This window comes from Caballeronia sp. ATUFL_M2_KS44 (assembly GCF_023630965.1).
GTDB classification, from domain to species: domain Bacteria; phylum Pseudomonadota; class Gammaproteobacteria; order Burkholderiales; family Burkholderiaceae; genus Caballeronia; species Caballeronia concitans.
Genome location: NZ_JALQEA010000015.1, coordinates 115,343 through 158,165 on the forward strand (window position 1 = coordinate 115,343; position 42,823 = coordinate 158,165).

At 64.0% G+C, this 42,823-nt stretch carries 42 protein-coding genes and 5 tRNA genes (1 of these 47 only partly in view); 12 read left to right on the forward strand and 35 right to left on the reverse strand.

Annotated features, from left to right (window positions below):
- Both NCR39_RS08080 and NCR39_RS08085 read left to right on the forward strand, forming a co-directional pair.
- Positions 1-887, forward strand: the 3' portion of a protein-coding gene (locus tag NCR39_RS08080; protein ID WP_250451731.1) for an HlyD family secretion protein. Its footprint begins 379 nt before the window's first position; only the last 887 of its 1,266 coding nucleotides appear in the window; its start codon lies beyond the left edge, outside the window; the stop codon is at positions 885-887.
- A gap of 24 nt (positions 888-911) precedes the next feature.
- Complete coding sequence (locus NCR39_RS08085) at positions 912-2,471, forward strand: DHA2 family efflux MFS transporter permease subunit (RefSeq protein ID WP_250451732.1); 1,560 nt, start codon at positions 912-914, stop codon at positions 2,469-2,471.
- Positions 2,472-2,540: 69 nt separating this feature from the next.
- Here the strand turns inward: NCR39_RS08085 and truB are convergent, their stop codons facing one another.
- From truB to NCR39_RS08130, 9 genes are all read right to left on the reverse strand, one after another.
- The gene (gene truB, locus NCR39_RS08090) at positions 2,541-3,479 is read right to left on the reverse strand and encodes a tRNA pseudouridine(55) synthase TruB (protein WP_250451733.1); all 939 of its coding nucleotides are present in this window, start codon (positions 3,477-3,479) and stop codon (positions 2,541-2,543) included.
- A gap of 3 nt (positions 3,480-3,482) precedes the next feature.
- Positions 3,483-3,866 (reverse strand): 30S ribosome-binding factor RbfA, encoded by a 384-nt coding sequence (gene rbfA / locus NCR39_RS08095; RefSeq protein ID WP_040050195.1) that lies wholly within the window; start codon positions 3,864-3,866, stop codon positions 3,483-3,485.
- Between the two features lie 96 nt (positions 3,867-3,962).
- Positions 3,963-6,941, reverse strand: a complete 2,979-nt coding sequence (gene infB / locus NCR39_RS08100; protein WP_250451734.1) for a translation initiation factor IF-2 — start codon at positions 6,939-6,941, stop codon at positions 3,963-3,965.
- A gap of 93 nt (positions 6,942-7,034) precedes the next feature.
- Entirely contained in the window at positions 7,035-8,510 is a 1,476-nt protein-coding gene (gene nusA, locus NCR39_RS08105; protein WP_040050197.1) for a transcription termination factor NusA, read from the reverse strand.
- Positions 8,507-8,965, reverse strand: a complete 459-nt coding sequence (gene rimP / locus NCR39_RS08110; RefSeq protein WP_040050198.1) for a ribosome maturation factor RimP — start codon at positions 8,963-8,965, stop codon at positions 8,507-8,509. Before rimP ends, nusA begins: the two co-directional genes overlap by 4 nt.
- Before the next feature lie 365 nt (positions 8,966-9,330).
- Complete coding sequence (rluB, locus tag NCR39_RS08115; RefSeq protein ID WP_250451735.1) at positions 9,331-11,298, reverse strand: 23S rRNA pseudouridine(2605) synthase RluB; 1,968 nt, start codon at positions 11,296-11,298, stop codon at positions 9,331-9,333.
- A gap of 127 nt (positions 11,299-11,425) precedes the next feature.
- On the reverse strand, positions 11,426-12,349 hold the full coding sequence (scpB, locus tag NCR39_RS08120; protein WP_250451736.1) for an SMC-Scp complex subunit ScpB: 924 nt from the start codon (positions 12,347-12,349) through the stop codon (positions 11,426-11,428).
- 316 nt (positions 12,350-12,665) lie between these two features.
- A complete protein-coding gene (locus tag NCR39_RS08125) occupies positions 12,666-13,877 on the reverse strand; it encodes a pyridoxal phosphate-dependent aminotransferase (protein WP_250451767.1) in 1,212 nt (403 codons plus the stop codon).
- Between the two features lie 106 nt (positions 13,878-13,983).
- The gene (locus NCR39_RS08130) at positions 13,984-14,886 is read right to left on the reverse strand and encodes a LysR family transcriptional regulator (RefSeq protein ID WP_250451768.1); all 903 of its coding nucleotides are present in this window, start codon (positions 14,884-14,886) and stop codon (positions 13,984-13,986) included.
- Positions 14,887-15,311: 425 nt separating this feature from the next.
- Here NCR39_RS08130 and NCR39_RS08135 point away from each other — a divergent pair, with 425 nt between their 5' ends.
- On the forward strand, positions 15,312-15,713 hold the full coding sequence (locus tag NCR39_RS08135; protein ID WP_035969202.1) for a transposase: 402 nt from the start codon (positions 15,312-15,314) through the stop codon (positions 15,711-15,713).
- 188 nt (positions 15,714-15,901) lie between these two features.
- Positions 15,902-16,159, forward strand: coding sequence for a hypothetical protein (locus NCR39_RS08140; RefSeq protein WP_250451737.1), 258 nt, complete (start codon positions 15,902-15,904; stop codon positions 16,157-16,159).
- Positions 16,160-16,399: 240 nt separating this feature from the next.
- On the opposite strand, the gene NCR39_RS08145 is transcribed toward NCR39_RS08140, so the two are convergent.
- Positions 16,400-16,711 carry a hypothetical protein gene (locus NCR39_RS08145; RefSeq protein ID WP_250451738.1) on the reverse strand — a complete coding sequence of 104 codons (312 nt, stop codon included), beginning with the start codon at positions 16,709-16,711 and terminating at the stop codon, positions 16,400-16,402.
- A 363-nt stretch (positions 16,712-17,074) separates the two neighbouring features.
- On the opposite strand from NCR39_RS08145, the gene NCR39_RS08150 reads away from it, so the two are divergent.
- Positions 17,075-17,707, forward strand: coding sequence for a YdcF family protein (locus tag NCR39_RS08150; protein ID WP_250451739.1), 633 nt, complete (start codon positions 17,075-17,077; stop codon positions 17,705-17,707).
- A 280-nt stretch (positions 17,708-17,987) separates the two neighbouring features.
- Positions 17,988-18,230, forward strand: a complete 243-nt coding sequence (locus tag NCR39_RS08155) for a hypothetical protein (RefSeq protein ID WP_250451740.1) — start codon at positions 17,988-17,990, stop codon at positions 18,228-18,230.
- A gap of 112 nt (positions 18,231-18,342) precedes the next feature.
- Here NCR39_RS08155 and NCR39_RS08160 read toward each other — a convergent pair whose 3' ends face one another.
- Positions 18,343-18,759 (reverse strand): gamma-glutamylcyclotransferase family protein, encoded by a 417-nt coding sequence (locus tag NCR39_RS08160; RefSeq protein ID WP_250451769.1) that lies wholly within the window; start codon positions 18,757-18,759, stop codon positions 18,343-18,345.
- A 119-nt stretch (positions 18,760-18,878) separates the two neighbouring features.
- Between NCR39_RS08160 and NCR39_RS08165 the strand changes: the two genes are divergently transcribed.
- The gene (locus NCR39_RS08165; protein WP_250451741.1) at positions 18,879-19,712 is read left to right on the forward strand and encodes an AraC family transcriptional regulator; all 834 of its coding nucleotides are present in this window, start codon (positions 18,879-18,881) and stop codon (positions 19,710-19,712) included.
- 18 nt (positions 19,713-19,730) lie between these two features.
- Here the strand turns inward: NCR39_RS08165 and NCR39_RS08170 are convergent, their stop codons facing one another.
- The 7 genes from NCR39_RS08170 to gltX form a co-directional block, all read right to left on the reverse strand.
- The gene (locus tag NCR39_RS08170) at positions 19,731-20,195 is read right to left on the reverse strand and encodes a GNAT family N-acetyltransferase (RefSeq protein WP_040050932.1); all 465 of its coding nucleotides are present in this window, start codon (positions 20,193-20,195) and stop codon (positions 19,731-19,733) included.
- Positions 20,196-20,369: 174 nt separating this feature from the next.
- Positions 20,370-20,446 (reverse strand) — tRNA-Asp (locus NCR39_RS08175).
- A 75-nt stretch (positions 20,447-20,521) separates the two neighbouring features.
- Positions 20,522-20,597 (reverse strand) — tRNA-Glu (locus NCR39_RS08180).
- Positions 20,598-20,669: 72 nt separating this feature from the next.
- Positions 20,670-20,746: transfer RNA gene (locus tag NCR39_RS08185), tRNA-Asp, on the reverse strand.
- Between the two features lie 73 nt (positions 20,747-20,819).
- Positions 20,820-20,895 (reverse strand) — tRNA-Glu (locus tag NCR39_RS08190).
- Between the two features lie 162 nt (positions 20,896-21,057).
- Positions 21,058-21,133: transfer RNA gene (locus tag NCR39_RS08195), tRNA-Ala, on the reverse strand.
- A gap of 136 nt (positions 21,134-21,269) precedes the next feature.
- Positions 21,270-22,676, reverse strand: a complete 1,407-nt coding sequence (gene gltX / locus NCR39_RS08200) for a glutamate--tRNA ligase (protein ID WP_250451742.1) — start codon at positions 22,674-22,676, stop codon at positions 21,270-21,272.
- Between the two features lie 301 nt (positions 22,677-22,977).
- Here gltX and NCR39_RS08205 point away from each other — a divergent pair, with 301 nt between their 5' ends.
- A complete protein-coding gene (locus NCR39_RS08205) occupies positions 22,978-23,907 on the forward strand; it encodes a patatin-like phospholipase family protein (RefSeq protein WP_250451743.1) in 930 nt (309 codons plus the stop codon).
- A gap of 111 nt (positions 23,908-24,018) precedes the next feature.
- Here the strand turns inward: NCR39_RS08205 and iscX are convergent, their stop codons facing one another.
- The 11 genes from iscX to NCR39_RS08260 form a co-directional block, all read right to left on the reverse strand.
- A complete protein-coding gene (gene iscX, locus NCR39_RS08210) occupies positions 24,019-24,216 on the reverse strand; it encodes a Fe-S cluster assembly protein IscX (protein ID WP_035969227.1) in 198 nt (65 codons plus the stop codon).
- Positions 24,217-24,230: 14 nt separating this feature from the next.
- Positions 24,231-24,572, reverse strand: a complete 342-nt coding sequence (gene fdx, locus NCR39_RS08215; protein ID WP_040050913.1) for an ISC system 2Fe-2S type ferredoxin — start codon at positions 24,570-24,572, stop codon at positions 24,231-24,233.
- Between the two features lie 26 nt (positions 24,573-24,598).
- Positions 24,599-26,464, reverse strand: coding sequence for a Fe-S protein assembly chaperone HscA (hscA, locus tag NCR39_RS08220; protein WP_250451744.1), 1,866 nt, complete (start codon positions 26,462-26,464; stop codon positions 24,599-24,601).
- A 36-nt stretch (positions 26,465-26,500) separates the two neighbouring features.
- Positions 26,501-27,028, reverse strand: coding sequence for a Fe-S protein assembly co-chaperone HscB (gene hscB / locus NCR39_RS08225; protein WP_250451745.1), 528 nt, complete (start codon positions 27,026-27,028; stop codon positions 26,501-26,503).
- Between the two features lie 84 nt (positions 27,029-27,112).
- On the reverse strand, positions 27,113-27,436 hold the full coding sequence (gene iscA / locus NCR39_RS08230; protein WP_040050933.1) for an iron-sulfur cluster assembly protein IscA: 324 nt from the start codon (positions 27,434-27,436) through the stop codon (positions 27,113-27,115).
- A gap of 144 nt (positions 27,437-27,580) precedes the next feature.
- Positions 27,581-28,009 (reverse strand): Fe-S cluster assembly scaffold IscU, encoded by a 429-nt coding sequence (gene iscU, locus NCR39_RS08235; RefSeq protein WP_250451746.1) that lies wholly within the window; start codon positions 28,007-28,009, stop codon positions 27,581-27,583.
- A 36-nt stretch (positions 28,010-28,045) separates the two neighbouring features.
- Positions 28,046-29,269: an IscS subfamily cysteine desulfurase gene (locus NCR39_RS08240; RefSeq protein WP_250451747.1), complete on the reverse strand. Its 1,224-nt coding sequence runs from the start codon at positions 29,267-29,269 to the stop codon at positions 28,046-28,048.
- 85 nt (positions 29,270-29,354) lie between these two features.
- Positions 29,355-29,882, reverse strand: coding sequence for a Fe-S cluster assembly transcriptional regulator IscR (gene iscR / locus NCR39_RS08245; protein ID WP_040050918.1), 528 nt, complete (start codon positions 29,880-29,882; stop codon positions 29,355-29,357).
- 150 nt (positions 29,883-30,032) lie between these two features.
- Positions 30,033-30,515: a low molecular weight protein-tyrosine-phosphatase gene (locus NCR39_RS08250; protein ID WP_250451748.1), complete on the reverse strand. Its 483-nt coding sequence runs from the start codon at positions 30,513-30,515 to the stop codon at positions 30,033-30,035.
- A gap of 90 nt (positions 30,516-30,605) precedes the next feature.
- On the reverse strand, positions 30,606-31,799 hold the full coding sequence (locus tag NCR39_RS08255) for a DUF3734 domain-containing protein (protein ID WP_250451749.1): 1,194 nt from the start codon (positions 31,797-31,799) through the stop codon (positions 30,606-30,608).
- Between the two features lie 13 nt (positions 31,800-31,812).
- Positions 31,813-32,607: a 3-hydroxybutyrate dehydrogenase gene (locus tag NCR39_RS08260; RefSeq protein ID WP_250451750.1), complete on the reverse strand. Its 795-nt coding sequence runs from the start codon at positions 32,605-32,607 to the stop codon at positions 31,813-31,815.
- Between the two features lie 259 nt (positions 32,608-32,866).
- Between NCR39_RS08260 and NCR39_RS08265 the strand changes: the two genes are divergently transcribed.
- Positions 32,867-33,712: a 23S rRNA (adenine(2030)-N(6))-methyltransferase RlmJ gene (locus NCR39_RS08265; protein WP_250451751.1), complete on the forward strand. Its 846-nt coding sequence runs from the start codon at positions 32,867-32,869 to the stop codon at positions 33,710-33,712.
- Positions 33,713-33,735: 23 nt separating this feature from the next.
- On the opposite strand, the gene NCR39_RS08270 is transcribed toward NCR39_RS08265, so the two are convergent.
- Entirely contained in the window at positions 33,736-33,990 is a 255-nt protein-coding gene (locus NCR39_RS08270) for a hypothetical protein (protein WP_250451752.1), read from the reverse strand.
- 194 nt (positions 33,991-34,184) lie between these two features.
- Between NCR39_RS08270 and copM the strand changes: the two genes are divergently transcribed.
- Positions 34,185-34,583, forward strand: coding sequence for a CopM family metallochaperone (gene copM, locus NCR39_RS08275; RefSeq protein WP_250451753.1), 399 nt, complete (start codon positions 34,185-34,187; stop codon positions 34,581-34,583).
- Positions 34,584-34,691: 108 nt separating this feature from the next.
- Here the strand turns inward: copM and NCR39_RS08280 are convergent, their stop codons facing one another.
- Positions 34,692-34,838 (reverse strand): DUF3563 family protein, encoded by a 147-nt coding sequence (locus NCR39_RS08280; RefSeq protein WP_087128962.1) that lies wholly within the window; start codon positions 34,836-34,838, stop codon positions 34,692-34,694.
- 223 nt (positions 34,839-35,061) lie between these two features.
- Entirely contained in the window at positions 35,062-35,448 is a 387-nt protein-coding gene (cueR, locus tag NCR39_RS08285; protein WP_250451754.1) for a Cu(I)-responsive transcriptional regulator, read from the reverse strand.
- A 97-nt stretch (positions 35,449-35,545) separates the two neighbouring features.
- On the opposite strand from cueR, the gene NCR39_RS08290 reads away from it, so the two are divergent.
- Both NCR39_RS08290 and NCR39_RS08295 read left to right on the forward strand, forming a co-directional pair.
- Positions 35,546-35,752 (forward strand): heavy-metal-associated domain-containing protein, encoded by a 207-nt coding sequence (locus tag NCR39_RS08290; RefSeq protein ID WP_250451755.1) that lies wholly within the window; start codon positions 35,546-35,548, stop codon positions 35,750-35,752.
- Positions 35,749-36,681 carry a dTDP-4-dehydrorhamnose reductase family protein gene (locus NCR39_RS08295; protein WP_250451756.1) on the forward strand — a complete coding sequence of 311 codons (933 nt, stop codon included), beginning with the start codon at positions 35,749-35,751 and terminating at the stop codon, positions 36,679-36,681. The genes NCR39_RS08290 and NCR39_RS08295 overlap by 4 nt, the downstream gene beginning before the upstream one ends.
- Before the next feature lie 4 nt (positions 36,682-36,685).
- On the opposite strand, the gene NCR39_RS08300 is transcribed toward NCR39_RS08295, so the two are convergent.
- From NCR39_RS08300 to imuA, 3 genes are read right to left on the reverse strand one after another with little or no spacing between them, the layout of a single operon-like run.
- The gene (locus tag NCR39_RS08300; protein ID WP_250451757.1) at positions 36,686-40,150 is read right to left on the reverse strand and encodes an error-prone DNA polymerase; all 3,465 of its coding nucleotides are present in this window, start codon (positions 40,148-40,150) and stop codon (positions 36,686-36,688) included.
- Between the two features lie 7 nt (positions 40,151-40,157).
- Positions 40,158-41,756: a Y-family DNA polymerase gene (locus NCR39_RS08305; RefSeq protein WP_250451758.1), complete on the reverse strand. Its 1,599-nt coding sequence runs from the start codon at positions 41,754-41,756 to the stop codon at positions 40,158-40,160.
- A complete protein-coding gene (imuA, locus tag NCR39_RS08310) occupies positions 41,701-42,561 on the reverse strand; it encodes a translesion DNA synthesis-associated protein ImuA (protein ID WP_250451759.1) in 861 nt (286 codons plus the stop codon). The genes NCR39_RS08305 and imuA overlap by 56 nt, the downstream gene beginning before the upstream one ends.
- Positions 42,562-42,823 lie beyond the last annotated feature (262 nt).

A 42,823-nucleotide genomic window follows, 5' to 3' on the forward strand; every position in this document is an offset into this window, starting at 1 on the left:
ACAACAACCAGTACGAAGCGCAGATCGCGCTGCGCAAGTCGGACCTGTCGCGCGCGCAGGACGACCTGAAGCGCCGCCTGACCGTCGCGCAGACGGGCGCCGTGTCGCAGGAAGAAATCTCGCACGCACGCGACGCCGTTCGCGGCGCGCAAGCCGCGCTCGACGCCGCCCAGCAGGAACTCGCGTCGAACCGTTCGCTGACGGCCAACACGACGATCGCCGATCACCCGAACGTGCTCGCCGCCGCCGCGAAGGTCCGCGATTCGTACATCAACTACGCGCGCAACACGCTGCCCGCGCCGGTGACGGGCTATGTCGCGAAGCGCTCGGTGCAGGTCGGCCAGCGCGTGGCGCCGGGCAATCCGCTGATGGCGATCGTCCCGCTCAACGCCGTGTGGGTCGATGCCAACTTCAAGGAAGTGCAGTTGAAGCACATGCGCATCGGCCAGCCGGTCGAGCTGACGGCCGACCTGTACGGCTCGGGCGTCGTGTTCCACGGCAAGGTGATCGGCTTCTCGGCCGGCACGGGCTCGGCGTTCTCGCTGCTGCCGGCGCAGAACGCGACGGGCAACTGGATCAAGGTCGTGCAGCGTCTGCCGGTGCGTATCGCGCTCGATCCGAAGGAACTGGAGCAGCATCCGCTGCGCATCGGCCTGTCGATGAACGTCGACGTCACCATCAAGGACGAGCAAGGCGGCCAGCTCGGCAACGCGCAGAACACGGTGTATCAGACCAACGTGTTCGACAAGTACGGCGAACAGGCGGATGCCGAAATCGCGCGCATCATCCAGCAGAACGCCGGGACGGGCGCGGGATCGGCGTCGCAGAGTTCGTCGGCGGCGCCTGGCCGGCCGGCGAAGTCGGCGTCGGCCGCCAAGCTGATGTAAGCGGCGGCATCGCGGACTCCACTCATGTCTCAAGCTAACGTCGTACATCCGCCGCTGTCGGGCGGAAAGCTGGTCATCGGGACGATCGCCGTGTCGCTCGCGGTGTTCATGAACGTGCTCGACACGTCCATCGCGAACGTCTCGATTCCGTCGATCTCGGGCGACCTCGGCGTGTCGTCCGATCAGGGCACGTGGGTCATCACGTCGTTCGCGGTCGCCAACGCGATCTCCGTGCCGCTCACGGGCTGGCTCACGCAGCGCATCGGCCAGGTGCGGCTGTTTCTCGGCTCGATCATCCTGTTCGTGCTCGCGTCGTGGATGTGCGGGCTCGCGCCGACGCTGCCCTTCCTGCTCGCCGCGCGCGTGCTGCAGGGCGCGGTCGCCGGCCCGATGATCCCGCTATCGCAGACGCTCTTGCTCGCGAGCTATCCACGCGAAAAAGCGCCGATGGCGCTCTCCATGTGGTCGATGACCACGTTGATCGCGCCGGTCGCCGGCCCCGTGCTCGGCGGCTGGATCTCGGACAACATCTCGTGGCCGTGGATTTTCTACGTGAACATTCCGGTCGGGTTCGTGGCGGCGCTCGCCACGTTCGCGATCTTCCGCGACCGCGATTCGGCCATCCGCAAGGCGCCGATCGACACGGTCGGCCTCGGGCTGCTCGTCGTGTGGGTCGGCTCGCTGCAGATCATGCTCGACAAGGGCAAGGATCTGGACTGGTTCAATTCGACGACCATCGTCGTGCTCGCGCTGATCGCGATCATCTCGTTCGCGTTCTTCATCGTGTGGGAGCTGACGGCGGAACATCCGGTGGTGGACCTGTCGCTGTTCGAATTGCGCAACTTCACGGGCGGCACGATCGCGCTGTCGATCGGCTACGGGCTCTACTTCGGCAATCTCGTGCTGCTGCCGCTGTGGCTGCAAACGGACATCGGCTACACGGCGACGAACGCCGGTCTCGTGATGGCGCCCGTCGGCGTGTTCGCGGTTCTCCTCTCGCCGATCACCGGCAAGTTCCTGCCGCGCACCGATCCGCGCCGTATCGCGACGGCCGCGTTCCTCGTGTTCGCGCTGTGCTTCTGGATGCGCTCGCGTTATACGACCGGCGTCGATACGTGGTCGCTGACGCTGCCGACGCTCATTCAGGGCATCGGCATGGCGGGCTTCTTCATTCCGCTCGTGTCGATCACGCTGTCGGGCTTGCCGGGGCATCGCATTCCGGCGGCGTCGGGCTTGTCGAATTTCGTGCGGATCATGTGCGGCGGCATCGGCACGTCGATTTTTTCGACGGCGTGGGAGCATCGGTCGATCGTGCATCACGCGCAACTCGTCGAACAGGCCACCGCGTTCAACCCGACGTTCGCCAATTCGATGCAGCAGATGGGCGCGCTCGGCATGTCGCAGGAGCAGACCTACGGTCTCTTCAACAGCATGGCGACGCAGCAGGCCGCGCAGCTCGGCGTGAACGACATGTTCTATATCTCGGCGGGAATTTTCGTCGCGCTGATCGCGCTGATCTGGATCACGCGGCCCGAACGTGCGGGCGGCGGGGATTCGGCGGCGGCGGCATCGGCGGCGCACTGATTCCCCTTCGGTCGCGGCGCGCATGAAGAAAAGCCCGGAATCTCGCGATTCCGGGCTTCTCTTTTTGGCTCAGCTTGCCGTGACGATCAACCGTTCCGGCGCGAGCACGCCCTCGCCGGCTCTCGCCACGCCGAGCAAGCGCCCGCCGTCCTGCGCGTAGACGCGCACGCGACCGTCTTCCAGACGCGTCTCGACGACATCCGCGAGCCGCAGACGCTGGCCGTGCAGGAAACGTTTCGTCGCTTCATCGCCGAGACGAACGGCGGGAAACGTGGACAAGAGCGCGTCGACCGGCTGAAGCCATGAATCGCGCTCGGTTTCATCGGCGCTCGATAAAGCATCCAAGGTCACCGCGTGCTCGAGCGTCAGCGCGCCGACGCCCGTTCGACGCAGCGCCGTGAGATGCGCGCCGCAACCCAGCGCCTCGCCGATGTCCTCCGCCAGCGTGCGCACGTACGTGCCCTTGCTGCACGTCACGCGAAACGTCACGAGCGGCAGCGCGCAGGCGATCATCTTCAACGCGTGGATCGTGACCTGACGGCCTTCGCGCTCGACCGTCTGTCCCGCGCGCGCGTATTCGTAGAGCGGCTTGCCGTCGCGCTTGAGCGCCGAGTACATCGGCGGAACCTGCACGATGTCGCCGATAAACCGCGTCATCGCAGCTTCGACCGATGCTTCATCGCACGTCACGTCACGCGTGTCGACGGCTTCGCCTTCGGCATCGCCCGTCGTCGTGCGGACGCCGAGGCGCATCGTCGCTTCGTAGGTCTTGTCGGCTTCGAGCAGATCTTGCGAAAACTTCGTCGCCTCGCCGAAGCAAAGCGGCAGCAAGCCCGTCGCGAGCGGATCGAGCGTGCCGGTGTGACCCGCCTTCTTCGCCAGATAGAGCCGCTTCGCCTTGATGAGCGCGTCGTTGCTCGACAGCCCGAGCGGCTTGTCCAGCAACAGCACGCCATCGAGCGCGCGGCGCGGAATCTTCGGCCGCGCCTGCTTTTCCTGACCGCTCATCGCTTACGCGCCTTCCTGATCGTCGGCGTCTTTCGCGCGCGTCGCGTTCGCTTCGTCGATCAGGCGCGACATCTCGACGGCCTTCTCGATCGTCTGGTCGTAGTGGAAATGCAGCGTCGGCACCGTATGGATGTGCAGGCGCTTGAAAAGCTGATTGTGCAGATGCCCCGCCGCGTGGTTCAGCGCGTCCTGCGTCTGCTTGGGATCGCCCGTGAGCGTCGTGAAATAGACTTTCGCGTGCGCATAGTCCGGCGTCAGTTCGACGCTCTGAATCGTCACCATGCCGACGCGCGGATCTTTCACCTCGCGCATCAGCTCCGACAGATCGCGCTGAATCTGGTCCGCAATCTGCACGTTGCGGTTCGTGGATGTCCGTCTTTTAGCCATGATCCTGTTCCAATTCCTATTCCGCCGCCGCGCCAAAGAAAAAGGCGGAGCCAGCCGTTTGGCCCGCTCCGCCTCGAGGCTCAGCGTAGTGATGCGTTACAGCGTACGAGCCACTTCGGTCACTTCGAAGACTTCCAACTGATCGCCTTCGACGATGTCGTTGAAGTTCTTGATCGAGATACCGCACTCGAAGCCCTGACGCACTTCCTTGACGTCGTCCTTGAAGCGCTTGAGCGAATCCAGCTCGCCCGTATGGATGACGACGTTGTTGCGGATCACGCGCACCGACGAGGAGCGCTTCACGAAACCGTCCGTCACCATACAACCCGCGATCAGACCGACCTTCGGCACGCGGATGACCTGACGCACCTCGACCGTGCCCGTCACCGTCTCGCGCTTCTCCGGCGCGAGCATGCCGGACATCGCTGCCTTCACCTCATCCACTGCGTCATAGATGATGTTGTAGTAGCGAATGTCGATGCCGTTCGATTCGGCCAGCTTGCGGGCTTGCGCATCCGCACGCGTGTTGAAGCCGATGATGACCGCCTTCGACGCCGTCGCCAGGTTGACGTCCGACTCGCTGATCGCGCCGACCGCGCTGTGCACGATCTGCACGCGCACTTCGCCGGTCGACAGCTTCTGCAGCGACTGCACGAGCGCTTCCTGCGAGCCCTGCACGTCCGCCTTGACGATGAGCGGCAGGTTCTGCACTTCGCCTTCGCCCATCTGCTCGAGCATGTTTTCGAGCTTCGCGGCCTGCTGCTTCGCCAGCTTGACGTCGCGGAACTTGCCCTGACGGAACAGCGCGATTTCGCGCGCCTTGCGCTCGTCCGGCAACACGATGACTTCCTCGCCCGCCGCCGGCACTTCCGACAGACCCTGGATTTCCACCGGAATCGACGGACCCGCGGTCTTCGTCGGCTTGCCGGTTTCGTCCAGCATCGCACGGACGCGGCCGTACGCGCTGCCCGCCAGCACCACGTCGCCGCGGTTCAGCGTGCCCGACTGCACCAGGATGGTCGCGACCGGACCCTTGCCCTTGTCCAGCTTGGCTTCGATCACGAGACCCTTGGCGGCTGCATCGACCGGTGCGGTCAATTCCAGCACTTCGGCCTGCAGCGACACGTTTTCCAGCAGATCGTCGATGCCCTTGCCGGTCTTCGCCGACACTTCGATGAACGGCGAATCGCCGCCGTACTCTTCCGGCACCACGCCTTCCGCGACGAGTTCCTGCTTCACGCGGTCCGGGTTGGCTTCCGGCTTGTCGATCTTGTTGATCGCGACGACGATCGGCACGCCGCCCGCCTTCGCGTGAGCGATCGCTTCCTTCGTCTGCGGCATCACGCCGTCGTCGGCAGCGACCACCAGAATGACGATGTCGGTGGCCTTCGCGCCGCGCGCACGCATGGCCGTGAAGGCCTCGTGACCCGGCGTGTCGAGGAACGTGATGACGCCGCGCGGCGTATCGACGTGATACGCGCCGATATGCTGCGTGATGCCGCCCGCTTCGCCCGCCGCCACTTTCGCGCGACGGATGTAGTCCAAGAGCGAGGTCTTGCCGTGGTCGACGTGACCCATCACGGTGACGACCGGCGGACGCGGCAGACGCTCCGCCGTTTCCTCGGTGGTCTCGCCTTCGATCAGGAGCGCTTCCGGATCGTCCAGCTTGGCGGCGACCGCGCGATGGCCCAGTTCCTCGACGACGATCATCGCCGTTTCCTGGTCCAGCACCTGGTTGATCGTGACCATCTGGCCGAGCTTCATCATCACCTTGATGACTTCCGAAGCCTTCACCGACATCTTGTGCGCGAGGTCGGCCACCGAGATGGTTTCCGGCACGTGCACTTCACGGACGATCGGTTCCGTCGGCGCCTGGAACGACGTCTGTTCCTGATGCTTGCCACGGCCCTTCGGACCGCCGCGCCAGCCGCGATCGACGCCGCCGCTCGTGTCGCCGCGCGTCTTGATGCCGCGGCGCTTCGAGGCGTCGTCCTGCCAGCCGCCCTTGCCGCCGGCCTTCTTCTTGTCGGCGGACGGAGCCGCCGCTGCGGGCGCGGGTGCGCCTGCCGCAGCCGGCTTCTTCGCCGCCGGACGCGCGGCCTGCGCGCCTTCCGGCTTCGCGGGCTTGTGCAGCGTGCCCTTGGCTTCCGCGGCCTTCGCCGCTTCCGCCGGCTTCGCAGCGGGCGCCGGCTCCGGCGCCTTGACCTGCGCCTTGCGCGGCGTGTTCATCATTTCGCGGATGGCGCGCGCTTCGGCTTCAGCCGCTGCACGACGCTTCGCGATGGCTTCCTGCTCCATACGCGCCTTCTCGGCCTTGGCCTTTGCGTCTTCTTCCGCCTTCTTCGCGGCTTCGCGCTGGGCAGCACGCTCGCTCGCAGCCTTTTCTTCCGCAGCCTTTTCGGCGGCTTCGCGCTGGGCGGTGTCGTCCTGCTTCGGTTCCGGCTTCGCTTCGACCGCCGGTTGCGTGCGCGCTTCCTGACGCGCCGCCTGAGCGGCACGCGAGATTTCCGCAGCCTGTGCCGCAGCCGCCGCACGGCGCGCCGCTTCCTCTTCCTGCTTCTTGCGCTCGGCTTCCGCCGCTTCCTCGCGGGCGCGGCGCTCGGCTTCCTCGCGCTCCAGCTTCGCCTGCTGCTCCTTCAGCTCGCGCTCTTCGCGTTCGAGCTGCTCGGCGGCGAGGCGCGCTTCTTCCGCGCGACGCGCAAGCTCGGCTTCATCGACTTCCGGTTCTTCGACATGATTCGCTGCCGGCGCTTCGACCTGCTCGACGCCGGTTTCATCGCGCTTCACGAAAACACGTTTTTTGCGCACCTCGACCTGAATGGTGCGAGCCTTACCCGTTGCGTCGGATTGCTTGATTTCCGACGTATGCCGGCGCGTCAAAGTGATCTTGCGCTTGTCAGCCTCGGCGGAACCGTGCGACTTGCGCAAATGATCGAGCAGACGCGCCTTGTCCGTCTCGGACAGGTCGTCGTTCGCGCTCGCTTTCTGGACGCCAGCCGCCTGCAACTGCTCGAGCAGGACGCCCGCAGGCATTTTGAGTTCCGCGGCAAATTGGGCTACGTTGTTACTCGCCATTCATTCCTCTTGATGCAAGGACCAATCCTTGCGGTTAGATCGGGGTCATGCGGCCAGACTGGCCGCCAAATTTCAGTGCGCCATGGTCATTTCTCACTGGAACCAGTGTTCACGTGCTTTCATGATCAACGCCTTAGCGGCATCCTCTTCCATACCGGTCATTTCGACCAGTTCATCTACTGCCAGCTCCGCGAGGTCGTCGCGGGTTTGAACCTGGTGCTCGGCGAGCTTCGCGAGAAGCTCGTTGTCCATGCCTTCCAGGCTCTTGAGATCGAGCGCCACGCCTTCGACCTTCTCTTCGTTGGCGATGGCCATCGTCAGCAGCGCGTCGCGCGAGCGGTTGCGCAGCTCGTGCACGGTGTCTTCGTCGAATGCTTCGATTTCGAGCATCTCGTTGAGCGGCACGTAGGCGATTTCTTCGAGGCTCGTGAAGCCTTCGTCGATCAGGATGTCGGCGACTTCCTCGTCCACATCCAGACGCGCCATGAACAGGTCGCGCAACTTGCCACGCTCTTCGTTCTGCTTCAGCGCCGATTCGTCCGGCGTCATGATGTTGATCTGCCAGCCGGTGAGTTCGCTGGCGAGTCGAACGTTCTGGCCGCTGCGGCCGATGGCGACCGCGAGTTCGCTCTCGTCCACGACGACGTCCATCGAATGCTTTTCTTCATCGACGACGATCGACTGGACGGCTGCCGGCGCGAGGGCGCCGATCACGAACTGCGCGGGGTCTTCCGACCATAGCACGATGTCGACGTTCTCGCCACCGAGCTCGTTTCTCACCGCCTGAACGCGCGAACCGCGGATGCCGACGCACGTGCCGATCGGGTCGATCCGCTTGTCGTAGGCGATCACCCCGATTTTCGCACGCACGCCGGGATCGCGCGCGGCCGCCTTGATTTCCAGCAGCCCTTGTTCGATTTCCGGCACTTCCAGCTCGAACAGCTTCATCAGGAATTCAGGCGCGGTGCGCGAGAGTTCGATTTGCGGGCCACGCGCCGTGCGATCGACCTTCGCGATATACGCGCGCACGCGGTCGCCCACGCGCAGGTTTTCCTTCGGAATCAGCTGGTCGCGGCGCAGGAGCGCTTCCACGCGACCGGATTCGACGATGAAATTGCCCTTGTCCAGGCGCTTGACCGAGCCGGTCATGATCTTTTCGCCGCGCTCGAGGAAGTCGTTCAGGATCTGTTCGCGCTCGGCGTCGCGCACCTTCTGCAGGATCACCTGCTTCGCGGCCTGCGCGCCGATCCGGCCGAACTCGATCGACGGAATGGGTTCCTCGATGAAATCGTCCACTTCCGCGTCGGGCTTCTGCTCCTTCGCTTCGAACAGCAGGATTTCCTGATCCGGCTCCTGCAGGCCGGCCTCGTCCGGCACCACGCGCCAGCGGCGGAACGTCTCGTGTTCGCCGCTTTCACGGTCGATCGCGACACGGATATCCACATCTTCCTCGAACAGCTTCTTCGTTGCCGAAGCAAGCGCAGCCTCCAGGGCTGCGTACACCACGTCCTTGTTGACGTTCTTTTCGCGCGCCAGCGCATCCGCCAGCATCAAAACTTCGCGACTCATTGTTTGCGGCTCCTAAAGTCAACTTTGGGGACGAGACGTGCTTTATCGAGGTCCGCGACTGTGAAATCGAGCATCGCGGCGCCGTCCTTCCCTTCAAATTCCAATCCGATCGTTTCGCCTTGCGGGGCGTGCAAGATGCCACGGAACGACTTGCGCCCGTCCAGCGGTTTTTTCAGTGTGATGACGACTTCGCTCCCGGCGAAGCGCTCGAAGTCGGCCAGCTTCTTGAGCGGGCGATCGAGCCCCGGCGACGACACTTCGAGGCGGTCATAGTCGATGTTTTCCACCTCGAGCACGTACTGGAGCTGACGCGTGACTTTCTCGCAGTCTTCGATGGCGATACCGGCCGGCTGGTCGATATAAATGCGCAGCATGCCGCCTCCCGAACGTTCGAGATCGACAAGCTCGTAGCCCAGGCTCGAGACCGTGGTTTCAATCAATTCCGTCAGTTGCACAGTAACTCCAAGGTGTTCGCGCATCGCGCCGCGAAACACCTGCGGGCGAGCGCCTTGACCGGGCGCGCACCCCTGCTCCCGAGATGCCGAACCAAAAAGCCAAAAAAAAATGGGCGCAACGCCCATCATTTTCAACCGAGGTCGCACCCGGGCAGCGCGAAAACTATGTGCCCAGCGACTTCGTGATTTTAGCCATTTTTCGGGATAAACGCAAACGTAAAGCGCGCGTTCGGCCCTGTTTCGCGCTGGATCGCATGCTTTGTTGCCTTGTTTCGATGTCCGTGACTGCTGCTTTCGAAATTCGGTCGAAGACGCCCGCCTTCGACCGATTCTTCCCGCCGCGTGTCAGGCGACGCGCGCGCCTGTCAGCGTCCGCGCGAGCGATTGCGCGGACCGCCGCGGCCTGCGCCGGCCTTGCCTTGCGCTCCGCCCGGCTGCGCGCCGCCCTGACGATTGCCGCCGCGCGGACCGTTGCCGCCGGCGCGCTTGGCCGGGCCGCTCGCGCCCTGCGGGCCGCCTTGCGGACGCGCGCCGCGCTGACCGGTCCCGCGACCGCCGCCATTGGCGCGATTGCCGTTGGGCTCGCCGCCGATGCGATTGCCGTTCACTTCGCGGCCACCGCGTCGGCCGGGGCCGCCGGCGTTGCCCGTGTTACCGCCGAAGCCGCCGAGTCCGCCCATTCCACCTGCGCCGAACGCGCCGGGCATGCCGCCGCCCGCCGCACCGCGCCGGCCGCCGCGAGCCGGCGTCTGCGCCATGCGCGAATGCGAGCTCAGCACCGGCTCACGCGTGATGAAGCCCATCGAGGTTTGCATCGGATCCGGCTGGACACGCGGCGCCGAACTGCGGCCGCCCTTCTCGGCGACCGGCACCTTCAGCCCAACCGTCTCCATCAGGCTGCGCACCTGATTGTCTTCGAGCTCTTCCCAGCGGCCGCGCTTGAGGCCGCGCGGCAACGCGATCGGACCGTGGCGCGTGCGGATCAGCCGGCTGACCATGAGGCCAGCGGCTTCGAACATGCGTCGCACTTCGCGATTGCGCCCTTCCGCGAGCGCGACGTGATACCAGTGATTCGTGCCTTCGCCGCCGCCATCCTGGATGCGCAGGAAATTCGCGGGACCGTCGTCGAGTTCGATGCCTTTCAGCAGCTTCTGCTTCATCGCCTCGGACAACTGGCCGACCACGCGCACCGCGTACTCACGCTCGACGCTGTAGCGCGGATGCATGAAGCGGTTCGCCAGATCGCCGGACGTGGTGAGCAAGAGCAGCCCTTCCGTGTTGAAGTCCAGACGGCCGACCGCGAGCCACTTGGCCGTTTTCATCGACGGGAGCTTGTCGAACACGGACGGACGCCCTTCCGGGTCCGCGTGGCTGACGATCTCGCCCGTCGGCTTGTGATACAGCAGGATGCGCGGCGGCTTGCTCGCGAGCTTGCGCTTGAGTGGCTTGCCGTTGATGCGGACCTGGTCCGTCGGCATGATCCGCTGGCCGATATGCGCCGGCTCGCCGTTCACCGACACGCGCCCTGCGATGATCAATTCTTCCATGTCGCGCCGCGAGCCCATGCCGGCGTCAGCGAGGACTTTGTGCAGCTTCGGCGCGTCGTCGTCCGGTTCGAGCACGCGCTTTTGCTGGGGCGCGTTGCGGCCGCGGCGCAGCATCGGGGCGCGCACGCCGGTCGATCCGTTGTCCGCATCGAATGCGGGCGATGTCACGTAGGCGAAGACATCGTCGACGGCAGCGGCTGCGGCGCTCGCCACGGTGGCCGGACCGGCGTCGTTATGCTTGGCGTGCTTCTCGTTCTTCTCGCGCTTCGGCTGCGCGCCCTTGCGACGGCCACCTTCGCGCGGCGCGGATGCACCCGCTTCCGCCGATGCCTCGACGCCCGGCTCGCCCGCATCGCGGCGCGCGTTCCTGCGCCCGCCCTGCTTGCCCGCCGGCTTTTCGCCCGGGTTCGCGCCCGGGTTCGCGGCTGCGTTCGCGCCCGGATTCGTGCCGCCGGCGTCACGCTTGCCTTGCGCGTTGCGCGGCGTCCTGGCGCTCGCGTCCTTGCGCGGCATGCGCACCTGCGCGACGACGACGCCGTCGGGCGGCGCTTCCGTGACCGCGCCCGGCGCGGCGGGCGCGCCTTCGGGCGCCTTCGTCTTGGCGACAGCGCGGCGTCGCGCGATCAGACTGCGCGGCCCGCGGCGCAGGCCGCGGCGCGGACGATCATCGCCGTCGGCGCTCTCGTCGATGCGCGTGCGTTCGCCGGCATCGGCCGACTCATGGGCGTCCGCGGTATGCGCGGGGCGCGCGGATTCGGGCGAATCGCTGTCGTGGGAGTGTGTCAAAACAACCTCAAATGTCGAATTGCGCGCCCGGGCGGGCGCGTCAAAAATATCCGCTGATCGGTCCGGCGATCGTCTTCGACGTGATCTTTTATCGAGAGCCGGTTGAATCAGGGGCCATGCAATTGCATCAGGCGCGGCGCGCCTTCGGTTCCTCGTCGGAATCGTCGCCGGTCACATCGGCATCGGCCGACGGGCGTGTGTCGTGTTCGTCGCCTTGCGGCTCTTGCGGCTCTTGCGCCGCGTTCGCGATGCTTGCGTCGATAGCCTCGGTCTCGTCGTGCGCCGGCTTCAGCGGCTGCACGCGAAGCTCGGTCAACAGCAAAGCGACGCTCTCGTGCTCCGTGCCCGCATGATCCGTTCCGGCCTCGGCTTCCAGCTGCCCGGCTGCGCCTTCCACGGGCGTCGCGGCGGAATCGTGCTCATTGGGCGCATGCGCCGTTGCCACGCCTTCAGCGCCCACAACAGGCGCCGTCGACGCCGCCGCGCCGTCCGCAAACTCGATCGAATGCTGCGCGAGCAGCGACGCTTCCAGTTGCGCCGACGGATTGTCGAGCGCGGGCAGTTCGTCGAGCGCGGTCAGGCCGAGATCGTCGAGAAACTGCTTGGTCGTCGCGTAAAGCGCGGGCCGGCCGGGCACGTCACGATGACCGATCACCTCGATCCAGCTGCGATCTTCAAGCTGCTTGACCACTTGCGTATTGACCGTGACGCCGCGAATTTCCTCGATATCGCCGCGCGTCACCGGTTGACGATAAGCAATGATCGCCAACGTTTCCATGACGGCGCGCGAATACTTGGGCGGCTTTTCGGGATGCAGCCGATCGAGGTAAGTCCGCATGGCGGGCTTGCTTTGAAAGCGCCACCCCGATGCGAGCGCGACCAGTTCGACGCCGCGGCCCGACCAGTCGGCCTGAAGCCCTTCGAGCAGCGTGCGCACGGTATCCGCCGAGATGTCTTCGGCGAAGAGCTTACGCAACTCACTCAGCCGCAGCGGTTCCTGCGCGCAAATCAAAGCAGTCTCGAGGACGATTTTCGCCTCTTGGGTATTCATGCAGCTTGGGTCAACCCTGTATGGTCAATGATCCAATTCCAAATCGAGCCTGAGCGGGTTCGAACGGCACCTAAGCGGTGCGCACGATAATGCTGGACGCGGAGTTTCAGACGCGCTCGCCCGATTAATCGGTCATATTGATTGGGAGCACGCACCGGGGAGAGGCGTCAATGGGCGATCGGTGAGCGAACGCCGGGCCATCCCAGCCGGACGAGGTGGCGCTTTCTAGGCGAAAGCGCGTGACTGAGCGCCATATTACGCAAAAAGAACCGGGGCGTAAAGGTGATTGATCCGCCCGCCCCGGCCCTCACTCATCTCACGCGCGCGCCGCCAGAAAACGCCGCAGGCGCTCGACGCCTTTGTCGAGGCGCGCCGGGTCGCAGGCATAGCACCAGCGCACGAAACCTTCGCCTTCCGCGCCGAATGCGCTGCCGGGCGCGAGGCCCACGCCCGCCTCGCGCACGAGCGCTTTACAGAGTTCGAGACTTTTCGACGCGCCCGGCAGCGAGAAGAACAAATACATCGCGCCGTCGGGAGCGCGGACGTCGACGCCCTCGATGCTTTGCAGCGCCTTCACCAGGTGATCGCGGCTCGCGCGCAGGTCGGCGACGAGCGATTGCGTGAACGACTCGCCTTCTTCGACCGCGACGATGCCCGCCTGCTGAACGAACGACGGCGCGCACGACGTGTTGTACTCGACGAGCTTGCCGAGGTCGTCCATCAGCGCGGCCGGAGCGACGATCCAGCCGAGCCGCCAGCCGGTCATCAGCCACGCTTTCGAGAACGAGTTGACCGCGATCACGCGTTCGTCGCGCGCGGCGAGATCGAGGAACGACGGCGCGACCGTCGCGCCCGCGCCGTAATAGAGGCGCTCGTAGACTTCGTCCGCGACGATCCAGATGCCGTGCCGCCGGCAATGATCGAGCACGATACGCTGTTCCTCGCGCGTCATCGTCCAGCCGGTCGGGTTGTTCGGCGAGTTGATCATCAGCATGCGCGTCGACGGCGTGAGCGCAGCGAGCAGTTGCCCGATGTCCAGCGTCCAGCCGCGCGGGCCGTAGTTCAGCGAGACGGTATCGACCGTCGCACCGAGAATCTTCGGAATCTCGACGAGATTCGGCCAGAGCGGCGTCACCGCGACGACGCGATCGCCCGCGCCGACGACGAGCTGCGCCGCCAGCATCAGCGCATTGACGCCGGCGCTCGTGACCGCGATGTTCTCCGCCGGCGTCGCGCCGTGCAGCCCGCTGACGTAGCGCCCGAGCGCCTCGCGCAGCGGCGCGATGCCGAGATTGTGCGTGTAGAACGTCGCGCCATCGGCGAGCGCGCGGCTCGCGGCAGCGCGGATGAACGGCGGCGTCACGCGATCCGACTCGCCGAACCAGAACGGCAGCACGTCCGGCACGCCGAAGCCCGCGTTGGCGACTTCGCGAATCTGCGAAGGCCGCAGCGCGCGCACCGCGTCACGGGCGTTCGGCGCGCCGTGTGCATCGTGCTGGCCGCTCGCATGCGCCTGCGCGCCCGTCATGCCGCTCAGTTCAGCGATCACCGCGCCTTCGGATTCACTCATCGCCCGCTCCGTGAAAAATGGTGAAGTCTAACGCGGCTGCATTCTTTTCGAGACGCGCCGCCGCTCATTCCAGATCTTCCGCGCGCCGCGGCAACGCCGCGATGAGCGACCACACCGACTCCGCCGCCGGCGACAACGACCGGTCGCGCCGCCGCACCAGCTCGACGGTCCGCTCCGCACGCGGCTCGAGCGGCAGCGCGACGAGCGACGAATCGGCCGGCAGCGGCAGCGCGAGCCACGGCAGCACGCTCACGCCGACGCCCGCTTCGACCAGGCCGAAAACCGTTGCCGAATGGCCGAGTTCCTGCACGACGTGAGCATCGACGCCGTGCTCCTGCATGACGGAATCGATGATCGGCCGGCTGCCGGACGCATAGTCGAGCATCACGAGCCGCTCGCCCGCGAGCGCTTCCCACGGCGCGGCCCGCTCCTTCGCCAGCGGATGATCGCGGCGCGCGACGAGGCAGAAGGAATCGGTCATCACGGGCTGGGATTCGACTTCGTCGGCGGCGAACGGGCCGATCACCACGCCAAAATCCACTTCGCCCGATTTCACCTTGCGCAGCACGTCGGACTGGACGTCGTCGCGCAGGCTGAGCGTGATCAGCGGATGCTGCCGCAGGCACGAAGCGATGACACGCGGCATCAGCCGGCACGCGACCGTCGGGCTCGCCGCGACGATCACCCGTCCGCGACGCTGCTGCCCGAGATCGCGCACTTCGCGCAGCGCTTCGTCGAGATCGGCGAGAAGCCGCGACACCGTGCCGACGAGACCCACGCCGACATCCGTCAGTTGCACTTCGCGCGTCGTCCGGTCGATCAGTTTCAGCCCGATCTCGCCTTCCAGTTCGCGCACGCACCGGCTGACCGCCGATTGCGTCAGCCCGATCTCTTCGCCCGCACGACTGAAACTGCGCAGCCGCGATACCTCGATAAAGACGCGCAGTTGCCGCAACGTCACGTTCAAAGGCGCGTTCATTCCATGCACTCATCAATAACAGGATCTTATGCGCATTATAGGCGGTCGATCCCGAAGTCTGATCGACAAGACGCGTTACGCTGCGGTGCAGCAAAAGGCTGCGGACGCACGGCCGATGGGCCTGCTGCACAGGATTGGTGATTGTCCCGATTTCTTAATCAATCCATTTCGGGTCTGATACGGGCCATGCTGGCATCGCGTCAGCCTACTGCCATGCGGGTTTCCCGGATTTCGCGACACGCATGGCACGGTTCTCGCATTTCATTGCGCACAAAGGTCGGAGCCATACGCGGACAGATTGAAACACTGATCAGCGGCGCCGCTTCGGCCTTCCCTGGTATTCGTTCATCGGATTCCGACCAGAGTGCGCGGCGCGGGGCAGCGCACCGGGGTTAGCTTCGCTGAGGTGAGATATGGTGCTGTTCGACGATTTGAGAGATAACGAGTGGGCGCTGGTTGAGGCGTTGTTTTGTTCCGAGCCGGCACGCAGCGAGCGGCGCGGCCGTCCGCGCGTGGAAGCGCGCTCGGTGGTCAACGCCGTGCTGTGGGTCTTGTCGACGGGCGAAGGCTGGTCGAAATTGCCCGGCCGTTATCCTTCGCCGCCCACCTGCCGCCGTCGCTTCGACGAGTGGCAAGCCGACGGCACGCTCGCGGAAATCGTGAAGCGGCTGTCGAGCAATGGCCGCGAGGTATCGCTGCGCGGACGCATCGGTTCGAGCGCCGTGAAGCCGCCCGCACCGCCGAGCCGCGATCGCCTGCGCGGCGCATTCTGGACGAATCCGGAATCGTGGCGCGCGCCGGCCAAGATGGCCTGACATCATCGATCGAGCCATGGCCGGACTTGAGCCGGCCATGGCTTTCCCCTTCCCTCATCGCATCTCTTCGCCCGAGCGCGGCGCGTCCGGCGCGAAACAACTCTTTACCATTCCTTACAGCGGCGGTATCCAACGAGGCATAGCTTGTTGAGTGGATAAACAGGTCCATCGGATCTGAGGACACTCACATGAAGGCATCGACTCTGCTCGTCCGAGGCGCGTTCATCGCGCTCGCCGGCGTAGCGGCAGCCGGCCAGGCGCAGCCGCCGCCCGCATCGTCCGATCTGCGACTGAGCACGCGCGCTACGGCATCGGCCCAGCATGAAGTCTCGCGTGCGCCTGCTTCGACACCGCCCGCGCCGCGCGGCGACTTGCGCGGCGATATTGCGAGCAACGTCCGCGCTCGGCCGGACAACGAACGCGAAGAGCGCTCGCCGCAGCATTGAAACCGTCAAAAGCGCTCGCGGTCGCGATTATCGACACGCGGAACCCCGCGAGCCGCGGCAAGTCACATCAGATGCCATGAGCACAGCGTGGCAACAGTGATAACCGGTCTGCCCGTATCCTTGGATACGGGCTTTTTTTTCGCCTGTCAGCGCGCTGCATCCGATGACGACGATCCACCCTCGGCCCGTCCGCCGATCGGCATGCCGCTCCGAAGAGCCCGGTTCGCCCGTTCCGTCGCGCTAGATTCTCGCTTCGAGCACCGCTTCGTGACCGCCGAAGGTATAGGGTTCGGCGCGGCGCAAGTCCCAGTCGATCGAGCGCTCGTCCCGCGACAGGCGCGAAAACTCCTGTTTTCCCCGTTCGGTGACGACGGCGATGTCGACCGGCGCATGGAACCCGGGCGCCGGCGCGACGGTACGCTGCCGCGCCAGTTCGAGCAGCCCGAGGGCGCGGAGACGGTCGAAAACATTGGGGCGTTTCGCCCACGGAACTTGACGATACTGCGCTCGGCGAAGTGCTTCGAGTACGGCTTCGTTGGAATACGTGGTCATCTCGTTCTTTCTTCCTATGCAGCCATGACGACGCTCGTGACGGTCGCAAGACGGCCCGCGACGTCGACTAAACGCGGCGCGCCGAATTTCGCGCTGACGAGCGAGACCACCGTTCGCAGCCTGAATGTTTGGCCGCCGCTTGCGTTAGGTGCTGCTTTCTCTTAAAAACCCCCGTTGAGCGCGCGCTGATCACGCGCCTTCTGCACCCCCGCCGATGCGCTTCGAATCACGCGATGACGGAGCGAATTGTCCTGAAACCAATACGTTACCCCAATCAAATTGGTTCTATTTACTTTATTGATGCTTTTTTTCGCATTATTCGCGCTATGGAAGAGACGGCGCACGCAGATCGCCATCCTGATCTTGCTGCTCGCCTGGGGTTTCGGCACCGGGTGGTTTGCGAGGCCGCTTTTCGCGCTCGCTCAGTACGGTTATGAACAGACCATTCCGCCCTCTTTCGCACCGAAAACGACGATCGTGCTGATGGGCGGCGGCACGTCGCGCACGGACGCCGGGCTGGTTCCGAAGCGCGCATCGATGCCGCGCATCCAGGCGGCGGCGAAGGTGTATCGCCAGTGCCGTGAGACGGGCGCATCGTGCCGGGTGATCGTGAGCGGCGGCGATCCGCAGGATCACGGACAAGCGGAAGCCGATAACTACGCGCCCTACGTGCTGGCGGGCGGCGTTCCGTCGACGGATCTGACGCGAGAAAACAAAAGCCTGAATACATACGAAAACGCTCAAAACGTAGCCGGTATATTAGGGAACGCACATGACAGTACTTTGATTCTCGTCACGTCCGCCTATCACATGCGGCGTTCTGTCCGCGCTTTCGAGGCGTTCGGCTATAAACCGCAGCCCTACGTCTCCGACGTGCGGCGCTCCCGTCTCACGTTCATTCCGCGCTTTCGGAGCTATGAAAATAGCGAACTGGCGCTGCATGAACTGGTTGGATTGGCGCGGTTTTATGTGTATCGCTGGCTGCATCTTTATTGAGTGCGCCATATCAAAATAATCAGGACTGGAAAGTACCGTAACGCGCCGGTATGATTTCGCTCCGGCCGCAGGGCCGGACGGAATGGCCTGCCCCATACCGCACGGACCATTCCGGGATACGATTGTCTAGCCCGGATCCGCGCCAGTCCGGCTCGCCCTGCGGTCATCGACGCGCGAGCGCGTGCCGGTCCAGGCAGGAGCGTTTTTTGCTCCGACTTATGCGTCTTTCCAACCGGATCGGCAGGCGATTCCCGGGTTCAACTGCTATTAGGAGGTAACAATGAAGAAAGTGTCCCTGGCTGTTCTGTTGTCCCTTAGCGCGGTCGCATCGGCTTACGCGCAAAGCGAACAAGGCGTGCGGATGAGTACCGATCCCGCAACGATCGCGGACGTCGAATCGCGCGCACAGGCTCTGCAATCGCGTCAGTCGAGCATGCAAGACATGCCGATGGATCACTCGATGTCGGGCAAGTCGGGCCATCACAAGAAGTCGCACGGCAAGGCAAAGCAGTCCGCCGAGTAAGCGGCACGCTGTTTCTGGCCGGCAGTGACCGGCCGGGCTGCGCCGTCATCGCGATGCCACGCGCGTCGCGATGACGGCGTGGGTTTGCTTTTTCTTTCTTCCTCCACGCGCCTCAACCGCGCGCCGTCCGATACGCAACCCAGTCGCCGTTTTCAATGCGCGGCAACCCCCGCACCGCCGCCGCTGTCACCGGATAAATCAGGCAATCGACATGCATCGCCGTGCCCTCGAGTTGCACATCTACGTGCAGCCGATGCGCGCGAAATAGTCCCTCCACGCCCGGATAGACGTCCTCGATCTCATCCAGCACAGGCACGAGCATGTCTTCGATTCGATAAACGTCGCCATGGATCGGCGCGCCGGTGTCGTCGAGCACGAGTCCCGGATATGAGCCAAAATCGTACAGGCGCCCGTACACGTGCGCCGCGCCAATTCTGGTCGGCGCTGTGATTCCATGACGCTCCGCCGCGACGTTGATATCGTTCACCTCACCCGCGCGCAGCGTGCCGTACACAAAGACGTATTGCATCGAAGAAGCCGCTCCTTTGTCGGTCGCCGACAGATTGCGCATTATCGCCGCTCAAAAAGCGCGAGCGGTTTCGAGCGGGGCGCGCCGCCACGCACTACGATCACGCGCAATAACTAAACATGCCCACATTCGCGGATACACGACCGTTGAACGAAGAAGTCGAGCATCTCGATATTCCCGTCGAGCATTCGCCGACGCTCGATCATCCGATCCGCGTGCGCTCGCGGCCCGTGCCGTATGGCGTGCGCATCGCGCTGCATACGCATCCATGGGCGCAGGTGGCTTATACGTCGCGGGGCGTGCTGCGCGTCGCGACCGCCGATTCCACCTGGATGGTGCCGCCCTCTCGCGCCATTTGGGTGCCGCCGAATGTCACGCATGAAGTCGTGATCGTCGAGGACGCCTACCTGCGCACGCTTTACGTCGATGCGAGCGTCATCCCGGCCGGGCTCGATGCGTGCCGCGTCGTCGAGGTTTCGCCGTTGCTGCGCGAAGTGATCGCCGCGCTGGATGATCAACCGATCACGCGTCAGCGCGAGCGGCTGCTCGGCACGCTCGCGCTCGACGAAATCATGCGCTCGCAGCCCCTGCCGCTCTCGGTGCCGATGCCCAATGAAAAGCGCCTGCGCGCGCTGTGCAATGCGGTGCTGGCGGATCCGTCGAATTCGGATCTGGAACGCTGGTCGTCTGAAGCGGGCGCGAGCACGCGAACCATCGCGCGGCTCTTCAGGCGCGAGCTGGGCGTGAGCTTTTCGCAATGGCGTCAACAAGCCGTGCTGGCGCGCGCGATTCCGCTGCTGAGCCAGGGCCGGCCGCTCGCGCAAGTCGCGCGGGAATTGGGATACCAGAGTCAGAGCGCGTTTTCGGCGATGTTCCGCCGCGCGTTCGGCGAAAGTCCTCGCGCTTTCTTCGCACGCGATTCGAGCGATGAACGCAACGGCGACAGCCTGTAAACGGCTGCAATAACGAAGTCAAACGCGCCTGACCATGTGCCGGATCGCGCCGAGTTGCGCGAGCCGCGGCCCCGCCGGACGATAACCCATGCGTGTGTAAAGCCGCGCGGCCGGATTATCGACGAATACGCGCAGCTGGCATTCCGTGAGCCCGCGTGCGCGCGCCCAGCGATGCGCGGTGTTCAGCAGGAACGTGCCGGCGCCGCGACCGCGGAAACCCTGCGCGATCTGCACGTCGCGAATATGAAGCGAGTGGTTCTCCTCGGTGACGCGCATCATGCCGATCGGCACGCCGTCCGCCTGAAGGATGAAATTCTCCGACTCCCGCCAGCTCGACAGAAACAGGTCGCCGCGCCAGACGAGGTTGTGCCGCCGATAGTAGCCGCCCATGTTGTCGTGCGTGAGCGCTTCGGCGAAGGCGAAATCCGCCATCGTCGCCTGACGGAGTTGATAAAGGGAAAGATCTTCGGTCGGGTCGAGCATCGCACGCATGCAGGCACGGGACAGTGCCTCAACACTATGACAGCGTGAGCGTGCTGGCAATCAAAAATGCAATACGCGCGATTCGGTTTGCACCGCATCGGAAAAACTGGACGGCGCGGGAAACGATGGACGAAAAAAAATCCAGCCCGCAGGCTGGATTTTCTTTTACTGAGTTGGCGGAGCGGACGGGACTCGAACCCGCGACCCCCGGCGTGACAGGCCGGTATTCTAACCAACTGAACTACCGCTCCAACTCTTTCATCGCGTCTGCGAGGATGATGAACCTCGCGAAACGTGCAGCGCTTCACTAGCAGCCGCCGATGTTCTGGCGTCCCCTAGGGGATTCGAACCCCTGTACTCACCGTGAAAGGGTGATGTCCTAGGCCTCTAGACGAAGGGGACAACAAACTTCTTGCAACCCTGCGGCGAAAAAAAACCGGCTGATCAGCCGGAGTACTCCTGCTCGCAAAGTGTTGGCGGAGCGGACGGGACTCGAACCCGCGACCCCCGGCGTGACAGGCCGGTATTCTAACCAACTGAACTACCGCTCCAACTTTTCATTGCCTCGCAAGGTGCGGCACCTTGCGAAACCTGCAGCGCTTTAACTAGCAGCCGCCGATGTTCTGGCGTCCCCTAGGGGATTCGAACCCCTGTACTCACCGTGAAAGGGTGATGTCCTAGGCCTCTAGACGAAGGGGACAGAAACTTGTGTATCTGTCTTTACTACGTGCTTCGCTGATTCTCTTTGCTGCTTGAAATCAACGAAGACCGAGATTCTAAACAACTTCGCGTATCTTGTGAAGTATTTTTTGCGACTTCCGATTTCGGAGAACAACCTTCGCAATCAGCTTCATCCGTTCTTTGGTGGAGGTAAGCGGGATCGAACCGCTGACCTCTTGCATGCCATGCAAGCGCTCTCCCAGCTGAGCTATACCCCCTTGCAGAACAGAAACGAGATTCTATAGGCCGTTTTCGAACTTGTAAATACCTTTTGAAGCCCGAATCGAAATTTTTTTGCCTTGGTCGCCGGATTTGCGCGCAATGGACGATTCACGCCCATCGCGCGCCGTTTCTTCACCCGGCCGCTTTTTCCAGCCGACGCAGCACCGTCTCGCGGCCGAACAGCATCAGCACGGTATCGATGGACGGCGTGTGCGTCGTGCCCGCGGCGAGCAGGCGCACCGGCATCGCCAGTTGCGGCATCTTGAGCTTGTGCGCCGCCAGCGTCGATTTCAGCGCGGCCGAGATCGCGTCCTTCGTCCATTCCGCCTGCTCGAGCGCCGCGCGCAGATCCGCAATTGCCGGACGCACCGCATCCGTCACGTGCTGCGCGTAGGCGTCCGGATCGATCGCCGGTTCGCGATAGAACATCGCGGCGTTATCGGCGATTTCCTTCACCGTCGATGCGCGATCCTTCAGCAACGCGACGACCTGATCGAGCGGCGCGCCGCCTTCGATGGCTGCAGTCTCGATGCCCGCCGCGACGAGGAACGGCTTCGCGAGCCCGGCGAGGCGAGCGTTGTCCGCTTCCTTGATGTAGTGCGCGTTGAGCCAGTTGAGCTTGCTGTGGTCGTACTGCGCGGGCGACTTGCCGAGGTGCTCCAGATCGAACCATTCGACGAACTGTTCGCGCGAGAAAATCTCCGCATCGCCGTGCGACCAGCCGAGCCGCGCGAGATAGTTCACGACCGCTTCGGGCAGATAACCCTCATCGCGATAACCGACGACGCTCATCGCGCCGTGGCGCTTGCTCATCTTCTCGCCCTGCTCGTTCAGCACGGTCGGCAGATGCGCGTACACCGGCGGCTCGCCGCCCAGCGCGCGCAGGATGTTGATCTGGCGCGGCGTGTTGTTCACGTGATCGTCGCCGCGAATGACGTGCGTGATCTTCATCTCGAGATCGTCGACGACCACGCAGAAGTTGTACGTCGGCGTGCCGTCGGGACGCGCGATCACGAGATCGTCGAGTTCTTCGTTCGAGATTTCGATGCGTCCCTTCACCGCGTCGTCCCACGCGACGACGCCCGAGAGCGGATTGCGAAAGCGCACCACCGGCTTCACGCCTTCGGGAACCGGCGGCAGCACCTTGCCCGGTTCCGGGCGCCACGTGCCGTCGTAGCGCGGCTTCTCGCCTGCGGCACGCTGACGCTCGCGCAACGCGTCGAGCTCTTCCGTCGACATATAGCAGTGGTACGCGAGCCCGCTTTCCAGCATTTGCGCGACGACCTCGCGATACCGGTCCATGCGCTGCATCTGATAGAACGGGCCTTCGTCGAAGTCCAGACCGAGCCACGCCATGCCTTCGAGGATCGCGTCGACCGATGCTTCCGTGGAGCGCTCCACATCCGTATCTTCGATGCGCAGCACGAAGGTGCCCTTCATCTTGCGCGCGAACGCCCACGGATAGAGCGCGGAGCGGATGTTGCCGAGATGGATGAAGCCGGTCGGGCTCGGGGCGAAGCGTGTACGGACTTGGGTCATTGCTGTGTTCTCGAAGTGCTCGATGGTTGGCGCTCGTCACGCCGCCACGCCCTCCGGCGCGTTTCTTTGCGGAGCATGTGTCGAGCGCCCGATGGCTCTTTGCACGAAAGGGATTGCCTGGCGGAAACATCGTGCGCACGTGGCGCGCGCCGGCTTGAAATGAGTCGAAATTATACTCGCCGACGGCACCGGGCCGCCCCGCGCGGCTTTTGATTTATGATGTGCGCGCCGTTTTCATCGTGCTTCGAAGCCGCCTGCTCAGGCGCTTTGTTGCGCACTCGCCGCATCGCTGGAGTTCGCCTTGAAGTCATCGTCACCTCGTCTTTCCCGCCGCGCGTTTTCGCTCGCGGCGGCATCGTCCGTTCTCGCCGCCTGCACGACCACGAGCGGCGGCGGCGCGCCCGTCGCGGCCACGCCTGCGCCGAACGCCGGGGCGCAACGGCCGGCGCGCATCGGACTTGCGCTCGGCGGCGGCGCGGCGCGCGGGTTCGCGCATATCGGCGTCATCAAGGCGCTCGAGGCGCGCAACGTGCGCGTCGATCTCGTCGCGGGCACGAGCGCGGGCTCGGTGATCGCGGCGCTGTATGCATCGGGGATGAACGGCATCGCCATCAACAAGCTCGCGCTCACGATGGACGAAGCGTCGATCAGCGACTGGGCGATGCCCTTTCGCACGCGCGGCATTCTGCAAGGCGTCGCGCTGCAGAACTACCTGAACAAGACGCTCGACAACCGGCCGATCGAGAAGATGGCGAAGCCGCTCGGCATCGTCGCGACGGACCTCAGGAACGGCCAGCCGATTCTCTTTCAGCGCGGCAACACGGGCATCGCGGTGCGGGCGTCGTGCAGCGTGCCGTCGATCTTCGAGCCGGTGAAGATCGGCGATCACGAATACGTCGATGGCGGACTCGTCAGTCCGGTGCCGGCTGCGTTCGCGCACAAGATGGGCGCGGATTTCGTGATTGCCGTCGATATTTCCGCGCGGCCCGAGACCGCGCTCACGCAGAGTTCGTTCGACGTGCTCATGCAGACGTTCACGATCATGGGCCAGTCGATCAAGGCCTACGAGCTCGACAAGTACGCCGACGCCGTCATTCGCCCGAACCTCAACGCGATGAGCAGCAGCGACTTCAGCCAGCGCAACGCGGCGATTCTGGCGGGCGAGGAAGCGGTCGCGAAGATGTGGCCGACGTTGCAGCGGCAGCTTGCGGACCGTGGCATGCGGGTTTGACGATTCGGGCCGGCGTGTCGGCTGATCGGCCGCGATGAGACACCTGCGCCAACGAAAAACGGCGGCCTCTCGCGAGCGCCGCCGTTTCCATAAACCCATGCTACGGTCGATTCAATAATCCGCGTCTTCGATCCACGCCGCCTGAATCGCTTCGAGAATCTTTTCGTTGGACTTTTGCGGATCGTCGTCGAAACCGTCGAGTTCCGTCACCCAGCGATGCAGATCCGTGAAACGCACATATTGAGGATCGACATCCTGATGCGCGTCGGTGAGCGCCATCGCGATCTCCTGCGTATCCGTCCACTTCATGGGCGAGCCTCCTGTCAGTGATTTTCCTTGGCGTGATTGATGGAGTACCGGGGAATCTCGACCACGAGATCTTCCTCGGCCGGCATCATTGCCTGACATGATAACCGCGATGTCGGTTCCAGGCCCCACGCTTTGTCGAGCAGGTCGTCTTCGTCCTCGCCGGACGGTTCCAGCGCGTTGAAACCCTCGCGGATGATGACGTGGCAGGTCGTGCACGCGCACGACTTCTCGCACGCGTGCTCGATTTCGATGCCGTGTTCCAGCAGGTTGTCGCAGATGCTCTTGCCGACATCGGCGTCGATCACGGCGCCGTCCGGACACAGTTCGACATGAGGCAGCACAACGATTTGAGGCATGGTTTTCCGTGAATGCTTGAGTGAAATCAGACGTCGTCGAGCTTGCGGCCCGCGAGCGCGCGGCGAATGCTCTTGTTCATGCGGCGCGCGGCGAATTCGTCGGTGGCGACCGAAAGCGCCTTCGTGGCGTCTTCGATCTGCTGCGTCGATTCGCCTTTCGCGAGCGTCGCGAGTTCGGCGGTGAGCGTGTCGATCTGCGCGCGTTCGGCGTCGTCGAGCAACTCGCCGTCGCTCTCGAGCGCGGCGTGCGTCGCTTCGACGAGACGCTCGGCTTCGACCTGCGCTTCGCGCAGCGCGCGGGCGCGCATGTCGATCTCCGCCGTCTTGAAGCTCTCTTCGAGCATGCGGGCGACGTCGTCATCGGCGAGACCGTACGACGGCTTCACCACCACCGACGCCTCCACGCCCGACAACTGCTCGCGCGCGAAGACCGACAGCAGACCGTCCGCGTCGACCTGATACGTGACGCGGATGCGCGCCGCGCCCGCCGCCATCGGCGGAATGCCGCGCAGCTCGAAGCGCGCGAGCGACCGGCAGTCGGAGACAAGCTCGCGCTCGCCCTGCACGACGTGGATCGCCATGGCCGTCTGGCCGTCCTTGAACGTGGTGAACTCCTGCGCGCGGGCGGTCGGAATCGTCGAATTGCGCGGGATGATTTTTTCGGTGAGGCCGCCCATCGTTTCGACGCCGAGCGACAGCGGAATCACGTCGAGCAGCAGCCAGTCGTCGCCTTCGCCGCGCCGGTTGCCCGCGAGCAGATCGGCCTGAACCGCTGCGCCGAGCGCGACGACCTGATCCGGATCGAGATTGACGAGCGGCGGCTGGCCGAAGAACGCTTCCACCGCGCGGCGGATGACGGGCATGCGCGTCGCGCCGCCGACCAGCACGACGCCCTTGATTTCGGCGGGCGTCACCTTCGCGTCGCGCAGCGCCTTTTTCGTCGGCCCGAGCGTGCGCGCGACGAGCGCTTCGGTCAGCGCGGCGAACTGCGCTTCGGTCACGGCGACGTCGATTGCCACGCCGGTCGACAACGTCGCCTGCACGCGCGCCTCGTTCGCCGACGACAGCGCTTCCTTCGCCGCGCGCACGCGATCGAGCAAGAGGCGCACGTCTTCCGGCGCGTCCGGCTGAACGCCCGCCTGCGCGATCACATGCCGATACAGCGCGTGATCGAAGTCGTCGCCGCCGAGCGCGGAGTCGCCGCCCGCCGCGAGCACTTCGAAGACGCCCTTCGTCAGCTTGAGAATCGACAGGTCGAACGTGCCGCCGCCGAGATCGTAGACCGCGTAAAGACCCTCGGCGCCGTTGTCGAGGCCGTAGGCAATCGCGGCTGCCGTCGGCTCGTTGAGCAGGCGCAGCACGTTGAGGCCCGCGAGCTTCGCCGCGTCCTTCGTGGCCTGGCGCTGCGCTTCGTCGAAATAAGCGGGCACCGTGATGACCGCGCCGACGAGATCCTCGCCGAGCGTGTCTTCCGCGCGATAACGCAGCGTCGCGAGAATTTCCGCCGATACCTCGACCGGGCTCTTCACCCCGTCGATGGTACGGATCTGCACCATGCCGGGCGCGTCGATGAAGTCGTACGGCGCGTTTTCGGCGCCCTCCACTTCGCTCTTGCCGCGGCCCATGAAGCGCTTGACGGAGACGATCGTATTGCGCGGATCAGTGGCGGCTTCTTCCTTCGCGATCCGGCCGATACGCCGGCCGCCCTTTTCCAGATAACGCACGACGGACGGCAGCAGCACGTGGCCGTCCTCGTCCGGCAGCGCTTCGGGCACGCTGTTCCGCACGGCGGCCACGAGCGAATTCGTGGTGCCGAGATCGATGCCGACCGCCACACGCCGCTGGTGCGGCGCGGGCGCCATGCCGGGTTCTGAGATTTGCAGTAAAGCCATCGTTGGTCTTATGGGGTTGTATCCGGCGCGTTCTTGTCAGTGTTCGAGCCGCTCGATCTGCGCGCCGATTTCATGCGCCACGCGCTCGATGAACATCAACTGGCGCACTGCCTCGCTCGCTGCCTGATCCGCGTTGCTGTCGATCAGCGCTTCGAGTTTCGTGAAGCGCACACGCTCTTCATCGCGCAGTTCGTCGAGCAACGCTTCGAGCGCGCCGACGTTCTTCGCGGCGGCGGCATCCTCGATATTCTCGCGCCATTCCATCTGCTGCATCAGGAAGGCGGGTTCCATCGCCGTATTGTTTTCCGCGCCGACATCGACGCCGCGCAGCGACAGCATGTAGCGCGCGCGCTTCAACGGATCGCGCAGCGTCTGATACGCCTCGTTCGCGCGCGTGGCCCATTGCATCGCGAGCCGCCGCTGAGCGTCGCCCGCTGCGGCGAAGCGGTCGGGATGAACCTGCGCCTGCACGGTGCGGTAGGCGTCGTCGAGTTTCTGGCGATCGACGGCGAAAGTCTGCGGCAGATCGAAGAGATCGAAGTGGCTGTCGGTGAGCGTGGCCATGACGTTGTGTGTGTATTCAAGATGCGCGAATGAAAAAGGCGGCCAGCGCCGCCTCTTTTGCCGAAACCGCCGGCGTCACACGCGTCATACGCGGAACGATTCGCCGCAGCCGCACTCGTCCTTCGCATTCGGATTATTGAAGCGAAAGCCCTCGTTCAGCCCTTCGCGCGCGAAGTCCAGTTCGGTGCCGTCGAGATAGGCGAGGCTCTTCGGATCGATCACGACCTTCACGCCGGCCGATTCGAACACCATGTCTTCCGGTGCGAGTTCATCGACATATTCGAGCTTGTAGGCCAGACCCGAACAGCCCGTCGTACGCACGCCCAGCCGCAAACCGACGCCCTTGCCGCGTCGCGTCAGATACTTCTGCACGTGTTGTGCCGCCTTCTCCGTCAACGTGATTGCCATAGTCTTCGCGTCTCTCGTCTTCGCGTCTCGCGCGCTCAAATCCCGCTTCCCGCAGCGTTGCCGTCATTCGAGGCAGCGCCGCTGCGGTCTTTCCTTGCTTCGAAAACCGTGTGCGCGCGGCGCTTGTCGCGCGCGCGCCCGCCCTTACGCTGCCTGCTGCTTCGCCTGCGCTTCGTGCGCTTCCGGAGCGGCGGCGCCGTGGCGCTGCTTGTAGTCGGCGACCGCTGCCTTGATCGCGTCTTCCGCGAGGATCGAGCAGTGGATCTTCACCGGCGGCAGCGCCAGTTCCTCGGCGATCTGCGTGTTCTTGATCGTCAGTGCCTGATCCAGCGTCTTGCCCTTCACCCATTCGGTGACGAGCGAGCTCGACGCGATTGCCGAGCCGCAGCCGTAAGTCTTGAACTTCGCGTCTTCGATCACGCCGTCCGCGCCGACGCGGATCTGCAGCTTCATCACGTCGCCGCAAGCGGGCGCGCCGACCATGCCGGTGCCGACGGTGTCGTCGTCCTTCGCGAACGAACCGACGTTGCGCGGGTTTTCGTAGTGGTCCAGAACCTTGTCGCTATAAGCCATGATTCAAACTCTCCTTTATTCGATGACGCGCGTCGCTCAGTGCGCAGCCCACTGGATGGTCGAGATGTCGATGCCGTCCTTGTGCATTTCCCAGAGCGGCGACAGATCGCGCAGTTTCGCGATCTTGTTCTTGAGCAGGTTGATCACGTAATCGACATCCTGCTCGGTCGTGAAACGGCCCACCGTGAAGCGGATCGAGCTGTGCGCGAGTTCGTCGTTGCGGCCGAGCGCGCGCAGCACGTACGACGGCTCCAGCGACGCCGACGTGCACGCCGAACCCGACGACACCGCGACATCCTTCACCGCCATGATCAGCGATTCGCCTTCGACGAAATTGAAGCTGATATTGAGGTTGTGCGGCACGCGGCGTTCCATGTCGCCGTTGACGTACACCTCTTCGATATCCTGCAGGCCCTTCAGCAAGCGGTCGCGCAGCATGCGGACGCGCTCGTTTTCGGTCGCCATTTCTTCACGCGCGATGCGGAACGCCTCGCCCATGCCGACGATCTGGTGCGTCGCGAGCGTGCCCGAGCGCATGCCGCGCTCGTGTCCGCCGCCGTGCATCTGCGCTTCGATGCGCACGCGCGGCTTGCGGCGCACGTACAGCGCGCCGATGCCCTTCGGACCGTACGTCTTGTGCGCCGAGAACGACATCAGATCGACCTTCAGTTTTTGCAGGTCGATGACGACCTTGCCCGTGGCTTGCGCGGCATCGACGTGAAAAATGATGCCCTTCGCGCGCGTGATCTCGCCGATCGCCTCGATGTCCTGAATCACGCCGATCTCGTTGTTCACGTGCATGATCGAGACGAGGATCGTGTCGGGGCGAATCGCTGCCTTGAACTTTTCGAGATCGATGAGACCGTCGTCCTTCACATCCAGATACGTGACTTCGTAGCCTTCGCGCTCGAGCTCGCGCGTGGTGTCGAGCACGGCCTTGTGCTCGGTCTTCACCGTGATGATGTGCTTGCCCTTGCTCTTGTAGAAGTGCGCCGCGCCCTTGATGGCGAGGTTGTCCGACTCCGTCGCACCCGAGGTCCAGATGATCTCGCGCGGATCCGCGTTCACGAGCGCCGCGACGTCCTCGCGCGCCTGCTCGACCGCACGCTCCGCATCCCAGCCGTACTGGTGGCTACGCGAAGCAGGATTACCGAACTGCTCGCGAAGATACGGAATCATCTTGTCCACCACGCGCGGATCGATCGGCGTCGTCGCGCTGTAGTCCATGTAAATGGGCAGGTGGGGAATATCGTTATTCATCAGTCGCTCCGGGAAAATCGGTCACATCGTCTGCCAGGCCGCTGCCTGCCGCGCTGCCGTCTGACTGGCTTCGCGGCGGCGCAGGTCAACCGGCCAGATTGAAAATGGAATTCGGGCCCTTGGGCACGACACGCGCGGCCTCGACGCCAGCCGGTTCGGCGCGCCGGTCGCGTAGCACCGCCGCCGAGCCTTCGCGGGCGCGCTGCTGATCGACCAGATCCTTCAGCGAGACGGAATCGAGGTACTCGACCATCTTCTGATTGAGCGTCGCCCACAATTCGTGCGTCATGCAGTGGCCGTCGTGCTGCTTCGTGCCTTCGCACGTGCCCTTGCCGCCGCACTGCGTGGCGTCGATGGGCTCGTCGACCGCGATGATGATGTCGGCGACCGTGACGTTTTCCGCGCGGCGCGCGAGGTTGTAGCCGCCGCCCGGACCGCGAACCGACTCGACGATCTCGTGACGCCGCAGCTTGCCGAACAGTTGCTCGAGGTAGGAAAGCGAGATGCGCTGGCGCTGACTGATGCCTGCCAGCGTCACCGGGCCCTGCTCCTGGCGCAACGCCAGGTCGATCATCGCCGTGACGGCGAAACGGCCTTTCGTGGTGAGTCTCATAATTGGGGGCTAACGCTAATACTCGATGATTTTCGTCAAGTATAAATAGCCCACAATTTTAGTCAAGTATCTAGGCCGAAATATGTAGCGGTTTAGGGGATTTATTTGGCCCGTGCTTCCCACCGTTCTTCCGACGCGGCGCCGCCAGATTCACGCCACCAATTGCGCTCGCAGGCTAGTCAACAAGCCTGCGCAGGCGTCCTCGCACTGATCCAGCACACGCTCGAAGCCCTCGTCGCCGCCGAAGTAGGGATCGACCACGACGCGGCTGTCATCGGCTCTGGCGAACTCCATCAGCAGACGAATCTTGTCGCGATGCTCAGGCGGACAGACCGACGCAAGCGCCGAAGCATTCGCATCGTCCATGACGATGAAGAGATCGAAGCGCGCGAAGTCGTCTGCCGCGATCTGCCGGCCACGCAGGCTCGACAGATCGTAGCCGCGCTTTTTCGCCGCGCGCTGCGCACGTTCGTCCGGCGGATGACCGATGTGCCAGTCGCCGGTGCCCGCCGAATCGATGATGATCCGATCCGTCAGCTTCGCCTTCATGACCAGCTCGCGCATCACGGCTTCCGCGCTGGGCGACCGGCAGATGTTACCGAGACAGACGAAGCAGACAGCGATCGAATTCATCGAAATCGAAGTAAGAAGTGGCGATGGAACGCGGCGGTCGGATTATACAAAGTAGTGACAAAACGCGCCGGGACGGTCGGCTGACGCGAATCAGCGTTCGTCGCGGTGGATGTCGTGCGTGACAAAGCGCGCTTCGCCGTTCGGCATTTCGAGCCAGTCGCGGTGCGCCAGTGTGCGGCGGATGTCCGTCAGCCCGCTTTGCCAGTGCTCGAGCATGGTCGAAAGGCCGAACTGGTAATCCTTGTAATGGCCCTCGTATTCCTTTTGCCGGTAGATGAGGTGAATGATGTTGTAGCGCTTCGAGCACGCGAGCTCGGCGGCGCGCCGGCACCATTCGTCGTTCTTGCGCACGTCCTCCGGCACGAGATCGAGCACGTGCTGCAGCACGTTGCGGTAGCGCTGCGCGCGCTGCATGTCGTCCGTGACGAGGCGCGTGCGGCTCGAATACTGGATGTCTTTCACGCGGCCCATGACATCGACGATGCTGTCGGGCACCGGTCCGCGCGCGCTCCACAGATCGACCTGGAAACCGAGCGTATTGCGGCGCGGGACGGCCTGCGCGAGTTCGTAAAGCGGCGTGTTCGACATCAGGCCGCCGTCCCAGTAAAACTGCCCGTCGATCTCGACCGCCGCGAAGCCCGGCGGAAGCGCGCCGGAAGCCATGAAATGCTCCGCACGCAGCTTAATGCGCGTGTTGTCGAAATAGGCGAAGTTGCCCGTCGCGACGTTCACCGCGCCCACCGACACCCGCGTCTCGCCGGAATTGATGCGGTCGAAATCGCAGAGGCGTTCGAGCGTAGCCTTGAGCGGCGTGGTGTCGTAATAGCTCGCGGTTTGCGGCAAACCGGCGGCCACCGGCGACGGCGGCGGGAAGCGCGGCACGAAAAAGCCCTTCTGCCCTTCGACGAGCGCACCAACCGCCTGTAGCGCGGTGAACGCCTTGCGGATTTCGTCGGCGGAATCGAAGAACGCCCGCTCGACGAATCCGGGCAACGGGAAGCCGAAGGCCGGCTGGCAGATCGTTTCCCAGAATTCGAGAAGGCGTGTCGCGCGGTTCTCGGGGGCATTGCCCGCGATAATCGCCGTATTGAGCGCGCCGATGGAGATACCGGCTATCCAGTTCGGATGGATGTCCGCCTCGTGCAGCCCTTGATAAACGCCCGCTTGATAGGCGCCGAGCGCGCCGCCGCCCTGGAGCATCAGCGCGATGGTCTCGTAAGGCGGCAATGCGATGCGCCCACGACGCGCGGTGTCGCGCTCCGATACCGGTTCGATTTCTGCCATGGCGCGCCGCTCCTTATTGCATGTGCCAACCGTGACTGACGACGAACGACTGGCCGGTCAGCGCCGCCGTTTCGAACGCGGACAAGAAAAGCACCGTCTGCGCGACGTCCTCGACCGTGGTGAACACACCGTCTACCGTGCCGCCGAGCATCACGCGCCGGATGACCTCTTCCTCGCTGATGCCCAATTCTTTCGCCTGTTCGGGAATCTGTTTGTCGACGAGCGGCGTGCGGACGAAGCCCGGACAGACGACGTGCGAGCGCACGTTGTGCCTCGCGCCCTCTTTCGCGAGCACGCGCGCGAGGCCCAGCAGGCCGTGCTTGGCCGTCACATAAGCCGATTTGAGCGGCGACGCCTCGTGTGAATGCACCGAGCCCATATAAATGACGACGCCGCCGCGATCGTCCTTGTACATATGCTTCAGCGCGGCCCGCGTTGTCAGAAAGGCACCGTCGACATGGATCGCCATCATCTTTTTCCAATCAGCGTAGGCGTAGCTCTCGATCGGATTGACGATCTGGATGCCCGCGTTCGAGACGAGGATATCCACCGAGCCCAGTTCCGCGGCGACCCGGTCGATGCCGCTATTGACGGCCTCTTCGTCCGTGACGTCCATCGCGATGCCGATCGCCTTGCCGCCTTTCGCGCGTATTTCGTTGGCGACCGCGTCCGCGCCTTGCTGATTCAGATCGGCGATGGCCACCGCCGCGCCCGCCTCCGCGAGCGTGAACGCAATCGCGCGGCCGATACCGCTTGCCGCGCCCGTGACCACGGCCGTCTTGCCGTCGAGCTTACCGTTCTGTGACATGCCCACCTCCTGTCGAATGACTGAATGACTGAATGACAACATGCGATGCACAGGGCCATCAAGCTGGCCAAATGGCATAGGAGCAATCGCAATGAAAATGCGAAAGCGCCTATGCCATTCGGCTGACTGTCGCGCCTGGCCGGGAGCGGCTATTGTGCATGAACGAAGCGCCGCGCCGCATCGACGTATGAACCCCGAAGCCGCGCTCGTGCGCTCCGCTACAATCGACTGTTTAGCCCTTTTTCACGCGCCATTCGCCATGCTCAGCTACCGCCACGCCTTTCACGCCGGCAATCACGCAGACGTGCTGAAGCACGCGATCGTCATTCAGGTGCTTCGCTATCTCGGCCTGAAGGACAAATCGTACTGGTACATCGACACGCATTCGGGCGCGGGCGTGTATTCGCTCACCGAAGGCTTCGCCGCGAAGAACGCGGAGTACGAAACCGGCATCGCTCGACTGTGGGACCGCGCTGATTTGCCGCCGCTGCTCTCGGATTACGTCGATGAAGTTCGAGCGTTGAATCCGGAAGGCGGCTTGCGTTTTTATCCCGGCTCACCTTACCTCGCCTGGCGCTTGATGCGCGAGCAGGACCGCATGCGGCTGTTCGAACTGCACAGCACGGAAATCGACGTGCTCCGCCACAATTTCCGCGACGCTGGCCGCCGCGCCATGATTTACGATGGCGACGGCTTCGACGGCATCAAGGCGCTTCTTCCGCCCGCGCCGCGCCGGGCGCTGGTGTTGATCGACCCGTCGTATGAGGACAAGCGCGACTACGCGCGCACGCTCACCTGCCTAGAAGAATCGCTAAAGCGCTTTGCTACAGGGACCTATGCGGTGTGGTATCCGCAAGTTGCGCGCATGGAGTCGCAACGCTTCGCCGATCAGCTAAAAGCCATCCAGCCGAACGGATGGCTGCACGCCGCATTGACCGTCAAGGCGCCGCCGACGGACGGCTTCGGCTTGTTCGGCAGCGGCATGTTCATTCTGAATCCGCCATACAAGCTGGCGAGTGAGTTGAAGGAGGCGCTGCCATATCTCGTCGATGCGCTCGGACAGGACGCGAACGCGTCGTTCAAGCTGGAGCATCGCGCGGACTGACCGCGGCGGGAACAAACGCCGTGTCAGGGATGTGGCGCCCGCTGCCTGCGTGTGTAGCTTCCGCTGCCCGCTGCGGGAGTCGCGCTCTCGCCGCCATATTGGACATACGGCGAAACGATGATCGGCTGCTGCTCCTGCTGCGGCGGTCCGGGTAGCGTGGCCATCGGCACCATGCCGGGCGCGCCGAGCGGCGCACTTTGCAGCACGGTCCCGCTCACGCCGCTGTGAATGCCGGTTTGCGTATCGAGCACGAGCGGTTCGCCGCCAGGCTTGGCCAACGCTGGTTGGCAGAAAGGAAGGGAAGCGGCCACGAGTACACCAATGCCGCAGACGCCACGGAGATGAGCTTTCATGCTCTTGCGAAAGAGGCCTGGCATCGCTTGCTCTATTGAATAGACGAAACGCTTTACCTTACCCCGGTGGCAAGCTTTACGCTAGGCGCTTTCGCCCATGAAATCTCGAAGGAGAATCGATGAAACCATCAAGCGCGCTACTTGCCGTCTTCACCGTCTTCTGCAGCGCGACCGCGATCGCCCAAACGACGGCTCCCGCGCACGGAAGCGCACCGGGCATGGACATGGAGCACCATGCCGCCAGCGAAACCGACTTGCCATCCACTGCGGCTTTTCAGGCAGCGGACCAGGCGATGATGTCGGCGATGTCGGGCATCCAGTACACCGGCGACGCGGATCGCGATTTCGTCGCGCATATGATTCCGCATCATCGGGGCGCGGTGGAAATGGCGAAGATCGAGCTCAAGTACGGTAAGGACGCGAAGCTTCGCAAGCTGGCGAAAGACATCATCGCTGCGCAAAACAAGGAAATCGCGTTCATGAATCAGTGGCTCGCGGCGCACCCCGCGCAGAAGTGAGGCTGCGGAGAATCGACCGGGAAGATTCGCCGGCCACAAACGACAAAGCCCCGCTATGCGGGGCTTTCAGATCAACTTCCGGCGCTCAAAGCGCCCGGCACTCGTGCCTTAGAAATTGTAGCCGTTGCTTTCGAGCGAGCGGATACGCTTTTCAAGCTGCACCACGTCCGACGACTGCGCGAGATACTCTTCGCGGCGGCGTTGTTCGGCGGCTTCAAACCAGATGCTGATTTTTTCGAGCAGGATTGCAAACATGGTGTTTCTCCAAGGATTCTTTCTGTCCCTGGCAGTTCGGGTCAGGGATAACCCGCATTAGGGATAACCCGTATTATAGCGATACGTGCTGCGGCGCGGTAGTGAAATGCTTGCATGACGTGCATTCTGTTTCGGAATGGTGCAAAGGCGGACTTCCGCTAAACGATTGATTTAATTGGCTCGACGCTTCAAGCGGTCTCAAATAAGCACGCTTTTGGTGCACTCACTGCGCCAATTTGTCCAGGATCGGGCAATCGGGCCGTCCATCGCCGTGACAATGCTTGGCCAGGTGCGCGAGCGTATCGCGCATGTCGGTGAGTTCCGCGATCCGCCGATCCAGCTCCGCGACATGCTCCAGTGCAATCGCCTTCACCTCGGCGCTTGCGCGCGACCGGTCTTGCCACAATGCGAGCAGTTTGCGGATGTCCTCGACAAGAAAGCCGAGTCTGCGCGCCTGTCGCACAAACCGGAGCGCGTGCACCTCCTGCGTCCCATACACGCGATACCCCGCCGACGTACGCCCCACCGGATTGAGCAATCCGACGCTCTCGTAATAACGAATCATCTTTGCCGTGACGCCCGATGCGCGGGCGGCCTCGCCGATATTCATAGTCCGCTCCTCATATATCTTCGTCCGACTCTACACCTTCCCATCATGGCAAGGTATACGATGTCGATATCCAAGGCCATTTAAAGAGGAAACCTCCATGACAGAGTTCAATGTCCAGGGCATGAGTTGCCAACACTGCGTCGCTGCGGTGACGCGCTCCATCCAGGAAATCGATCCGAAGGCGCAGGTCCGCGTCGATCTCGAAAAAGGCAAGGTCGCGGTGGAATCCACGCAGTCTGAAGCGGCGCTGAAAGAAGCCATCGACGAAGCCGGTTACACGGTCGTCGGCGTCGCTTCGGCATGAGGGGCGGCGAGCGCTTCACGGTCGCGCTGATCGGCGCCTCCGGTCTGCTCGGGCGCGCCGTCGCGGCGGAACTCGCGCAGAACGCGAAAGAATGGCGCATCGTCCGCACGGCGCATCGGCGTGGCGATGCTGACAACGTATCGCTCGATATCCGTGACCACCACGCCGTGCGCACTTTTCTGCGCGATACGACGCCGGACGCGATCGTCGTCGCGGCGGCGGAGCGTCGTCCGGACGTGTGCGAGAACGATCCGGCGCTCGCCCGCGCGCTGAACGTCGACGCGCTGCGCACGATCGCCGACGAAGCGCGCACGCTCGGCGCGTGGGTTTTGTCGATGTCGACCGACTACGTATTCGACGGCACGCACCCGCCCTATCTTCCCGACGATGCTCCCGCGCCGCTCAACGCCTACGGCCAAAGCAAGCTGGACGGCGAACGCGCGCTGCTCTACGGCGATCCGAAGTCCTGCGTGCTGCGTTTGCCGCTGCTTTATGGGCCGGTCGTCGACTGGAGCGAATCGGCGGTGACGAGCTTGACGCCCGCGATCGTCGAATCGGTGAATTCGGCGAATCCGCCTGCCACGATGGACGCCTGGGCGACGCGCTACCCGACTTACACGCCCGACGTCGCGATCGTGATTCGCGGCATGATCGAGCACCACGCGAGGGGCGCGACCATTTCCGGCATCACGCAATGGTCCGGCGACGAGCCGATGACGAAGTTCGATATCGCCGAACGCATCGCGAAAGTGCTGAACGTGGACGCAAAACTGGTCGCGCAGCGCACGCCGACCGACTCGACGCCGCGCCCGCGCGACTGTCATCTGGACTCGGCCCGGCTAGAATCGCTCGGCATCGGCCGGCGCACTCGATTCGATACGGCGATCGCGCATCTGCTCGCCCACTATCCGGCGCTACCGTCGCAGTGACGTTTCAGTGAAAGTCGCGGCTCGTCGCGGCAAGCCGGCCGAGCATCGCGCTGTGATCTTCGAGTCGGTGCGCGACGAGATGCCGCACATCGCCCTCGTTTTGCCAGACGCCGTGAACGCCGAGCAGCGACGCCCCGAGCAGCACCTTGCGCTGTTTCTCGACGAGTCCCGGCCAGACGATCACGTTGATTGCGCCGGTTTCGTCTTCGATCGAAACGAAAATCGTGCCGTTTGCGGTGCCTGGCCGCTGGCGCACTGTCACGATGCCGCACGCGCGCACCATGCGTCCGCTTCGCAAATCCGCCAGATCGGCGGCCGTCCTGAAGCGCAGGCGCGAGAGCTTCGCGCGCAGCAGCGCAAGCGGATGACGATTCAGCGTGAGCCCGAGGCTCGCGTAGTCATCGACGATTTCGCGCCCTTCCGATGCCTGCGGCAAGGCGAGCGGCGCTTCGGGCATCGGCGCGTCACGCAGCAGTTCGGGCGCGCGCTGCTGCGCGGTCACCGCCCACCATGCCTGACGCCGATGCCCCGCGATGCTCGCGAGCGCATTGCCGGCGGCCAGTGCCTCCAGTTCGCGACGCGACAAGGCCGCGCGCCGCGTGAGATCGTCGACATCCACAAAAGGCGCTTCGGCGCGCGCGATCACGATCCGCTCGGCCGCGGCTTGCGGCAAACCCTTGATCAGATGCAGGCCGATCCGCACGCCCGGCCCGTTGGCGCCGTATCGCTTCGCGGCTAATTGCGTGCGCGCGGCGAGCTTGCGCGCACCGCGCCGCATGGTCTTGCGAAAGACCTGATCCGGTAGCGGCGTGCCGTAGAACTGCTGACGCCGCCGCTCCTTGCCGGGATCGAACACGACGCGCTCGCCGTTGCCGGGCGGCAATTCGAGCACGGATTCCCAGTCGCTCAAGGTGACATCGGGCGCGAAGACTTCCACGCCGTGACGCCGCGCGTCCTGCACGAGTTGCGACGGCGAATAGAACCCGAGCGGCTGACTGTTCAGCAAGCCGGCAAGAAACGCCGCCGGCTCGTAACGCTTGATCCACGCGCTGAGATAAACGAGCAGCGCGAAACTCGCCGAATGACTTTCGGGAAAGCCATATTCGCCGAAGCCCTCGATCTGCTTGCACACGCGCGACGCGAATTCATGCTCGTAGCCGCGCGCGAGCATTTTCTTCATCAGATCGGCCTGATATTCCTCGAGATGGCTGCCGCGTCGCCAGGCGGCCATCGCGCGGCGCAGCTGATCGGCCTGTTCCGCCGAATAACCCGCCGCGACCATCGCGAGCTTCATCACCTGTTCCTGGAAAATCGGCACGCCGAGCGTGCGGCCAAGCACGGGCCGCAGTTCTTCCTTCGGATAATCCTCTTCTTCCAGACCCTGCTTGCGTCGCAAATACGGATGCACCATGCCGCCCTGAATCGGACCCGGCCGCACAATCGCCACTTCGATCACGAGGTCGTAGTACTTCTGAGGCCGCAAGCGCGGCAGCATGCTCTGCTGCGCGCGCGATTCGATCTGGAACACGCCGATGGTATCCGCGCGGCAACACATCTCGTACACCGCCTTGTCCTCGCGGCGAATGTGCGACACCCCGAAGCCCGGAACGCCGCGCCGCAGCGCGACGAATTCGAGCGCACGCCGGATCGCCGACAGCATGCCGAGCGCGAGCACATCCACCTTCAGCAGCTTGAGCTGGTCGATGTCGTCCTTGTCCCACTGGATCACGCAGCGGTCTTTCATCGCGGCGTTTTCGATCGGCACGAGCCGCGACAGCCGCTCGCACGCGATCACGAAACCGCCGACATGCTGCGACAAATGACGTGGAAATCCGCGCAGTTCACGCGTCAGGCGAATGAGATGCCGCGTGATGTGCGAGTCCTCGCTAAAACCCGCCTCCCTGAGATAGCCGGCGACCGCGGACGGCCCGTCCCACCACTGTTGCGACTTGCCGATGCGCTCGATCAGCGACGCGTCGAGCCCCAACGCCTTGCCGACATCCTTCAGCGCGCTTCGCGTGTGATACGTCGTGACCGACGCCGCCAGCGACGCGCGATGCCGCCCGTACTTCTGATAGATGTACTGGATGACTTCCTCGCGCCGCTGATGCTCGAAATCGACGTCGATATCGGGCGGCTCGTTGCGCGCCCGCGAGATGAAGCGCTCGACCAGAAGGCCCATCCGCACCGGATCCAGCTCGGTGATGAAAAGGCAGAAGCAGATGATGGAGTTCGCCGCCGAGCCGCGTCCCTGACACAGAATGCCCTTGCTGCGCGCGAACGCGACGATGTCGTAGACCGTCAGGAAATACTTTTCGTATTTCAGTTCGGCGACGAGCTCCAGTTCCCTGTCGATCTGGCCGATCGTGTCGGCGTCGAATCCGTCCGGCCAGCGCTGCTTCGCGCCCGCGATCACCTTCTTGCGCAGATAGCTGGCGGGCGTCTCGCCGGGCGGCACGAGTTCCTCGGGATATTCGTACTGCAACTCGTCGAGGCGGAAGGTGCAGCGCGCAGCCACCTTCAGCGTTTCCGCGATGGCCGCCTTCGGATACAACGCGCCGATGCGCAACCGCGTGCGCAGATGCCGCTCCGCGTTTGCTTCGAGCGCATAGCCGCATTCTGCGAGCGGGCGGCAGAGGCGAATGGCGGTCAGCGTGTCCTGCAAGGGCTTGCGCGATCGCGCGTGCATCAGCGCGCCGCTTGCCGCGACGAGCGGCAGACCGCTCGCCTCCGAAATCACACGACACGATGCCAGACGTTCGTCGTCGCTGCCGTCCTGCCACAATTCGAGCGCGAGCCACGCCCGGCCCGCCGCGAAACTCGCGAGCCAGTGCGCGCGGTCGAGCGTATCGGCGAGCGTCGCCGAACGTTGCGGCACGAGAATCAGCAGACAGTCGGGCAGATGCTTCAGATGCGCAATATCGCCGCGCAAATCGGTGGCGTCCGTGGCGTCGGACGATGCGGCGGGATCGGTGAAATCTTCCGGCCCCAGCCGATAGGTGCCCTTCGGCGAACGCGACCGCGCGAGCGAAATCAGCTCCGACAGATTGCCGTAGCCTTCGCGATTCGTCGCGAGCGCGATGAGCGTGCAAAACGGCTGACCGTCGCTATCGGTCAGATGCAGTTCGCTGCCGATGATGAGCTTCAACGTCGGCGTGTCGGGCAGCGGCTGGCCGGCGAGCCGCGCGGCCTCGATCGCGGCTTTCGCCTTCGCCTCGATGTCCTTGATCGCGCCATGCGCGCGGACGACGCCTGCGAGCGAACATTCGTCGGTGATGGCGAGCGCGGTATAGCCGTGTTCGAGCGCCGCGGCCGCCAGTTCCTGCGGATGCGAGGCGCCGCGCAAGAACGAAAAGTTGCTCAGGCAGTGCAATTCGGCGTATCCGGGCAAAAGCGTCGACGCGGACACCGCGCCCGAAAAACTGCTTCCCTCGCCGCTCAGCCCGATGATGTCGTTCAGATCGTCCATGGCGGCGTTATCCGAAAAATCCGTGCAGGAACCACGCGCCGCTCAGCCGTTCCCGATACAGCCAGAACATGCGGCCGCGATCGTCCGAGGCGACGTAGTAATCGCGCTGAACGCCGTTGCCGTCCCACCATCCCGCCTCGATGCGCTCCGTGCGGCTGATCAGCTTCAGCGGCCGACGATAAAACGGCCGCTCGTTGCGCAGCTTCAGTGGCTGCGGCGTTTCCAGAATCCACGCCGGGCGCGGCTGAGAAGGCACGGCCAGATCGGGAAGTTCGAGTGGCTCGCCGGGTGCCGTGTCCGCCGTTTCCGCCGGTTCCGCTTCGTGCTCTTGCGCTTCGTCGGGGATCGCTTCGGCAGGCGTTTCCTTCTGCTTTTTTCCGCGCTTCGGCTTGGCATCGCGCACGGCCTGATACGGCTCGACCGTCATCGCCGCCTCGGGCCGATGATCGTCCCGCGCGACCAACTGCACCACGTTCTCCGCGCCCAGGCGCGCGCTCAGCCGTTCGAGCAACTGCGCCATCGATTCCTGATCGGAACTCGGCATCGGAAAAAGCGTGTCGGACGGCGGCGCGTGCTCGCTGACCTTGTCCGCGAGCAGCTTCATTTCGATGACCGGCGCGATGAGCGTCGTCTGGTTCAGCTTTTCGCGCAGCAGCCAGAGGATGTGATCGGCATCGCGCGTCGGCACGGCCCAGGTAATCTCGAGCGTCGATGTCTTCGGCGCGTTGCGCGCGGCCAGTTCGTGCTCGAGCAACAAAGCAAATCCGCTGACTGCCGCGTGATGCGCGCTCAGCCAGCCGGCCAGTTGCAGCACGAGCCGGCGCGCGGCGAACAGCAACGCCTCGGCGTTTTCGACCCGCGCCTGCAATTCCAGCTTCGCCTCGAACGATGCCGGCGCGCAAAACGCCTCGCGCGGATCGGGCGCCTGCCCGTACGCCTGCGCAAGCCATTGCAGGACGCCCGGTCCGAACCGCCGCGCGACGCCCTTGCGCGGCAAGCGGCGCAAATCGGCGAGCGTCGAACAGCCAATCTGCTCGAAGACATTTCCATGCGATTCCACCGACGGAACGAGCGACACCGGCAAGGCGTCGAGCACGCGCACGAGCGTCGTTTCCTTCACGATCCGCACGCGACGCATCACGCGGCGCGTACGCGCGTGCGCGAGCAGCCACGCGCCCCACGCGGTCGGCGCACAGCCCATGCGCGACGTAAAGCCGCATCCCTTCACCGTAGCCGCCACTTTCGACAGCAACGCGCGCAACCCGCCGAAAAGCCGCGTGCTTCCACTGACTTCCAGGAGCACCGTGTTCGCGTGCGCCAGCACGACCTTCGGCGTGAAGACGAGCAAAGCCAGCGCGACGGCTTCGAGCGCGCGCTGTTCCTCGCTGATATCGGCGGCAAGCAGCGTCAGCCGCGGCGCCAGCGCGAACGCGTGGGAGCGCGTGCTGCCGGGCCGCACGCCGAGCCGAAACGCGATGAGATCGGGCAGCAGGATGCGCGCGTGATCGGCCAGCGCGAAACACGGCTGGTCGATGGCGTCTGCCGCGAGATCACTGGGCGTCGGCCTCGCTCCAGGCGAAATCGAACTCTCCGATGCGAATGGCATCGATGGCGGCCTGACTGCTTCGAGCGATAAAAGCGGCAATGTCACCGCTATCCACAACATGTTTGACCTCTCGTGCTTTCCTTTGGCTCGCGCGGCGCAGATGCTCGGGCAACGCAGGCAACTGCAGCGGCAAGCGCAACTGCAACGGCTTTTCCAGCAGCGGGCCACGCCGCTTGATGATCTCGATTTCCAGCATGACGGCCTGCATCCACTCACGACGGTTCATCGTCTGCGCGATGGGTGGCAGTATCGGCTTGCAAACCATGCGTAACGGCGCGGCGGATGATTGCTTCGCGGCATTCAGCGGGCGGAACAGAAACGCCAGCGATTGCGATTCGTGAGCCGCCACCTGAAGCCGTCGCAAGGCTTCGGGCCGCGCCTTCGGCAGCCAGATCAACACTGCACCGATGCCCTCCTGCTTCAACGACTGCTCGGCGGCCCACAACACCTGATCGTCGGGCGCTTTGACCCACACGAGCTTGTTCGGCGCGATGTGCATCGCCCGGAAAGCCGCAAAATTGGGCATCCACGGCGGCGCGATGAAAACAACGGAGCGGCTTTGCGTGGTCGTCAACTCACGAAGCGAGCGAGCAAGCAACCTGATTTCCCCGACGCCGCTTTCTTCGATCAGCAATTCGGTGACGGTGCCAGGTAACCAGCCTGCGCCCGGCAAAACGCGATCGAGCACCCGATATCCACTCGAAATGACGCTCGAATGCGATCCGCTGCCCTGTTCGCCTTGCCAGAGTTGCTGCTGCAAGCGCGACGTCAGCTCGAAATCGAGTAATGAAAGTGCGGCACCCATGAGTTCCCGTTGGACGAATGCAGGGTCCGCTCATGCATGACACGGGACGGCCGCTGGCTGTACTGTATATTTATACAGTATTCCGGCGAAATGCGGTGAACGCGAGGATGTTTGGAGAGGCGCTTTTCGAGCGCACGATGTGATGGGGTAGTTGAGCGTTACAGTGCAGCTGATTTCGCTAGCCCAACGCAAAAACCCCACCTTTTCGGGGTGGGGTTTTTGTTTGCGGCATGAGGAGCCTGACGATTACCTACTTTCACAC

Bases quoted from the DNA above. Each gene is read 5' to 3' on its own strand.
- NCR39_RS08135 (WP_035969202.1), top strand. From the start codon at position 15,312: ATGGTGCTGTTCGACGATTTGAGAGATAACGAGTGGGCGCTGGTTGAG.
- NCR39_RS08145 (WP_250451738.1), bottom strand. From the start codon at position 16,711: ATGACCACGTATTCCAACGAAGCCGTACTCGAAGCACTTCGCCGAGCG.
- NCR39_RS08085 (WP_250451732.1), top strand. From the start codon at position 912: ATGTCTCAAGCTAACGTCGTACATCCGCCGCTGTCGGGCGGAAAGCTG.
- fdx (WP_040050913.1), bottom strand. From the start codon at position 24,572: ATGCCTCAAATCGTTGTGCTGCCTCATGTCGAACTGTGTCCGGACGGC.
- hscA (WP_250451744.1), bottom strand. From the start codon at position 26,464: ATGGCTTTACTGCAAATCTCAGAACCCGGCATGGCGCCCGCGCCGCAC.
- cueR (WP_250451754.1), bottom strand. From the start codon at position 35,448: ATGAATATCGGCGAGGCCGCCCGCGCATCGGGCGTCACGGCAAAGATG.
- iscR (WP_040050918.1), bottom strand. From the start codon at position 29,882: ATGAGACTCACCACGAAAGGCCGTTTCGCCGTCACGGCGATGATCGAC.
- rbfA (WP_040050195.1), bottom strand. From the start codon at position 3,866: ATGGCTAAAAGACGGACATCCACGAACCGCAACGTGCAGATTGCGGAC.
- scpB (WP_250451736.1), bottom strand. From the start codon at position 12,349: ATGAATACCCAAGAGGCGAAAATCGTCCTCGAGACTGCTTTGATTTGC.
- NCR39_RS08170 (WP_040050932.1), bottom strand. From the start codon at position 20,195: ATGCTCGACCCGACCGAAGATCTTTCCCTTTATCAACTCCGTCAGGCG.
- iscA (WP_040050933.1), bottom strand. From the start codon at position 27,436: ATGGCAATCACGTTGACGGAGAAGGCGGCACAACACGTGCAGAAGTAT.
- NCR39_RS08160 (WP_250451769.1), bottom strand. From the start codon at position 18,759: ATGCAATACGTCTTTGTGTACGGCACGCTGCGCGCGGGTGAGGTGAAC.
- NCR39_RS08265 (WP_250451751.1), top strand. From the start codon at position 32,867: ATGCTCAGCTACCGCCACGCCTTTCACGCCGGCAATCACGCAGACGTG.
- NCR39_RS08140 (WP_250451737.1), top strand. From the start codon at position 15,902: ATGAAGGCATCGACTCTGCTCGTCCGAGGCGCGTTCATCGCGCTCGCC.
- NCR39_RS08260 (WP_250451750.1), bottom strand. From the start codon at position 32,607: ATGTCACAGAACGGTAAGCTCGACGGCAAGACGGCCGTGGTCACGGGC.
- NCR39_RS08250 (WP_250451748.1), bottom strand. From the start codon at position 30,515: ATGAATTCGATCGCTGTCTGCTTCGTCTGTCTCGGTAACATCTGCCGG.
- iscX (WP_035969227.1), bottom strand. From the start codon at position 24,216: ATGAAGTGGACGGATACGCAGGAGATCGCGATGGCGCTCACCGACGCG.
- NCR39_RS08125 (WP_250451767.1), bottom strand. From the start codon at position 13,877: ATGACGGGCGCGCAGGCGCATGCGAGCGGCCAGCACGATGCACACGGC.
- imuA (WP_250451759.1), bottom strand. From the start codon at position 42,561: ATGGGTGCCGCACTTTCATTACTCGATTTCGAGCTGACGTCGCGCTTG.
- NCR39_RS08295 (WP_250451756.1), top strand. From the start codon at position 35,749: ATGAGGGGCGGCGAGCGCTTCACGGTCGCGCTGATCGGCGCCTCCGGT.
- copM (WP_250451753.1), top strand. From the start codon at position 34,185: ATGAAACCATCAAGCGCGCTACTTGCCGTCTTCACCGTCTTCTGCAGC.
- hscB (WP_250451745.1), bottom strand. From the start codon at position 27,028: ATGGCCACGCTCACCGACAGCCACTTCGATCTCTTCGATCTGCCGCAG.
- iscU (WP_250451746.1), bottom strand. From the start codon at position 28,009: ATGGCTTATAGCGACAAGGTTCTGGACCACTACGAAAACCCGCGCAAC.
- NCR39_RS08240 (WP_250451747.1), bottom strand. From the start codon at position 29,269: ATGAATAACGATATTCCCCACCTGCCCATTTACATGGACTACAGCGCG.
- nusA (WP_040050197.1), bottom strand. From the start codon at position 8,510: ATGAGTCGCGAAGTTTTGATGCTGGCGGATGCGCTGGCGCGCGAAAAG.
- NCR39_RS08280 (WP_087128962.1), bottom strand. From the start codon at position 34,838: ATGTTTGCAATCCTGCTCGAAAAAATCAGCATCTGGTTTGAAGCCGCC.
- gltX (WP_250451742.1), bottom strand. From the start codon at position 22,676: ATGACCCAAGTCCGTACACGCTTCGCCCCGAGCCCGACCGGCTTCATC.
- NCR39_RS08255 (WP_250451749.1), bottom strand. From the start codon at position 31,799: ATGGCAGAAATCGAACCGGTATCGGAGCGCGACACCGCGCGTCGTGGG.
- NCR39_RS08290 (WP_250451755.1), top strand. From the start codon at position 35,546: ATGACAGAGTTCAATGTCCAGGGCATGAGTTGCCAACACTGCGTCGCT.
- NCR39_RS08300 (WP_250451757.1), bottom strand. From the start codon at position 40,150: ATGGACGATCTGAACGACATCATCGGGCTGAGCGGCGAGGGAAGCAGT.
- truB (WP_250451733.1), bottom strand. From the start codon at position 3,479: ATGAGCGGTCAGGAAAAGCAGGCGCGGCCGAAGATTCCGCGCCGCGCG.
- NCR39_RS08165 (WP_250451741.1), top strand. From the start codon at position 18,879: ATGCCCACATTCGCGGATACACGACCGTTGAACGAAGAAGTCGAGCAT.
- infB (WP_250451734.1), bottom strand. From the start codon at position 6,941: ATGGCGAGTAACAACGTAGCCCAATTTGCCGCGGAACTCAAAATGCCT.
- NCR39_RS08155 (WP_250451740.1), top strand. From the start codon at position 17,988: ATGAAGAAAGTGTCCCTGGCTGTTCTGTTGTCCCTTAGCGCGGTCGCA.
- NCR39_RS08305 (WP_250451758.1), bottom strand. From the start codon at position 41,756: ATGCCATTCGCATCGGAGAGTTCGATTTCGCCTGGAGCGAGGCCGACG.